Raw genomic sequence first — 55,691 nt, 5'->3', positions numbered from 1 at the left:
CTGCCAGAGGAAAACCCGTATCGTTCGGATTGGCGGCCCCCTGTGGTTGGGGCCGCTTTCAGTTCGCCGCGGAAGCCAAGTTATTTGATCGACCTGGCTTGCTTCTCGTTGATCTCGGCGTTGAGCAGCTCGCCGACAATGCGCTGAGTTTCGTGCTGCCGCTTGACGGCAGTTGCCATGATCTCGTCGAAGGCAGCCTTCATGCCGTAGAGCTTGAGTTCGCCCATGAGGTCGAAGATTTGGGTTCGTTCCATCAGATGGTCCTCCGGAGATTGTCGTAGCGGGCACAATCGGCGATCGGTGCATGACGGAGCGTCAGTGCGGCAGGCGTCATAATGTTGGCCGGTGGGGCGGGTTCACGTTGACGGGCCAGGATGTTGAGCACGACATCGGCGGAATGGACGCCATGACCGAGCGCTTCGGCACAGGCGGTTCCACCGCCGGCAGACCGTCAGTCAGCACCGCGTTGAGGATGTCGACCATCTGCCGATTGCCATCATCGGTGCCGGCAAGCCTGCGCCGGATCCGCTCGATTGCGGCCGGCAGCACCCGGTCCTTGAAGGGAGCGCCGTTGCGCAAGGCGCCGGGTTTGCGAGCCAGCACCGGCACATAGTGCCAGGGATCGTAGGTCGTCTCGCCGCGGCCGAAGGATCGTGGGTGCTCTGCAACGATTCTTCCACCCTGACGGATCACGATGCGATCGGCATAGGCTTGGACCTCGACCGGGCGCCCGACCGCGCTGGCCGCGACCGAGTACTTGTTGTTGTCGAAGCGCACCAGGCAGGCTTCGAACACTTCCCAGATCGTCTGATCGACGACCAGCTCTGGATGGCGATAAGCCTTGGCGTAGGCGATGCATTTGTCGAGCAGCCAGGCGTTTAACTCGTCGAGGTTTTGAACCGTAGCCGCGGCGTGAAGAAGCGTTCCCTGACCAGCCCGACCTGGTTCTCGACCTGCCCCTTCTCCCAGCCCGACGCTGGCGTGCAGGCGACCGGATCAACCAGATAGTGGCTGTACATCTGCAGGAAGCGGCGATTGTAGAGATGAGGAAAACCGGTCGGCAACCGGCTTCAAATACCTGCTTGCGTTGAGGAAGAAAGCGAAATGCGAAATTTTCTCGCACACGAGCTTAAACGCGCGACAGTTACCAGCGTTCCGCTTCGCTGGTGGCGCTACTCGGCCCGAAGTCGCTGGGAACCGCTAGGCCCCTCCGCTTGTGCCGTGCCGCAAAGCCAATGGCCCCGACGCTTTCACGCCGGGGCCATTAGATCATCCGCGCCTTCCGATCAAACACATCACCGACTACACCATCCGATCTTGAGCATTATATGACAACGGCGCGGACATTGAGATGATCAAATTCAGCGCGAAACCGGCTCGCCGCTATTCGCGTTTGCGCCAATCAGCCCGCCGCCGATGCTCAACCGCCAACGCATTGCGCGCAGCCACGTCCCGACAATCTCATCGATCCCGGCGCCGCATAAACGTTATTCCGCCTTTTAAAGCACTTTAGCATGAACCTGGACCACGCCACGATCCGTAATGCCCAAGCTGCGCGCGGCGCCAAGTGAAAGGTCGAGGACGCGATCGCGAACCCTTGGTCCGCGGTCGGTGATTCGAACCACCACAGATTTCCTGCTTGTAAGATCAGTGACGCGAACTCTCGTGCCGAACGACAGGCTGCGATGCGCTGCTGTCAGCGCATCCCGATTGAACGGAGAACCGCTGGCTGTTTTTCCTTTCGGGTATGAGTAGAACGAGGCTTTTCCGGAAAACACTCGATTGAAAGATCGAGTCCCAGAGCGAACCTCCGTCTCACTTGTCGGCTCTTGTCCGCTCGGTGGTTGCACTTGCGGCTCATCCTTCTTTGTCTGGTCAGGTCTCTCAGGAGCGGGCTCTGCATGAGCCTTTGGAATGACAGACCACCTGTCGTCGAAGGACTGCGCGACAGCAGGGGTAGCCTGAATTGCGATCAACGTCGGGACTGTTGCAATCGCGATCATTCCAGAAAGCGGACGCATGATCGGCCTCACTCAACAATCTAAATAACAACAGATCAATGCAAAGCTATGAAGTGCGTTCCTGCACACGCAGGGAGCACCGGACCGGAAATTGAGTGCATACCGATACTTCCGAATTGTGACGCGCTGCAGCAAGCATGTTTTTGCCGCAGCGCGTCACGTTGACCGGCCTGACGGGCTGGCGTCTCTGGCGACGCGAGCACCAAGAGCCGACATCGGCGCGCCAATGAGGGCGTTCCGATTACGCACTTGATCTAGTGATGCACTTTCCGGCAAGGCTACGACACACATGCGGCTCGAAAGCGTTTGGCCGCCAACTCGCTCTTGCGCCAATCGGCCCGACGCCGATGCTCAACCGCCAACGCCTTCCGCGCCTCCACATTCCGAATGATTTGATCGATCTCCGCGCCATCCAGCGTTCGCTTGATGCGCAGAACCACAGACAGCGCCATCACGACATCGCCGTAAGGCATCAGCAAATCGCGGGCCGCCAAATCGCAGTGCTCAATGAAGCTCTCAATCGCCTCTTCGCTCCTACAGATTAGCATAGCCAGTTCGCGAGCCTGTCGAAGATCATCCACCGGCAGCGCAGGCTCGCCATCCAGCAGCATGCGCTCTGCCGCTCGGCCCGCCATGAACTCGATACACTTGATGTAAACGTTGCCGAACACATCAGCCACAGGACCACGATCCTCACCAGCTTGCGGCATGACCGAACTAAGCGCATCTCGGACATCGGAGGCGTCGCCCCGACCCTCGGCGAACGCCTCTGCGTGTCCAACGCCCCAGCACAGTCCCTCGGAGCCGCGCGCCTGGTCCGGGTTCACGGTCACGCCACCGACTAGATGGCCCAGCAGACGCGCGCAAACGGCGTGCCCGCTTTCATGGATCGCGACCCGTTCATCTTGCTCGGGAGTACGATCGAGATGCGCGAGCAAGCGATCGTAGTCGTCGAATTCCGCATCGAGGCCGCCGCCAAGATCGGTGACCAACCCGACCTCGACAGCGGCCTCCGTCTTGGCGAGGAAGGGCGCTGGTCCTTCCTCGGCCGGAACGTCTTCAGACATAGCCGAGCACCTTCTTATGCCGCGCGATCATGCGCGCGCGGATAGCTGAGACGGCGCCGTGCCCTGGCTGCCGCGTAGCGCGGGCGATCATCTTCGCCACGGGGACCGGGATGGGTCTCCCCGCGCTGCGATGTAGCCGTCGATACGCGTTTCGATGCGATGGCCCAGCCGGGAGGTGCGGCTTTCGCGGTCGCAGGCGCGGCACCTCAATCTGGATCGTGCGCGCATCTGCGCTGCGGTCACGGTGAAGACGGCATCGCGCAGCACCCGATCGAGCTCGACGGGCGTCGCGCTCATCGGCTCCTCGATGGTGTCGAGATCGATCACATCAGCCGCCTGCGGATTGAAGTCCCCGCCGCGCACGCCACAGAGCTTGCGCGGCGCGGATCGGTCACGTCGACCGCGATGCATTGGTCCAGGGCACGGAGTGCCGCTGCGATCGGCATGGTCGCATCTTCGTATTGGCCCGCGAACTTCCGTTGCCCATGCTCGTCACGAAACCACGCAGAGCGCAGCATGAAGACAGTTTGCATTTCCGGCGTCGGTTCTGCCGCCGCCGAGACCAGCGCGGTCGAAGCCTTCTGCGGCGGCATCACCTGCCGACCTTGCCGGATCGCATCGGGCATCGTCTTAAGCTCTGCGAAAGCGAAGGTGGGGATCTCCTTCCGCAGCTTTTCGAGGTTGGGATGACTGCCCGTCTTCTGAAGCTTGGTGATGATGTCGGCGATCGCATTGCCGACGCCCGGGATCTCCGTAAGACGATCCTCGGCGATGAGCACGTCCAGCGGGACGGCAAGAGCCGCCAGGCTGTCGCCGGCCCGAGAGTAGGCTTTCGCCCTGTAGGGATTGCCGCCTCGCAAGGCGGTACGCTGCGCGTACTCTCGCAGGAATCATTGCGCGCGCGACTTCGTCAGCGAGTGCTCGGTGATGCGCTGCCAGTTTGGCGAACAGCGCTTTCTTTGCCGCGTTGGTCGCGAGCTTGCTGATTAGTTCGCACTCTTCCGCCTCGACACTGGCAGATGATCCGGAAGTGACTTATCGAGTAGGCCGGCGACCAGCACGGCGAGCGCTGCGTCTTCGATGGCCCCCTCGGCGTATTCGACCCTATCCCACTCGAAATGGAAGACCGCCGAAGCGATGGCCCGCATTCCGTCGATCGTCGTCGGGCGCATTGCGATCATGCGGGCGTAGTGCGCGCGCAACTGATCCATGGCGCCATCAAACGCCTCTTGCGCCGCTGCTAAGCCCGACTGCTCGTTAGCGTCGGCTATAGCTGCATTGTACGCGCTGCGCGCCTCGCCGCGCAGACACGCGTCCCGATAGGTCCCGGGCGGGTATGACCGGCGGGCGATCTCAACCAGGCGGCCCGTTTCATCGTTCGCGGCATCCCGAAGCCGCGATATTTCGACGAACCGGCTCCCCAGGTCGATCAGCTCGGCATCTGGACTGGCCAAGGAAACAGTTGTTGCGGTAGTCGGCGCCGCTGCGGCATCAGCAATACATACCTAAGTTATTGAAAACAATACAATTAATCTAAGTTACCGAAATTAGCCCACAGTCCAGCCCACAAACACGAACGGCCCCGACGCGGCGCGCCGAGGCCGCCATTCCAGACTCCTGGTCGAGCGCGCCACCTGTCTCCGGGACCAATGAAGGGACTCATTGGCCCGACCACTTGTTCCTGAGGATGGCGATGCCGCACAACAACGATAGCGGCCCTGGCGCGGGGAACGCCAAGGCCGTTTTAAACTCCCGGTCGGGGGGCAACCTATCGCGGGAGCCTGTGTAAGATTCCCGACATTGCCACTTGTTCCTGCTCCTCTCGCAACATCACAGTGCGTAACAAGAAGTGCCCTTCGGCCGATCACCGAGGCCACAGGTTCTGCGGTTGACTCTGCGCTGGGGATTTCAGGGCCCCCGGTTCAGGAAGGAAACGCCGCCGGGCGTGTATTTTTGAGACCGGCGGCGTCTTTTCTTGGGACTATTTCGATGATCCACACGGCTTTCGTGAAGTTGGGCAGCAAAGACAGTAGTTGCCCGCCCTTCAAAAACTCGATTCCGAAATCTTTAATAAATTCGGACCAGCTTCCTTCCGCGACAGGGAGGTGTGTCATGCGTAATCATGACTTCGTGTCCGATGGGTTCCTCGCGCTAATCGCGACCTGCCTTGTGCTGTTGTGCTCGGGCCTGCTCGTTGTCGCATTTAGCTAGTCTGACCTTGGCGCCCTCATCGTTCCGGATACTCCTAGGGGACCGCTTGGGGACACCCCGCGCAGAGCACAAGCATGCCGCATTTTCATCACGCAAAAACGGCTGGCCTGCTCATCCAGCATTCACGTTCAACTTCCTACAGTGTGGGGTGCCTTAGATTCCACGAGAGGAAACCATGAAGCTTAAATTTGCACTTGTTGGACTTGCTGCGCTCGGCAGCCTTGCTGCGGCAGGAAGCGCGTCAGCGATGCCGCTCGCGACACTTTCTCCCGCTTCAAACATCGAGAACGTCGCCGTAGTCTGCGGCCCGAACGGCTGTGTCCGCACGGCGCCCGTCTACAGGCCGTACGGCTACGGTTACGGCTATCGTGGCTACGGCGTCCGTCGCTACGGATACGTGCACAGGGGCTACGGTTATTATAGGGGTTACGGCTATCACGGCGGTTATCGCCGCTGGTGATTTCGCGCAAAAGCCCGTCGGTAGGATCATCCGGCGGGCAGATTGATCTGCATCACTCGCGTGTGTGACCGCCCTGCTACCGCAGTGTTGCTGGGATCGCCGGGCCAGCTGGAAGACCGCCGCCGGGATGCTGCATTCAAGCCCGGCGGCGTACATTTTGATCAGATCCAGGCCGCCGCCCGCGCTCACCGTCTGGGCCGGCTTCTGATTAATGGAACAGCAACGTCGTTTGCATAAGATGCAGCCCACTCGCTGCGGGACGCTCGAAAATGACCGAGTATGTCATCAGGGAAGTTGGCCTTCGTCAGTGGCTCGTGTTTGCCGATCGGCGAAGCATCGCTTTTTGCGCCGACGAAGATGAGGCGGTGAAAGCCATGGCCGAACATAGCGCGCGCCATCGTCGAACACCGGAAACGATGGAAATTGAGCCAGGGGAAAACCCGCCGGCGTGAACCGGCGGGCGCCTCGCCTTCACGCTAGGCTAAGTTGACGGCTGCAGTGGCCATAATCTGCCGTAGCTGATAATGCCAGCCCTCCCGACCGATGCAGTCACTGTTGGGCCACTCCTCGCCCTTGTCTTCGTACTGCTTCACGTACTCGAGAACCGCAGCAACGCCGCCCAATGTCGTCGGAATTGTCCTGGCCAGATCCCAACCTGCATCGGCCTCCGCGTGGCAGCATGCTCCTTGATGCTGATTCCGCTCGATGTCGCCCACCATTCCGGAATGATCTCGCCCACCGTTCCGATTTGATGTCGCCCACCATTCCGAGATGATCTCGCCCACCATTCCGGGATGATGTCGCCCGGGGTGACGAGGCCTCTTCTGGCTCCGATACGGTCCCGCCTTTCGGCTTTGCGAAGGGGGACCTGGATGCCGACGGAGAGGTTTGCGATGCGCCATGTGCGCGATGTGATCAGATTGAAGTCGGCCGGGATGCCGACCCGCGAGATTGCGCGGCGGGTGGGGACAGCCCCTTCGACGGTGCGGTTGACGATCCACCGGTTCGAGGCAGCGGGGCTGACCTGGCCATTGCCCGACGACATCACCGACGCTGCGCTGGAAGCCCGGCTGTTCGCCAGCGCGGGAGCCGGTCCCGGCACCCGGCGGGGCCATCGCCGGCAGGCCGAGCCGGACTGGGCGGCGGTACACCGCGAACTCCGGCGCAAGCATGTGACGCTGTCGATCCTGTGGGACGAGTACATCGCGGGCGAACCCGGCGGGTATCGTTATTCGCGGTTCTGCGAGCTCTACCGCGCCTGGGAAGGCCGCCTGTCGGTGACGATGCGCCAGTCGCATACGGCCGGCGACAAGCTGTTCGTCGACTATGCCGGCGACGGCGTGCCGGTGGTAATCGACCGGTTCACCGGCGAGCGACGCGCCGCGCAGATCTTCGTCGCGGTGCTCGGCGCATCGAGCTTCACCTACGCGCAGGCGACTTGGACGCAGGGGCTCGCCGACTGGATCAGCGGCCACGTCGGCGCCTTCGAGGCGATCGGCGGCGTGCCGGCGCTGCTGGTGCCGGACAATACCAAGGTCGCAGTGATCAAGGCCTGCCTCTACGACCCGCAGATCAACCGCAGCTACGCCGACATGGCGGCGCATTACGGCACCGCCATTCTGCCGGCCAGGCCGCGACGGCCACGGGACAAGGCGAAGGTCGAACAGGCGGTCCTCATGGTCGAGCGCTGGCTGCTCGGGCGGCTGCGCCACCGCACCTTCCACAGCCTCGCCGAGGTCAACGCAGCGATCACCGAGCTAATGACCCGGCTCAACGAGGAGCGGCCGATCCGGCGGCTCGGCGTGACCCGCCGCAAGCTATTGGAGGAGATCGACCGGCCGGCGCTCAAGGACTTGCCGGAGAGCCCCTACGTGTTCGCCGAGTGGCGGATCTGCCGGGTCAGCATCGACTATCACGTCGAGGTCGAGGCGCATTACTACAGCGTCCCGCATCGCTTCGTCCGCGCCGAGGTCGAGGTGCGCTTCACCGCCCGCACCGTCGAGATTTTCCACAAGGGCGAGCGGATCGCCGCGCATCAGCGCATGAGCGGCAACCACAAGCACACCACCGTGCCGGAACACATGGCGTCCAGTCATCGGCGCTACGCCGGCTGGACCATCGAGCGCATTCGCAAGGAGGCCGCCACGATCGGGCCGGCCACCGCGGCGCTGTGCGACCTGATCCTCGATGAGCGGGCGCACCCGGAGCAGGGCTTCCGCGCTTGCCTCGGCATCATCCGGCTCGGCCAATCCTACGGGCAAGAGCGGCTCGATGCTGCCGCCATGCGGGCGATCGACATCGGCGCGCGCACCTACGGCTCGGTCAAATCGATCCTTGCCAACAACCTCGATCGGCGTCCTTCACCCAAGCGCCCCGCGGACAACGCGCCGGTCCTTCATCCCAACATCCGCGGGCCACGCTACTACAACTAGGAGATCACGCCTTGCTCACGCATCCGACCCTCGATCAACTCCACGCGCTCGGCCTTCATGGCATGGCCAAGGCCTTTGCCGACATCGAAGCCGGCGGCGATGCCGCAAGCCTCGGCCATGCCGAATGGCTCGCGCTGCTGCTCGAACGCGAAGCCTCGCTGCGACGCGACAAGCGGCTATCGAAGCGGCTGCAATACGCCAAGCTGCGCCAACAGGCTTGCGTCGAGGACATCGACTATCGCACCCCGCGCGGCCTCGACCGCAGCCTCCTGACGATGCTGGTCGAAGGCCAATGGATCGACGATCACGCCAACCTGCTGATCTGCGGGCCCTCCGGCGTCGGCAAGAGCTGGCTCGCCTCGGCGCTCGGCAACAAGGCCTGCCGCGACAATCGCTCCGTGCTCTACCAGCGTGTCCCGCGGCTGTTCACCGACCTCGCTTTGGCGCGCGGCGACGGCCGCCACCCGCGGCTCCTGCGGGCGCTCGGCCGCATCGATCTGCTCATCCTCGACGACTGGGGCCTCGAGCCGCTCGACGCCGCAGCCCGCCACGACCTCCTCGAGATCCTCGAGGACCGCTACGGCCGCCGCTCCACCACCGTCACCAGCCAGCTCCCCGTCGATCAATGGCACGCGCTGATCGGCGATCCCACCTACGCCGATGCCGTCCTCGACCGCCTGGTCCACAACGCCCACCGGATCGATCTCAACGGCGAGAGCCTGCGGCGAACCCGCAAACCCGATCGAAAGGCCTGAGCCAGTGGCGCTGTGGACATGCCGCTGCGCTTGGACAACGCAAAGAGCGTTGCCCACATGCCCACAGCAGACCAACAGCAGACGAAGAAGGGCCTCAAGCCGCGATTCAAGGTTGACCCCGCGGCTTCACCGATGCCAGAAACCAAACAGCCAGAACGCCTCGCGCCCCGGGCGACATCAAATCGGAATGGTGGGCGAGATCATCTCGGAATCCTGGGCGAGATCAAATCGGTACACCCGGGCGAGATCATCGGAATCCGCACTCCTTGATGGTCGTCGGCCTGCCAATAGGCCTCAGAGCGATATTCGGTGGCGTCGGTCGCCGTGATGGCTGCATTGTGGTCCGCGTCCGCCTGCTGGTGTTTTGCGATGGCCTCCAAAGCCGGATCAGTGCCCTGCGGTGATCGCCCTCCTCGATTCGACGCTGAGGCGGCAACCGGGTTACCAGCAAGCAATATGAGATCGAACGCGACGGACCATGCGACGATCTGCTTCTCGTCGCGCAGGCGATACTGCGCCTTGGCGTCGCCCAAGGCCGCCCCCTCAAAAGCCATGGAGGCCATCGATTTTACAGCAAGTTCGGAGAGATCTCTGGCCCGCACTAAACCGATGCCATGCTGCGCATCTCGATAGCACTTTTGAGCCATCTCATAGTGCTCAAGCTTGGGTGTAAGCTCGAGATCATCCGCCAGCCGCTTAGCCCGACGCGACCATTTTCGATATGCCCGCGGAGCGCTTGGGCTGGGGTTCTTGGCATTGGTTAGTTCGTTTTGCCGGCGCCCGTCATGAACGCTTGTTTAGACTGCGTCAGCATTACGCTTACAAATTCTCCGTGGCCTCATCGGTCGATGGCTTCAAGAAGCAGGCACCAGAGCTAGAGCAAGGGATAGCGGCAACGGCGTTCTATGAACTGACGTTCAACCCAGCCACTCGAATGGATGTCAATTCGACGGACTCTCGCTATCCTAATCCAGCCATGGAATGGATCATGAAAAACCTAGGCGGCCCCTCGACTGAAAAGGACGCCGCCACTTGACCAATCGCTAGCGATAACTGCGCATCGCGGTCGCGAACTCTAGCGGCTTCACTCGGCGCGAGATATTCGCGATCATTGGCGCATGCCCTGGCGCCGCAAGCCCGCTCGTCATCTCCGCTACTGTCCGGCCCCGTCGATCGCAACGGCGGAAGACGGTGCTCATGTTCTGCGTCGGGTGCCAGCACAACGGCCGGCTGAAGCTCGCCGATCTGCCTGGATTGGGACTCGCCTGAAAACTCGGCGCACATCAGGTGCAGCGCTTGCGGTCGTTCCCGCTATCGCTAGGCTCATTAGGAACTTGAAGCGTTGTTGAGCCGTTTGGAGATTGCAAGACAAACGAGCATGACGCACGGTTCAGCCATCGCAACGAGATGTACAAAGAGCCGATCATTGACGAGTTAAGGCAGATTGAATTCGCGACAGTCGAAGGAGAAAGGCGGCTGGCGGAGAAAGAAGCGCAGCTCATCGAATGTAGGCGGCTGAATGAGGACACGAGCAAGATTGAAGCCGAGCTTGCGGTAATGCGCGAAGTACAGCTTGATCGCGAGAGGCTTCGCCAGCGCCTGCTTTCTCTTCTGCACCCCTAGATCCAGATGCCTTCTATGATCTAACAGGACAAGGCGACGCCGGCTGAGTATTGGGCTGACGTGGAGTACGCCGCAGGCCGGCAAGACCTGTTCGCGTGACCGGGGTCAGAGAAACCCCAGCGGTCGCGTCGCTGGGGTTCGTGGCTCCATGGTGTCCGATGCCTCGGGGGAAAGCATGCGGACCTGCCGATAACCGCCCTCGCGCTTGCCTGTTCCTAATCATCCCGGAAGGATGGGTTGTTAGCCTCATCAGCGACAGCTCGCCGCAGAATACGTCCTAGCGCTCAACATGGAGCCCGGAGAAGTGCGCCGGCATTGGGTGTCCTGAAGTAAAGAGACGGCCCCAGCGCTTGGGAGCACGCTGGGGCCATCGGCTTTCCACGCACACTGTCCGAATGCGGTTTGGTCGGCGGGATGGTGAGAGCTGCATTCGGATGACAGACGAACAAGCTTCGGCTACGTTCGTTCCTAGCAGCCATAGAAAAGGCCCCAGCACCTTTGGGGGCCTTAAGGCCGGCGCTGAGGCCAGCGGGATGGTCGGGTGCGGACCCGACGAACCAACGTTAGCACGCCCTTATGCAATTGCCACTTTCTCCAAGATTTTGTCGGCAGGAACCGTGATAACATCTCGGCACGGGAGCCCAAAATGAAGGACATGCAGGCGCACTTACAGAAGCTTCGCGTCGAAGCGGAGGAGTGCGAGCTGATCAGCAAGCTGGCGACCAATCCGACAGAAAGAACTGTTTGCCAAGCTGGCGGCCCACCACCGGGAGCTAGCTGATGAGGTCGAGCGGACCATGAAGGCCTCGACCTAGGAAGTCCGCTAACCAGCGACGCGGGAGATTAAGGCCACCTCCGCAAGCGGCCTTGCATGGCTCCATTCCTACAGTGGGACAATTTCCCGTAGCATCCCGGTGCAAGGACCGCACATCGATTTGCTATCCCCTGCGTATGCCAAGCACCTTCACCCACAGGGGCGTCACGTTCGAGGTAAAACGCCTATATGATGATCAGTTCGAGATCATCATTGAGATCGGCGGAGAAACGACCCGCCATACCGTGCGCACACGATTGGCAGAACTAGCAAAGCGCCGGGCCGAGATGCTGATCGATCGTAAGCTGAAAACGAAAATTAGGCCTGTGTAGGCTGCCCCAATTGGCGGCCTCTAACAGAAAACGGCCCCAGCAAGTGTCCTGTCTGGACGGCGTAATAAGGAAGGGCCCAGCGGTGAAGCTGGGGCCAGTGTGTAGCTGGGCGTCTCGGTGCCTGTAGCGGTGCGGCACTGAACAGGGCGACCAATGCCAATGCTTGCGCTTCGTTCCTGCTCATAAAAGAGACCCCAGCATCCGGATCATGCTGGGGCCAAGCTGGATCGCCGAGCCGCTCGCCAGGAAGCAACGGTCGTCGTTCTAGGGCTGAAAAAATACGAAATGAAAATTAGCTGCCCTGTTGCTCGGATCATCCCAAACGACGCTCCGGTCCGAAAATAAACCATGTGAATCCCGGCGAGACAATTTCCGCTTTTTCCCGAGACTTGACGCCGTCGTCGATGGGAGTTTGAATTAACTCCTCGGTCCTCTCCAGGCCGAGAACCCGAGGCCCCGGAGAAGCGCCACATCGGGGCCTCTGCTGCGGATTCGCAAAACCGGCAACACATACCCATGTGCCGGTCATGCCTAAATTCGAGTTCTACCTGCCGACCGTTGGAAAGTTGGTTCCGGCCGGCCCGGAGTGGTTCCACGAGATCAAGTACGATGGCTACGGCCTGCGCGTCGAGCGCGACGGAGACCGCGTCCGGCTGATCACGAAGGGCGGCCATGACTGGACGAAGCGCTTCCCTTGGATTGTGAAGGCCGCGCTGAAGAACCGCCAGAAGCAGTTCGTGATTAACGGTGAGGCCATCGTCCTAGGCGAATCCGCAGCTTATGAGGCTTGGAACCGCCTCCTTTATGGCGACTTCACCTTTTCCCGTGCAGCATCAGCAGCATCGATGCCAGCCTGCTTAACCCGATCGACGGCCTCTGTGCCGACGTCGCCGAGCTCGGCCTTCAACGTATCGGAGGCTTCGCGTAGGCTTTGCGATACCGCGTCGGCGCGCGTGTTCAAATCAGCCTTGATATCGTCGCTGAGCTCGCCCACCCATTCGTTCTCGAGATCGAAAGTCCGGAACGCACCCGCGATGGCCGCACCGATTGCCAAGCCCACGGCGCCAAGGACGAGCGGTTGCCGGTCAAGCACGTCGGCCAACGATGATTGCGCTTTCGTGAGAGCTTCTTTTCCAGGCATGCCGAGGTTCTCGCGCGCATAGGCGATACCTTCGTCGAACCGGCCCTTGATCTCGTCGGCCGCTCCCGACATGGCGTCTGAAGCCGCGCTACTGGCCTCGCGTACGGTTTCACCGAAGCCCGTAGCGTCGTCGTGATCCGTTTCAGGCGCGGTCGGTGGCGCGGCGGTCCGTTGGAGCTCGGAGGCGGCCGCGCGAACATTGCGCACGCCGAGATCGACGATCGGCGAAGCCGCCGCGGTCGCCGATCGCGCCGCGCTCTTCAGCTTCTCGTCGCCAGCCAACAGCCAGAACGCACCGCCTCCGATAAGTGCTGCGGCGAGGGGATTTTCCCGCACCGCGGTCACCAGACTGTCGAAAAAGCCCGCCTGCGTGCTGCTCATCTCACCATCCCCTTCACGGTGTCCTTGTCCTTATCGAGTTGCCGAATGGTCTCCCGTGGCACCAGGTTGCGGGCATCTAGCCGGTTGATGCCGATCGCGAACAGTACGGCCGCGATCATCACGGCCATGATCGCAGACGTCAAATAGGAGAGCGGCTGTGACCACCCTGCCCCAATCATTGCCGCCGATAAGGCGAACAGCGCCATCACCAAGGCTGGGATCACAAGGACGGCGCCGCCAACGATGAAGACCAGCGCGCCGCCGACCTTCTGAACTTTTTCGCCGAATTCGGCCTTGGCGAGATCCACCTCGTTCTGGAACAGCTTGGCGAACTGCGACAGCGCATCGCCGAGCAATGTCGAGATGGTTCGAAGATCGTTCTGACTCGTTTTGATATCGTTCTGGATGCTCATGACACGTTGCTTTGCTGCGAGGATGACGATTGTTCGCGCCGTTTCGAGGATGAAGACCGCCCGCCCGACGCCCTCAGGAAACGGACTGCCGCGAAACCGGCAAGGACCGAGATCCCCAGAAACGCGGCCGGCTGCCGCTTCGCAAAATCGGTGGCGCCGTCGACGAGGTCGCGGAAGCTTCCGTCACGGATTTTATCGGCCGCGTCATCGACATATTCGGCGGCGAAAGTCATGCCACGGGCAGCGAACGGCGCATCGCTCTCGAAGGCGCGCGCCGCTTCGCGAATGTTACCGGCAAGGCGTGCCATGAAGTTCGCGCCCGACCGCTGCTTGTCGCGCGCCTGGCCCTCGATCTGGTCCACCGTTCCGGAAGCCACGTCTTTGGCGGCATCAGCCGCCTCCTTGAACTTGTCGTTGGCGACATCGGTCGACGCTCGGAGGGCATCGCCGGCGCGCTGCTTCACCTCGGCGCCGGCATCGGCCATCTGCTCCTTGAGGGTCTGCGAGGGGTCGGTATTCCGGTTCTGCGTGGAATTCGTCTCTTTACTCAGGTCCACATCGCTCATGATCGTTCTTTCAGGTGTTCGGGTTTGGGGAAGGACTGAAGGCCGCCCTGACGACGTCGTCGGCAGCCTCTTTGAGCCTGTCGGCCACGTTTTCCGTCATCCGGCCGGCATGCCCCCCGAGATCGGCCTCGCCGACGCTTCGCGCCGCCGCGTCGGCCGCTGACATCGTCGCGTCCTTGGCCGCCTCGAAACCGGATTGTGCAGCCTCGCCCGCCGCTCGTTTCACGCTGTTGCTCGCCGGGCCCACCGCCTTGGCTTCGGCGCTGGTTTCGGGAAGAGCCGCGGCAAGGATGGCGCCGATCGCGATCCCAAGACCGCCGATCAAGGCGGCATTGTCGCCAATGACCTGACGGGCCTTCGCAGGCACCGTGGCCGCCGCGTTCTTGGCCGCGCCCGCTCTGTCCTTCACGGCATCCATGCCGCTCTTGAGCGTATCGCCGACGGTGCCGGCGGCCTGCGCCGCTCGCTTGCCAAGGTCGTCGGCCAGGGCGGCGGCGGCATCTTGCGCGTCGCCAGCCATATCGCCGGCCTGGTTTTGAGCCGAAGTCAGCCGGTTTCTCACGTCGCTGCTCAGCGCGTCGGCCCGGTCGGCGGCCTGATCCAGCATCTCTCCCGCCTTCTCCATCACCGGTGCAGCCGCTTCCGTGGCCCGGTCGCGCACCGTCTTCGAGGTCAGGGCAAGGCCAGCCCCGATCATCAGAAGGGGCACTGGAAAACCGCGCGCCAGGCGCAGAAGCGGGATTGCGACCGCAGTCCCCGCAGCGACCGCCTGCATCGGATTATCCATCGCTTGTTGCTTCAGCGCCTCGACCCAACTCTGGGTCTTGTTGCTGATGTAATCGGAGACTTCCGATCTGATGTGTTGCGGCGAGACCTTGTGGCGGAGGTCGTCAGCGGTATCCGATATCCGCTCCCTCAACCTATCGACCGTCACCGCGAGTTCGGCACGGCTGCGCTCGGACTGCCGCCTCAGCTCCTCCACTGATCGCGTCATGGCTTTACCCTCTTGGATTTTACCCTCTTGGATTTTTTGGTCGGTTCTTTTGGGACGAACTCAAGCTTTGTTGAATCGTTCCTCAGCAGGCCCTGCGGCAAACAGCGTCCAGACTTTGGTCTAGGCTCAACAGTCCACGCGCCGGCCGAAGCGCTTGAAGCAAGCGACAGGAACGGGCCGACAAGCCGGTTCGTTGCTTTCAATGGACCGGCTCCTGCTTCGCTTCATGTCCGTCACGCCCAGATATTCCCCTGTGGGCGCGGTACCTTTTGAGCCTCGGGCTCGTCGGGCTGGCATTTGTCGCCAAGCTCCTGCTGGAAGATCAGTTGAGACCCTATCCGCTGGTGCTGTTCATCCCGGCCATTTTCCTGGCCTCTGTCATCTTCGATCGCGGTTCAGGCTTTCTGGCCACCGGCGCGAGCGCGGCGCTGGCGGCGCGATATTTTATCCCTCCGCCGCCGAGCGCCGCGATCCTGCCGCTCCTCATCTTCCTGGCGAGCGGGCTATGTCTTGCAGGGGTAACGGAAGCCTTGCGCGCAGCGCTCCAGAAGCACTCGGAGGCGAAGGCCTACGCGGACGTTCTCATGATGGAGTTGGCTCACCGGACCAGGAACGACCTCGCGACCATCATGTCGATCCTCCGTTTGCAGGCGCGGTCGGACCCTAATGCCGACGTGCAGGCGGCGATTACGTCCGCGCTGGCGCGGATCGAGGTCGTCGCGAAGATCCATGATCGCCTGCGCGACACGCCGGTTGTTTATCATGCGGGCTGGCCTGCAAATCCTCGCACGTTGTGGACGTGAACATGTTCGCCGCGCGCAATGTGCGCCGTCGCCGAACCGATCGGCACACCGTATTTGACGATCCTTTCGTCTAGCCCGATGCCGCAGCGGGCGATCTTGTGGCCAAGCGAGATCGTGATCGCGAGCGTTACCGCCACGCCATCGACAACTATGGTCTCCCCTGCAGCGACCTTGCCGCGTGCGACCAGCACATTGTCGGCGCTGGAAAGCAGCAGGAGCCGCGAGTCGCTCTGTTCAGGCTTGGCGTTCGCGCGCCCACCCCCGTCATTAGGAACAAACCTCAATCGACCCTCCCTTTCGATCGTGGATCTGCATGACCCTTGCACCCGTGTCAGTCGCTGCCTCGCTCGTAGGACCGCGACCGAATGGCGGTAACCGAAACGACGGTGATCGCGCAGCAAGCCATCAGATAGGCAACGACCCACGTCGGCTTGCCATTGCCGGCGGCCACGAGCGCCGATGCCACGAACGGTGTCGGACCGGCGATCAGGAGAGCATTCAGTTCACGCGCCAGCGCGATGCCAGAGAAACGGTAGCGGGTCGGGAACAGGTTGGCGAGGAACGCGCCCTGCGCGCTGGCAAGCCCGCTATAGCCGATGCCGAAGCCGATGCTCAGAGCCAGCGTCGCCAGCACCACATTCTTCGTGCCAAGTATTGCGAACATTGGGAACGCGTACAACATTGTGAAAACGCCGCCGAAGAGATAGACTCGCGCATGGCCGACGCGGTCGGCGAGCGCACCAACAGGCGGCGTCAGCACGATGCCGGTCAGCGTCGCGATGATAACAGCCGTCAGCGCGTCCGTCCGGGCCATGCCCAGCGTGTTGGTCATGTAGCTCAGGCTGAACGCGCTGAGGATGTACGCGTTCGCGTTATGCCCAGTGATCGAAAGGAAGCCGCACACGACCTCTCGCGGGCTATTGCGGATAAGTTCGCCGACTGGCACCCGCGCTTCGCGGCGGTGGGCGGCGGCACGCTCCATCGCCTCGACATATTCAGGCGTCTCGTCGAGGTTCTGGCGAATGTAGAGCGCGACGCCAATGAGGAGTGCCGAGACGAGGAACGGCACGCGCCACGCCCAGCCGAACAGGGTTTCTTCAGGCAGATAGGCAACAAGAAGGAAGAGCAGCGTCGCAAACATGATGCCGGCGACAGTCGCCGACGACAGATAGGCAGTGAAATACGCCCTGCGATGAGCGGGGACGTATTCGGAGACGAGCGTCACGGCTCCCGCATATTCCGCACCAGCGCCGAAACCCTGCAGCAGGCGACAAATGACCAAGAGGATGGGAGCTAACACCCCAATCTGAGCATAGGTTGGCAAGAGACCCATCGCGACGGTGGACAGGCCCATCAGCGAGACCGTGAAGATGAGCGCGGGCTTACGCCCGAAGCGATCGCCGAAATGCGAAATCAGGATGCCGCCGAGCGGCCGGCTGAAGAAGCCGGCGGCGAACGTCGCAAACGCCGCCAGCACTCCCGCCGAGGCGGAGAACTGCGGGAAGAACAGTTTGTTGATGAACAAGCCCGACGCGGCGCCGTAAAGCGCATAGTCGAACCACTCGATAATCGTGCCGATGGTCGCCGCAGTCACGGCGCGTCTGATGTTGGCGCGCTCGGCGGGCGCCTTGTCTACCGCGATGGACATCGTCATGGGTGTTTCCTCAAATATGTTTTTCTCTGGATCGATCGGGTCTTGCTCGGCACCGGTCTCAAGGAATCGGATCCGGCATCGGCACCTCGAAGCGCCTCGCGCATTCCACTATTTCAGCGCTGATGCTGGCTGACAGTCGGACGCCGTCCCGAAGCTGCCACTCCCACCGCGCAAGAGCGTGAGCGCTTGGCAGTTCGACACGTTCGAAGCCTTGCCGCGTCTGAGATGCGTGGCACATGCCGGCAAGCGCCGCTACTTGACGCCGGAAAGCGTCGGCCCCTCCGAATGCGGCGAGGTCGATGACGAGGATGAAAACCGCCGCACTCCAGCCGTCGGTTGCGTCAGCACGTCCCCGCCCGCTAAGGCAGCCCGTCAGCAGTTCTACGATGAGACCGAGGGAATAGCCCTTGTGGCCGGCCTCCAGACCGCCGAGAGGCAGAGCCGTACCTGGCGGGATAGCTGCCATGATGTTGGGATCGGTCGAGGGTTGGCCTTGGCTATCCATCAAAAAGGGGTGCGGCAGCTGCTCACCGCGCTGCCGATAGGCGGCGATCGCGCCGTTCGTCAACAGCGCGGTGGACATGTCGATCATCACCGGTCCATTGGTGGCGGGTGTGCCGAACGCCATCGGGTTCGACGTCAGAGCCGGCGTTACCCCACCGAACGGCGCGACGCTGCTATGGCCGGGATCGGTCAGTGTCAGTAGCATCATGTAGCCGGCGTCAACTGCCGGCCTCAGATAGGCGCCGAGGCAGGCGTATGGTGGCTGCGCTGGATGGCGATCGCCCCCATCCCGAACCGGGCCGCCCGCGACATTGCTTCTTGCGTCGCGCGCCGCAACAGCCAGGGCCCGGGAAGCTTGTGCCCATCCCAAGTCAGGCGCGCCGAAGTCATTGACGATTTCGGGTTCGCCCACAACAGACATCTCATCACTCTCAATCTCGCGCAGATAGAGAGGCAGTAGCGCCAGCTCATGGGTCGATTTCCCGAAGCAGTCGCCCTCGACCAGTACCGGGGCAATATCGGCTGTCCGGTCACGAGCAAGCCCGGCACGCTCGAGCAAAGCACTGGCGCAGGCTTCAAGGGCGCTGGCGCGGTAGCTTGCACCAGCAGCTTCGGGATCCGCGCTCATAATTTGACCGCGTGTCTTTTCGGGCAGAACGCAAGGATAGAGAAGGTCATGAACGTCTTCCCAGTGTTGTTTGTGATTGTCAGACTCGAAAAGATTGCTCCCTCCGAGCCTCCGCCTCAGAGCTGCGCGACAGTGGCATTGTCGATCAAATCCCAATCAAGCTCGGCGCCGAGACCTGGCTTTTCCGGCAATGTTGCGATGCCGCCTTCGACCGGCAGCGGAGACGCCAGCCCGAACTCGAATTTTTCGCGGGGGCAAAGCAGCTCAAAATAGCTGCAGTTCTTCACGGCTGCGCAGAGGTGAAGATTGACGAGTTCAAGCGGCTGGAAGATGGCCGAATGAATCTCGCAATTCATGTGGAAGCTTTCGGCAAGATGCGCGGTCTTCAGGACGCCGGTCACCCCACCCGCCCAGCTGACATCGGCGCGAACCGCATCGACGACGCGACCAGCGACACATTCGGCCACACTGTAGGGATGTTTGGCTAAAACTTCAGTGCCAATGACCGGAATGTCGAGCGCCCGCGACAACTCGCGCAACGCAGAGAAGTTTTCATCCGGGATAGGCTCTTCGAGCCAGCGATAATCAAGTCGTTCGAGAGCTCGCCCATAGCGTATCGCTTCGTCGAGCGTCATGAAGGCGACCGGGTCGCTCATCAACGTGAATTCGGCCCCTACCGCTGCGCGCACGGCGGCATGGATTTCAATATCCTCGCCGACGGACCGGCCCGGCGGATGCAGCTTGTACGCCGCATAGCCGCCAGCCTTGGCCGCAACCGCCTCGGCGACATAGTCGTCCGCGGTTTTTAGAAACATCGAACTCAAGTAAGTCGGCACCTCCGTCCGGCAGCCGCCAATGTAGCGATGCAGCGGCTGTCCGGCGGCTTCAGCGCCCAGGAGCCAAAGACAAACATCGGCCGGCCCGTAGGAATAGATCGGCAGATGGCTCCAGAAGCGGTCAACTTTCCGGAACTCGTGCCAGAGCGCCTCGCGGTCGAGCGCATTACGGCCAATCAGAAGTGGCTTCAATGCGGCCGCCGCAAGCTCGCCTGAGCCACGTGCAGAGCGGCCGGCAAAGCCGAACATCGAAGCCGAGAGCCCCTCTTCCGTCGTCAGTGTGTAGACGACGAATTCAAACCCATCTCGATTGCTGGTGCCGAGCAGCGTATCCTCAGCAAGGGACACCTCGCGGTGATGACAACAGCGTATGTCGACCGTGGCGATCCGCATGGTCAGAACTTGCCGTATGTCAGATAGGCCTCTCGCGGGTCCATCCCGTCGAGGATCGCCTTGCGTACCTTGTTTTCGGTGTTCATCGCGACGGCGGCCTCGTCGGTAACTGCCCCGACGAGTTCTTGCGGGACGCGGATGACGCCGTCACGGTCGCCGATCAGATAGTCGCCGGGCCGGATCAGCACGTCGCCGATGGTAATGGGCACGTCGAAGCCGCGCGGGAGCCAGCGGCCGACAACGTCGCGAGGCGTATGCCGGCGCCGCCAGCACTGGAAACCGATCTTGAGGATGAAGTTCACGTCGCGGATATTGCCGTCGATCACACAGCCGAGCACCCCCTTCTTCTGCAACGTTTCGGCCGACAATTCGCCCATTTGGGCAATGACGCGGTCGTTCGGCTGGCACACCCAGATGTGGCCGGGTTTAGCCTTGGACAATAGCCCGGTCCATTCAAGCAAGGTCTGGTGCGCTTCGGCGCGATCGTCGACGTGGCCCTCGATGGTGAAGACCGGCCCGCACAGCACCTTTTCCGGAACGAGCGGCGTGATCTCCGGCGGCAGCGTGAAGTCGGCGAGGCCCCTGCCGCGCATGACGTCATGCACGACGCCAGTGTAGCAGCGCGACAAACGCTCGGTCAGCGATTCAGTCATGGTGTAATACCTCTTCCATCGTCGACCAATGCTCTCCCTCCGCGCGGCTCACGAGCGGCACCTGCATCGGGTCCGCAAGCGCCCACGATGCGCGGGTCCTTGGGTCGGCCGCCATCCGCGCGCTGTCGCCGGAAAAATCCTCGCCGTGATATTTCCAGTAGCCGAACAACAGGTTCTCCGGCATGCGCAGGAAGATCGTGCAGTTGCGGATGTTGTATTCGGAGATCCTGGCCAGGATCTCTGGCCAGGCGGCCCCATGCAGCCGCTTATACTCGGCGATACGCTCCGGTTTGATCGACGCGCATCGCACCGATCGCGTCCCAGTCCCAATCGATGCCGAGACCCGGCGCGTCGGACGCAGCCGCCAGCGGATGAGCCGCACCGCCTTTGGCGTACAACTAGTTTGTCAGAGCCTCACCAGGTGCGTTGAGCGCGGATCAGCAGCGTCAGAGCGTTCTGATCCTTAAGCTCATACATGGCGCCGGGCTTCGCGATAGCCGACTGCAGAGGCAGGGTCACCTTGCTTCCGCTCGCATACTTCTGGTCGAGCATGCTGTAAGCGAGGTCGGCCGAGAAGGTCAGGTTCTTGACCGGTGTCCAGCGCGTGATCACACCGACTACCCCGTAGTTGAAATCGGGGTTGCAACCGGCAACGCCGCTCGAGAGCGCTAGGCCTGCAACGAAGGCGCCGCAGATGTAGCCTTTAGCTGTGCCGTTATACCGGACAGCGGCCCAAGCACTATAGATACCCGTGTTCCAGTACGGATTCCAGTTGTGCGTATAGCCGCCCTGGACGCCGTAAGTCGTGGTCAGTTGCTGGCCGGAGCCAGCCACAAACACGGAGTCAGACAGACCTGCAAGGCCAACGCTCTGGTAAGCACCCGCCAAACGGGTACCGCCGTACATTGCGTATGTGGTCGTCATCAGGTCCTGGAAGTTGTAACGGCTCGCACCGTTCGTATACACGCCAGACATGTTGATCGTATCACCCGCGCCGGTGGGCAGATTCTTGATCGACAAGGCCAACTGAGCGGCCCAGCCCCACTTGTCGTCCGGATGGCCAGTCGTTTCGTCGGCGCCGTAGTAGGCGGCATGGTTGTCATGCGCGGCGACCGACGCCTGGAAGAGACCCCAAGCTTGATCAACGCGAACCATGGCGACAAGGTCAGGAGACCACGCGCCTCCGATGTCGTTCGCGCCGTAAGCTCCGGTCGCAAGTCCGGCGACCGTTGCACCGCTCACGTTCCAGATGTTGGTCGTATTATACTGAACTTGGTCCTGCGCGGAGATCGCAGCCGTGATGCCCTGGCCGAATTCAGCCGTGTAACTGAACTGGTTCACACCAGTAACCGAGCCGCCAGCACCGGGCAGACCGTCGAAGTTATTGGCCGGATAGTTGACCCAAGGCGAGGAGAACTGCGAGACCGCCTTGCCCATTGTGAAACCAGCGAACTGGATAAACGCGTAGTAGACACCGAGCGTACCACCAGCGACACCAGCTCCGCTGTAGGCAGTCGAGCCATTCACAGCCGTTGTGCCGGTACCTGCATAGCCGCCCGACGTCCAAGTCAAGGCCCCATCGAAGAAGGTTCGGAGCACGCCGTATTCGGTCGCGGTGCGCGTATCGATGTTCAGGTCTTCACGGGCCTTGGTGGTATAGTAATTGCGGAGGCGGTTTTGCGCACCAGCGACACCAGTATTGGTAGTATCGTGCAATGCGTTTGTATTCAATCCAACCTCGGCTCGCACATAACCACCGAGCTTGATGCAAGTATCGGTGCCGGGGATGTAGTAAAATCCAGCTCCGTACAAGGAGCAAATCTTCACGTACTCGACGGCCTTCGCTTTCACGGGAAGATCGGCTGCCTGCGCGCTGGCGCCCACAAACATGACCGCAGAACCGAGGACAAGACACTTTGTTAGTTTCATCGATGAACCTCCAAGCAAGAAAACATCGTTTCCGTCCTTCAAAGATCGGGACTGCACCCGTTAGGGCCGCAGCAACGCGGAGGGCCGCGACACAGCGTGATTTAGTACAGCGTGGGGAGCGCCACCCCGGACAAATCGGGGTCGATGCGACCAATTTGGGGTCGATCAATATCGTCGGCGTTTTTCGCAAGGACAGGCCGCAAGCCTGAGGAAATCGTGGCTGGTTTCGCGCAAAGGATCGGGGGGACACCACATAGCGAGGGACAGATTCGCAGCGCCTGCCAGCCCGAGATCGAGAAACTCTGTGGTGGTCAGGAGCGAAGAGCCGGCCGTTGCCTGCGAAGCCAGAAGCCACTCGGCAAGCTGATCCGAGCACCGAGGCAAGTCCAGGACCAGTTACGAGGCTTTCCTACTCGGCTTGCTGCCGGTCCGGTGGTCCCCTTGCTAAAACTCTTCACACTGCCCCGAGCACGCCGCCGGTTGCTCGGTCGATCTCTTCGAGATAGCGACGGCGCGCGAGCGACTCGGGCAAATAGCCGATCACCTTTCGGCTATCGGCGGATTCGACCACGGCCAGAAGATCCGCCTCCGCCTTGTCGAACACGGCCATCGCGGTCTTCACGTTCATTTCGGGCAGCAGCACGTCGTCGAAATAGCGCGCGAGCTCCACCACCTGGATGTCGTCCGCGATGGTATCGAGCTCGACGGAATAAAGTTCTGGAAGCAGCACCAGTCCGCAATATTCGTCGGCGTCGTTGACGACCACGATCGCCTGCAGCGAGCTCAAGGGGAACTCGCGGCGGCAGGCCGCGATGGTCGAGGTCGATGGCGCCTTGGCGACGTCGCTGCGCATCATCCGCTCCACCGACAGGTTGCGCAGCCAGCCGACGTCGTTGGCACTTCGGATAGTCTCCCCGCGCAGGTGCAGGCGCCAGGTCGAGAACGAATGGCCGAAACTGAAGCGGACGCAGATGCTGGTGACGATGCAGCCAGCCAGCACAACGGCGGTGACGTCGACGCTGCGTGTCAACTCCAGCACCAGGAACGACATCGTCAGCGGACCGCCGACGATGGCGACGCCGAGCGTCGCCATGCCCGTGAGCATGCCGACCAAGGGATCAATTCCGAGCTTCGGGCTCGCGAGGATCACCAGCGCGGCGAACAATTTTCCGAGCAGGCTGCCGACGAACAGCGAGGCGAAGAAGAGACCGCCGCGGAAGCCGGAGGCGAGCGAGATCATGCAGGCGGCAAGCTTCAGCACGATGATCGTCGCAATCAGGCCCGCCGCCATCTCGTGGTGCATATCGAGCACCATCGCCCCGTGGCCGGCGGCGAGCACCTGCGGCGTGACGATCGCCAGCGCGCCGACGCAAATTCCGCCGATCGCCGGCCTGATCCAGAGCGGAAGCCAGGATTGTGTGAACATGCGCTCGAACAGAACGGAGCTTCGCATCACCAGAATTCCGACACCACCGGCGATCAACGCCAGCACGATGAGGGCGAGGTATTGCTCGACGCTGACCGAGCCGACGCTCGGAACTTCCAGCAAATAGGGCGAGCCGCCGAACCATTGCGCGGCGAGCGCGCCCGACAGCGACGCGGCGAGAATGGGGGCTGCACTCGCCACCGAGTAGACGCCGACGATCAGCTCATAGGCATAGAACGCGCCGGTGATCGGGGCGCCGAACGCCGCCGCGATCGCGGCGGCCGCGCCGCAGCCGACGATCAGGCGGAGGTCGGTGCGCCGCAAATTGAGGAACTGGCCGAGCAGGGAGGCGACGCCCGAGCCGATCTGGGTGTAGCCCGCCTCGAGCCCGACCGACGCGCCGCAGCCGTTGGAGATCAGGGTCTGGCTCGAGACCACCACGCTGTCGCGGAGCGAGAGATGTCCGCCGCGCAGCGCGTTGGCCTCGATCGGGTCGACCGCGCTCGATATCTTCAGGCGCCGCCGCGACCACTCCATGATCCCAAGCGCGAGCCCTCCGACCACGGGGGCGCTCAGCGCCGCCCACGGGTTGATATGGTCATGGGCGCTGAGGCGGACGTCGATCGGGATCCCGTAGATCAGGACATGGGCGATCTGGGCGACCTCGCTCATCAGCGTGACAATGACACCCGCCATGAGGCCTACCAGGAGCGCCAGCGGGATCAGATAGAATTCGTTGCGACGCAAAAGCGCGCGCACCCGAACCAACATTTTGTTGGTTGCTCTTCGTAGGACAATGCGGCGGATCGCCAACACCATTCGGCTCTTGTAAGGTCCTACCAGAGAAAGCTCGGCGGACCGGATGTGCGATGCCCATCGGGCTTTAGGCTGCTCCGCGAATCTGGACAGGTCAATGAGAATCAGAATTGCCAGTTCTGGGTGCAATTGCTGATGGACCTACCAAGCTGGTACTCGACACTGGCCCCTGATGCCATACGGCAGAGCCAATAGCATCCTCCGCGAACTGCACGCTGCCGGGGAAGCAGTTGATCGGCCGGGTGATCGTTCTGACAGACGGTAAGGCAGGCGCCATCGTCGCCTCCGGGTCCGGTGATCGATCAACAGGTTGCTAGCCAGCCCGAGCCGCCAAGGAGATCCTTCGCCACCTGGCCCATTAGCTCGCGGGCGAAGGACTTGAGGCCCGCCATGGCTGCCGCGTCCTCGGCGACACAAACGGAAGTGATGACGGCCGCTCTCGCTCCGCGAGGGCACGGCCGACGACGTCCTCGGTCTGCGGCCCGAACAGCCGCGCCTTGTCCGTGTCGTCGCCCCCCCTCGCGATGGAGATAATTGAGGTGGGCGACGAACGGCGCGGCGCGGGCGATGTGACGGATGACGCGGGTCTTGATCACGACGAGGCACGAGCGCCCCGTCAACAGGTGGTTGGCCGGCACGCTGGCGATCCGGCCGCGCCCGAGGCGTGACCGGTTGCCCGTAATAATGCGGTCCGAACGGGGCACCTGCCCGCCAACCCTCTGCGCCGCCGCGATCGCCTGCGCAATAAAGCGCCGCGCCCGCTGCGAAGTGGATGAGCAGATGCCGCCGGGCCGGATGCGAAACTCACGATCCTCAGCCGCCGCCAACCTCGGCAATGTTTATTAGATCGCGGAGTGTCAGTGACTTGCGTGCAGCGCGCACATTGTTGCCCAGGCAAGCACCTTGCGCGGCAGGCGGAAAACTCCAAACAACACAACGAACCGACCGCGGCGCACATTGCGCCCTTTTATCTCGCCATCGCTCGGTCGTCTTTAAGCGTCCGGTCCCTGCACAACTCTTCCACAGTGTGTTCTCGTTCCATTTCGGGTTCTTTGCTGCAGTGGAGGATGTCAGACGGCGCTTCGCCGTTCGTGGGCAAAGGCCAACACCCACGCACGTTGAGAGCCGGTACCGCAGCGACCAGTGCTTTCGATGGCAACGTTTGAGCGTGGGTGTGCCATCTGATGAGTCCGGAAGACTTACGCAAACATGCGGAAAAGCTCCGGAATTTGTACCAAGCAACGGCAGAACGTCAGCGCAAGAAGCGGCAGCCGAAGCGACGCAAGAGGTCACGCGCTATCGCCATAGCGTGCGCACGAACTGCGGTCCGATCGCGCTTCGAGCGTTCTGGAGCATGCATGTCGAGGCGACGAACTGGAGCTGCATCGGGCATGCCAAGCATGCCGCGGCGCTCGGCCTTTCGCCCGATTCGTTGCGGATCTGGCGCGATCGTCTCGAAGACTCCGACGACGAGACGGAGTGGCGATTGTTGCTTCATCCGAGTGCCTGGGCTCAAACAAGCAGCGCTGCCAGTTGCGCGCCATGCAAATGCCGCTTGACGCCGGAAGCGGTGGACGGGCGGTCGAGGCGGCGTCGGTTCAGCAACGGGCAGAAGCGGGTGATCGTGCGGGAGACGGAGAAACCCCGCGTCAGCGTGGCGCAGGTTTGCTGCCGCCATGGCGTCGCCACCAGCATGGTGGTCCGCCGGCGGGTCAAGTTCGGCCTGACCGTTCGCAAGGCACCGCAACTCGCGATGGTTACGCTCGCCGACAGCGCGGCCAATGAGCTCCCAGCGCTCGCTATCTTGCGCGATCTGGTGCAGCCGCCGGACGGCACGGTCGCGATCGAGTTGGCCGATGGACCGCGTGTCTTTGCGCCGGCCGGCAGCACTCCGGCCGCGGTGATGCGGCAGCTCGCCGCCGGCTGCGACGCCGTTTCTTCGCAAGAGCAGACCGCTGCAGAGCCTCAAAGCGAAGAGCAGCGGCACAACAGCCCAAACGCGCGCATCTCGACGGAGCCAAGCATGCCGTCGTGCTCGCGCCCTTCCAGGGTAAAGCTGCTGCACGCCGGTGGAGTGGCCGCCCTGGACCACTACCGCGCTCGCCGGCCCCGTAAATATTGGTCTGGAGGGAGGAATGGTCCCGCAATCTCGCGGCCATCCAGCGCATCATCGGACTGCCAGTTTATGAGAGAAAGTTCGCGCTCGCCGACCACGCGACAGCCATCCCATTTGAGCAACGGCCGGCTGCGCCCTAAGCGTTGCCTCTGCGTCAGACGGACGGTTCGGCTGCGCAGGTCGTGCGTTTTCCAGGCACGATCCGGGATAAGCTTCTCAGCGAACCGCGCTTCTGTGATGGCGCGATATGTGCTGCCGGCACTCTGCATCGCGCGCGCAAGGAGCCGCGCTCAACCGCTCGCGTCGCTGATAACTCGTAAACGGATGGACCTGGCGCACGCCCGTGCATGCCGCGCCAAGGTCGTCGGGCCGCGCACGCCCACGCGTCACATTCGCCGTCGAACGCCAACTTGACTACTTAATGAGCGTCACGGCTGGGTGATTCTCTTGACCAGACACGGTGATCAACTGCGCCGATGCGCAGCACTACCTGGCAGCCGTCGCCTCCGCGGCGGACCTGGCCAGCCGCGAGATCGAGCAACGGACGAGACTCTGAGCCACTCCGGACGAGGGACGCGGTCACCGCGACCGGCACGGTAGTTGGCAGCCCATCGAGCGCCCAAAAGATCGTCCGTTGCTTGAACAATCTCTCCGGGCCATGGGCGAAAGCAGATACCGCGTCTCCTCCTGAATACGGATGTCACTTCGCCACCTGGGCTGCCGCCGACCATCGCTTCATAGTCGCGCCGATGTCCGCGTTACGACGAAGACATTCCCGAGCGATGTCGGAGATCTCAGCGTCCTGAAGGCGCTAGCAGAATTCCAGCAGCCGTCAGTCGAACCCAGGTATGGCTTCCACCCGCATGCACGCAATCCAACAAGGATTGCGGTGCAACAATTGTGAACGAGCGAGTTGTAGGACGCCCCTGGTCTGGCACCACGTGGTGCTTCTCGATGACCATGTTTTTGGCGGGAAAGGATGATTTCCAAGCCGGCGCGTTGGTCGACAAACTCTTCTAACTTGCCTCCGCGCCGCGCAAGAGACGGCCCTCCTCGGTCATCCACTTCGCGCGCGCAAGGTGACTCTGGTATGCGTTGCGCGCGCGGTCAGGGTCAACCTCGGGGTCGATATGCAACACGATTCGAACGACTTCCCTCCAGTCGGCGCCTTCACTTTCGGCCTGCAGCAGACGCAAATACGTGATGGCATGCTGATGGTCATAGGATGTTGCGGTTTGATCGCTGGGTGCAGCGTCCGCTACATCGGGGTTGAGCGGCGGTTTGGACATCGGAGGCTACGCCTTACGAGGAAGAGACATGGGATGTGCGGTGTTCAAATAAGCATCTTTGGCATGCCGCGTGCTCTCGACTTCGTTGAAAGTGCATTTTCTGACTCGGGAACTCGGGCAGCCTAGTTACCTCTGCGATTAGGTCTAAAATACACCTAGTTGCATCTATAATTACCCTATTACTGGCGAATTTGCTAGAGCTGGCAATGGTGATCTGCATGATCACCGCAAGACAGATTAGGGCGGCCAGAGCCCTTCTAGGTTGGACCCAGCAGGACTTGGCAGACAAGGCGATCGTTGCCATTAACGCGATCGCACGGATTGAGAGGGGAAGTTCGGACCCTCGTGCGAGCACCACCAATGCAATCGAGGCTGCTCTTAGGAAAGCCGGGATTGAATTTATTTCCGCTGACTTAAAAGGCGAAGGGGTCCGACTTAGAAGTCCCAAGCTCTAATTTACTCTTGGTATCAGAAGGAGCCGACGGTCTTCGCCGCTTGGCTGCTCGATTTAAGGACGAGCATCATTGCGCAGTTACTGTCACGAACTGATGGAAGGAAAATGCTCTTTTCGCTTCCTTCAGAGCGCGCAAGAAGCGCAAAAAGCCCCGCCTCCGGGGAGGCGGGGCCGAAGATCCGTAAGGGATCAGTCGCCGCTGCGGCGCGACCAGATCAGGGTGAAGCCCTCGTCGCCGTCGACCTTCACCAGCGAGGCGTAGATCGGGGCCGGAAAGCTCGGGTCGTCGAGCTTGACCGAGAGGTATTCGCGATCGCTGTCGCGGGCGGTCTTCTTCCAGGCGGCGCCGAACTCGGTCACACCGGCGAAGATGCGGTAGTCGGGCGCCTTGTCGTTGTCCTTCTCGGATGCGGCGAACCGCGCCTTGATGTTCAGCGTCAGCGTCTTGATCGAGCCGACGTAGCCGTTGTCCGAAGCGGTGAAGGTGCCGATGGTAGCCATGATGGTCTCCGTTTGCTGCTCGGGCCGCGCCCATCGCAGCCTCGATGGCGATCCTTGGCCCGGGGAGCGATCGGCCCGCAGCCTTTTGGGCCCGCAGCGCAGCGGAGGACGGCGACAAGCCTGCTTTTTTGTCTCCCCGCGAGGAATGCCGCCACTTCGCGGCAGGGGAAAAAAGCAGGCGCAGCCGTTGCGGCAAGGCGATCGAGGCCTTGGCCGCCCCTCGGGCCTGATCAGCCCATTCGAGGTTGCGTTGGACGCGCCATGAACGAACCGACGGAGACCACCGTGGCGGCCGACACCAGCGCAGTACAAGGACTTGAGCCAAATCGATCGGGCACATGCTGACATTTGGTGTATCAACAGCTAGGAGGCGTATCCCTCGCAGTCCCGCGTGCCGAGGCGAAGCTACGTCTGGAGCGATGCGACAGACCGCAATCTCAATGCTCCAGGCATTACACGAGCAGCGCGTTCGGCCTTCTCGCTCGATGCTGAATGACGAGCACGACATAACGATCCCTTGGCGGCCGCAGACGGCGTAGATCAAGGTGATTAAGGTCTCGATCATGACGGGGCCTCCAAGCAGCGGTCGCCGCCGCGTACGCAAACTAAATCGGCCGCGCGCCGGTCAGGCGCGGCCGAAATTTTGGCACTTGCCGGGGGACGCTCGCGCGGCTCCGCTACGTAGTCCGGTCATGTCTGCTTCGAGACGCCGCGGCTCAGGCCGCGGCGGAATTTTCTGTCTGCAACGCGTGAAGATAATCCGCCGCGCGCTGCGCATGCGATGAGGCGGTGAAGATGGCGCGCTTGTCGTTCTTCAGGACCTTGATCCAGGACGCTATATAGGCGGCGTGGTCCTCCCTCACCTCCGGCGTGAGGCCGAGATCGGCAGACAGGAAGGCCGCACCCAGTTCGGCGACCAGTTCTTCCACCGCATAGCCTTCATCCCCAAAACGTTTGCGGCCGAAGTCACGATTCAACCGGCTTTCATGGCGTGTCCAGTGCGTGCATTCATGCGCAAGCGTTGCGTAGTAGCTGATCGCATCGCGGAAGAAGTCGATGCAGGGCATATGAATGTTGTCGGTCGAGGGAACATAGCAGGCGCGACTGCCGCCATGGACGATATTGGCTCCGGTTGCCGCAAAGAACGCGTCGGCATGGGTGGTGCGCTGAATGGGGGCGGTCGGCTGGTCTGGCTGGCCGTAGTAGTGCGACGGAAGCCCGTCGATCTGCTCGACATTGAAGACCGTGTAGCCCTTCATGAAGGGGATCGCGCGTTCGGCCTCGTCGCCTGTTTCGGAATTGGTCTCTTTGCGAACGATCCTGTCGGCATAAACGACAAGCGTCCCGGTCTCCCCTTTGCGGACTTTGCCGTCAAGCGTGCTGGCCTGCTTGCAAGTCATCCAGATGGGTGCGGTGTAACCGTTCGCGACGGCCGCCGACCACAGCATGAGAATGTTGATGCCATTGTAAGGAATGCCGTTGCCGCGCAGAGGTCGCGAGATGCGCCCCGTGCCATGTTCCGCTTTCCATCGTTGATGCCAAGGCCTTACGCCTTGCTCCAGCTTCTGAACGATCTGATCCGTGATCTTCTGGTAAACGTCGGCTTTCATGAGCTTCTCCTAGTTTGCCGGTTGCGCATGCAACCGGAACTAGGCCAGCGCCAATGAGCGGGGGGTTGGCCGTTACAGGCCGGAAAACGAGCGGGGCTGGTGCGGGCCGGAGCCAAGCGAAGCGAGGTGACTACACGGCCCCCGTTTTCCGCCCCCATTCTTCATGGGGGCTTGGCCTTGACGGCCTGGGGGCCGCAGGCCCCAGAACATACCTACGAGCGTGGTCGGGCCTCGCGGGCAACGTCTGAAAATGAGAACGCGCTAGGTGATGTCGTACCAGACCACCGGCTTCAAAAGCATGGCGGTCGCGCCGAGCGAGCCTAGCTTTCTCGGAAAGCTATGGAAGTAATCGACAAGAGTCTGCTCGCAAGCGCAAGGCTCCCGCAGATAGGAGCAAAGCTCAAGAATGCACGACAGCCACAACCGCGAGCCGCATTGGCCCCGTACCGCCTCGAAGCTTCGTGCCGCCGCTTACTGCAGCGTAAGGCCGTAAGCTGGCGGAGCGCGTCAACGACGCGCCCCCTCTTCTATTCGTTACCGCTGATGTCCGAGCCCGATCCCGAGATGTAGCGCCTTCTGGCGCAGCGCGCCGACAGTGCGCTTGGTGATCTTGGCTATTTTAACGACCGGAGTGCGTGCCTTCGAGTGCGCCTTCAATTCCTTGACATCGGCCTTGGTCCATTCGCGACGCTTGGCACGTTTCTTTGTTGCTTTCTTCGCCATGACAGCTCCTTAGATTTAGGAGCGGCTTGTAACACAGCTTCTTAGCGAAACAATGTCTGGTCATCGGCATTCAAGATGGATCATCGTTGAGCGTCCAACTTTTCCTGTCTGGCGCCCCTCTCGCCGACAGGTAGCGCCCATTGCTCATTAAGCAGCCAACAAAACGGATGTCCGCAGACGGTTTGCTCTCGACAACGTCCTCAGACTTTCGCGATGTGTGCAGGGATGCAAATTCTTCGTCCGAGATTTCGCAGTCGGGGTATTTCTCGCGGTCGAAGAACGCCACTCCAGCTTCGACGAAGTCGACCGCAGTATGGCCCCGACCTTCGGACAGGATGGCAGGTAAGACTCCTTGATGGATGAGTCGACGTGCGGCCGATTAGCTATTCGACACGCTCGAAAGCTATGGCGTGTTTGTCACTCGGGGCGGCGAACTTGACAACTGGCTGACTAGTTTGACGGTCGCTGGCAAGAAGACGATCCGTGGGCAGCTCGGCACGTTCCTTGAAAGATCCGTCGGATCCGACCGGGCGCCTGAGCACGACGCCAGGCTTTTCCATGGTTGCGGCGATGACGTCCGGATCCTCGCTTTCCTTCGCCGCGCCCTGATGAAAGAGATTGCTGTCTGCGCCCCACGCTTCCAGAGCCGCTTTCATGGAAGGAGCGGCTATCGCCAGATCGAAGAAGCCCAGCGAAGTCTGGTAGGTTCTCAGTTTTCTGGCCATCGGTCTGATCAGACCTTCCCGTTCGATAGTTAACGTCGCGCACCCTGCGATATGCCGCGGCGTCTGACGGAACATGCCATGGCTTTCAGCGTTCCCTCATTCTTGAAGGACGTCCGTGCCTTACGCAACACGCGCTGAAGGATTGGCCATTGAATGAGCCGGACGTCGACCCTGCCCAAACGCCTACAGCCGATGCTCGCTACGCTCACCGACGCGCCGTTCGATGACCGCGGCTGGGTTTTCGAGGATAAGTACGATGGCTTCCGGATGATTGCGGAAATTCGGCGGGGCAAGGTTGCGCTCTACAGCCGCAACGGCAAGATCATCAGCCGCAGCTATATTGAGGTCGCCAACGCGCTGGAGGGCGTGAAGGGCGACGCCGTGATCGATGGCGAGCTCGTGGCGATCGGAAAGGACGGCGTTTCGCATTTCCAGCTGCTGCAGAACGCGCTGCGCCATGAAGCGAAGCTCCTGTATTGCGCCTTCGATCTCATGTTTCAGAACGCAATTGACTTGCGCAAACGGCCTCTTCTCGAGCGCAAGGAGCGGCTGAAAGCGATCCTGCCGAGCCACCGGTTGATCGCCTTCAGCCGTCACCGCAAAGCGAACGGCACGAAATTCTTCGCCGAGGCCGAGCGGAAAGGTCTGGAAGGCGTCATGGCGAAGCGCGCCGACAGCGCCTATGCGTCCGGAAGCCGGACGGCGGATTGGCTGAAGATCAAGACAGCAAAGCGGCAGGAAGTGGTGATCGCGGGATTCACAGCGCCTAAGCGCACCAGGCCGTTCTTCGGCGCCCTGGTCCTCGCCGTGCGGGAAGACGAAACATGGCGCTATATCGGACATGTCGGCACTGGCTTCAGCCACAAGGTCCTGGAAGACCTCCATGCCAAGCTCGTGAAGCTGACGACCCCTAAATCACCCTTCCCTGCCAAAGTGAAGGACGAGGCCGCCACGACCTGGGTCAGGCCCTCGTTGGTTGCCGAGGTCAAATTCGCGGAGTGGACGAGCAAGGGCGAACTGCGCCAGCCCGTCTATCTCGGGCTCAGGTCCGACAAGCGGGCGAAGGAGGTCGTGCGCGAGCGAGAACGTCCGCGCAAATAGCGCTTCCCCCCGGGGGCGTAACCCGGCAAACGGAAGGATTGACGCACTCGCCTCCTCCGGCCCTCCGCGGTGGCACTCAGTCGCCTTCAAGGTCGTGGATTTCCGGTCGCATGCCGTCAGGCGTGAGTTCGAGCGTCGCAAACGTGATCGGCAGCTTGAAACGCCGAGGTCCCGCGCTGCCGGGATTCAGGTAGAGAATGCCACCGACCGTGTCGATCTTCGGCACGTGGGAATGCCCGGAGACGATGACGTCGATGCCGCCACCGGGATCGGCCTTCAGCGTCTTCAAGTCGTGCAGAACGTAGATCGACTTTCCCGCCAGGCGCACAAGGTTCGTGTCGGGGTAGTCGCGAGCCCACTCGCCACTGTCCACGTTTCCACGAATGGCCGTGACGGGCGCGATCCGGCGAAGCGCGTCGACGATCTCGGGGCGCCCGATGTCCCCGGCATGGATGATGTGATCGACGCCCGTCAGGCCTCGTTCCGCCTCGGGCCTCAACAGGCCGTGCGTGTCCGAAATTATTCCAATCCGGAAGCTCATTTCCCGGCGCTCTCAACTGCGATTGCCAAAAGACGATCGAGAAACTCTACCTGAGCGGACAGCATCTTGGTCCGCGCGAGCTCGATATCAAACCATTCCGCTCGGTCGACTTCGGGAAAGCTCTGCCGTCGACCGCTTCGGGGCGGCCATTCGATATCGAAGCTATTGCTGGTCAGCGCCCCCGGGTCAAAGTGGCCCTTGCCGGCGAACGCGATGACGCGCTTCCCTCCTCGCTGTCGGACTTCCCCCAGCGCCTGGAGTAGACCAATCGAAGCGCTCGGGCCGAGTTCTTCGGCAAATTCGCGTCGAGCGACGTTCTCCGGAGCATCATTGGCATCGATTTCGCCCTTAGGAATGGACCAGGCGCCATCATCCTTCTTACGCCAGAACGGACCGCCGGGATGAACGAGCAGTACCTCGAGCCCACGAACGCCCTTGCGGTATGCGAGAATCCCCGCGCTCAAGGTCGATCTGGAAGTCTTTTTCACCGCAGCCATATCGCTCCTACTTTGCAGAGCAATCGAGAGCCGGCGAGCCGTCGTCCCGCCATACCGGACCGCGCTCGCCCAGCGCCTGCTTAGCCTCGTCCACGGTCCTATGCACCGTTACTTCGGCTCGGTCGCCTTCCTGGCGCGCGCACCGACCCGCCGGGCCGCCGTTAGACGGCAGACGAGATGATCTCGCGTGACGTCGTCGAGATCGGATTTTTCATTCGCCAGAGCCTGCCGCGGACGACGAAGGAGTGGCCGTCCGGCGTCACCGGATGCTTCACGTCACCTAAGCCGACTTCCGCTGCGGCTTGGCCGCCGGCTTCTTCGCCGCGGTCTCCTTCGCCGGCTTCTTGCCTGCGATCGGCATCAGCATTTCCTTCTGCCCAGCCGCCGCCTTGCGCGGCTTTTTTCCTGATTTCTTGGGTGCCGCTGGACCTGCCGCGCCCTCTCTTCCGATGCTCTTGCGCAGCGCGTCCATCAGGTCCACGACGTTCTCACCTCGAGGACGCGCTTTCGCGGTGATGGGCTTGCCCGCGCGCTTCTGGTTGATCAGATCAATAAGCGCAGTCTCGTACTGGTCTTCGAACTTGTCCGGCTCGAAATGCCCTGCCTTCTGATTGACGATGTGCTTTGCGAGATCGAGCATGTCCTTGGTGACTTTGACATCCTGGATATCGTCGAAATACTCTTCCGCGGGCCGGACTTCGTAGGGATAGCGCAGCAGGGTCCCCATAAGCCCCTTGTCCAGCGGCTCCAGCGCGATGATGTGCTCGCGATTGGTCAGCACCACGCGACCGATCGCGACCTTGTTCATTTCGCGGATGGTTTCGCGGATAACCGCGAAAGCGTCGTGCCCGACTTTGCCATCTGGAGTCAGATAGTAAGGGCGGATCAGATAGCGCGGGTCGATCTCGCTGCGGTCGACGAACTCGTCGATCTCGATCGTTCGCGTCGATTCCAGCGCAACGTTCTCCAGCTCCTCTTTCGTCACCTCGATGAATGTGTCGGTGTCGACCTTGTAGCCCTTGACGATGTCCTCGTTGTCGACCTCCTCGCCGGTATCGGCGTCCACCTTGGCGTATTTGATGCGGTGGCCGGTCTTTCGGTTGAGCTGGTTGAACGAGACCTTTTCGGATTCCGAGGTGGCCGGATAGAGCGCGACCGGACAGGTGACGAGGGAAAGACGCAGGAAGCCTTTCCAGTTAGCGCGGGGGGCCATCGGGGGAACTCCATTACTGATGCCGGATTCAAGACGATCCACCAGCCTTGGTTCCGACATCACATCCTTCGCGCCAGGATGATTTTTTCTCAGTGGCTGGCCGGAGCGGGACTCGACATTTGTTCTTGTTATGTTCTAATTGGGGCATGACCGACCGACCCGCGAGCTGGCGCACGCCGACCCCGAAGCAGATGGAAAAGCTGGCAGCCCAGGCCGCCCGCAGGCCGACACCTTCCGCTGCGGCTCTGGATGCACCGCTTCCGGCCGAATACTGGGACTCGGTGCTCAAAGATCCTCGCGCCGGCGCGACCGCAAGCGAGAGCCGGCAACGACGCCTTTCCGACATTCAGCGCCACGTCCTCCGCGTGACCTGCCGCCGCTGCGAGCGAATAGTCGAAATCCAGACCGCCGATGCCGTCCGCTTGTATGGCGATAACGCAGTCTGGAAGGACGTCGCGCGGCGGCTGCTCGACAACACTTGCCAGCAGCGCACCGGCAGGCATGAAGAAGACGGGTGCTGGCCAGCTTTCGAGACGCCGTAGTCGCTCTGGATTTGCCGATCCGATCTCGTTGCGCCTGGATGTCCGGATGGCCCCGAAGTATCACCCTACGCCCCTGTCGGGAGGCGATCGCAAGGCTCTGGCGAAAGAGCTCGGCAAGGCACGCGCGATGGCTAACATCCTGGCGACCCAATCGGCGGAGATGCGAGCCAAAGGCGAGGCGATGATCCAGCAAGCCGACAGGCTGCTTTGCGAAAGCTGGAACGAACGGATGTGGAGTGACGGCGAGCCGATCGATCCGTCGCCGACCATCGATCAGGCTGCGAACGGAGGCTTCCCCTGGCTCGAGATCAGGTGCGCGCGCTGCAAGACGCCGAGCGATGTCGACCTCGCGGCGATGAAGCACCCGCCGACCACCTTCGTGCACGATCTCGCCAGCCGGCTGCGCTGCCGCAAATGCGCCAAGGCCGGCCGGCGTCCATCCGCGACTCTGCTACAGTTGACGTGGCAGCCGCGCCACCCTCCAACCGAATCCTGACCGATGTGCAATCTTTATTCGATCACGACCAACCAAGCTGCGATCAGCGCGCTGTTCCGCGTCGTGAACCGATACGTTGGAAATCTGGCGCCGCTGCCGGGGGTTTTTCCCGACTACAACGCACCGATCGTGCGGAACGGAGCCGAGGGCCGCGAACTCTCTACGGCGCGATGGGGGATGCCGTCGTCATCAAAAGCGCTGATGGACGCCACGAAGAAACGAGCGGAAAAGCTGCAGGCCAAAGGCAAGACGGTGGATTTCAAGGAATTGCTCAGAATGGAGCCGGACGGCGGGACGACCAACATCCGCAATGTGAAGGGCAAACACTGGGACCGTTGGCTCGGCCCCGAGCATCGCTGCATAGTGCCGCTCAACTCGTTCAGTGAGTTCAACAAGTCTGAGGGCGGTGATATCTGGTTCGCGTTCGACGAGGATCGTCCCCTCGCCTGCTTCGCCGGCATCTGGACCAAAACGACCTATACGCGTTCCTCACGACAGAGCCGAACGCCGAGGTCGGTGCCATCCACCCGAAGGCAATGCCGGTTATCCTGACGACGCCGGACGAGGTCGAGGCCTGGATGACGGCACCTCCGGACGAGGCCCTGAAGCTGCAGCGGCCGCTTCCGGACCAGACGCTCCGGATCGTTGCCCGCGGTATCAAGGAAGACCCGCCCGGGCCGGCGGCGTGACGGGCAAGCGCCGCCCATCAGCGGCAAGATCATCCATGTTGACTTGGTCGCCTTATGCTGCAGCGCTGCGCAGGTTACAATCCTTTCAGCAGCAACCTACGAATCGCCGAGATTGGCTCATGAGCACGTTGCAGCAGACGATCGCAGACAAGTTCCTCGCGAATTTGGCCGACTATCTAGTCCTGGTCAGTTGGCGCTTGATCTTTTGATAGGTAGCCGGATCGACATACGCGTTGACGACGTCCAGTACTTCCTGAAGAATTTCCTCTCTCAAACGCGCCTTGAGCGCCGTCAGCTTGTCGTCCTCGTCGAGGAAACGTCCCACCAGCATCCGCGCTTGCGTCTCGACGGATTCGACCGATTTGGCGGCGTCCTTGAGCAACACCGACTATTGACGATTTGGGTGGCCTTCGTCGACGGCCGTCGCGTCGAGATCGTCGACGATCTTCAGCGCGGACGCCGCACGCCGCCTCGGTCTCTTCGCCAAGTTCATCAGTTCGACGACCTGATCGTAAGACGACCTGGAGCTCTGGGCGAGGGTGTTGCCGCGCTTCACCAGATCGCCGATATCGCCGACGACTGCTTCGACGTCGAGTTGCCCCCGTTGCGAGGCCGCATAGGCATCGGAAGCCAGGGGTGCACAGACCGTCGTTATCAATTCCGACTGGATTTCCAGCCAGGCGCCGGTCTCCTCGAAGCCGTCTCGCCGGGCGTTGGGAATCACGCTCTCGGGATCGATGTAAAATTTCGCCGACGTAGTAGGTACTGAACCTTCCGTAGGTTGGGCACAATCCTGAGCTGGACCGTAAGGCCGTATGCTCGTTGAGAACCAGGATATTCATCGGCAAGAGCGTCGCCATCAACAGACTGACGGCCTGCCGCTGTCTACCCGAAAGCAGGCTGATCGGCATCGACATGCGGTCCTGGAGACCAAGCCTGATCCGCACGAGCTTGTCCGCGAAGTGCCTACGCTGCCTGCCGCACGACCACGCGTCCCGGCGGCATAACCACCCCTTCGTCCGCTATGCACGGACGCCGTGCACGCTTCGCGGCTCCGGCTGCGCATCCACTCCAGCGCTGAGTTGCTTGTGATCACTCATGCTCGATTACGATCTTGCCGACATGTGATCGGCTTTCGAAGGCCCGGAAAGCATCCATGGCCTTAGAATACGGGAAAGAGCGACTAATTACCGGCCGGAGTTGCTGCGCGGCGATAGCTCGATTCATCGCATCAAAGCCATCGCGGCTGCCGACCGTGATCCGTCGGACGGTCGACACACTCTGGCTGAGCGCCGACGGATCGAAGTCCTCGACTTTGGTCAACCTGCCGATCAGCGCGATCTGCCCGCCGACCGCGCTAGCTTTCAGGGAACGCGTCAGGGTTCCTAAGCCGCCTACCTCAACTATATGATCTGCCCCTAATCCCCCTGTTCGCTTCCGCACGGCAAACTCCCAATCAGGCGTGTCCTTATAGTTGATGACGTCGTCTGCCCCGAGTTCTTTCAGGCGCTCGGCCTTATCGGCGCTCGAGGTCGTCGCAATGACCCGGGCACCGAACAGCTTGGCGAATTGCAGAGCGAACAAGGATACGCCCCCTGAGCCCTGGATGAGAACAGTATCGCCGGCTATCACGGGGACCGGCCCAGTCAGTGCGGACCAGGCGGTCAAGGCCGCGCAGGGAAGCGTTGCAGCTTCGGCGAAAGAGAGATGAGCCGGGAGGTGAACGATCTCCTCCTCGCTGATGACGGCGTGACTGCATAGCAATCCATCGACATCGCTGCCGCGCTGTTCCGAAATGTACCCCGGCCTGACCCGGCCGCCGATCCACCGCGGGAAGAACGTCGCTGCTATTCGATCTCCGATCTTGGCCCGTGTGACTCGATCTCCAACAGCGACAATATCGCCAGTTCCGTCGCTGAGCGGAATTAGACCCGGCCGCACGTTGAATGTATCGCCACGCAGGATAAGCAGATCGCGGTAGTTGAGAGAATTTGCCCGGATGCGGACAAGTACCTCGCGCGCACCAGGGGTTATAGAGGCCCGTTTCTTCAGAAATAGGCTATTTGGGTTACCAGGTTGCTCGATGGAAAACGCCTGCATGTTGGATCCTCTGAACTGTGCGTATCAATCGCCAACAGCGGCCGTTACCTGAATTTCAATCAAAAGCCCGGGCAATACCAGATCTGCCTTGACCGTAGCGCGCGCTGGCCGCCCATGCACGCCAAGCCAATGGCGCCAGAGTTCATTGAATCCGGCAAAATGACCGAGGTCCGCTAGCCACACAGTCGCCGTCAGCAATCGCGATCGATCCGTCCCGGCCTTCTCCAGAAGTGCGTCGATCCGCCCGAATACTTCTGCGGCTTGTGTCGGGAAATCCGCGCCGCGAGAATCGAACGCCACCTGGCCGGACAAATATGCCGTGCCATTCGAGACGGTCACCTGCGACAGGAGATCGCCCGAGTCGATGTGCTTGATCATATGTTTCTTCCTTGATGTAGCCTAGTTAATAGAACGAACGATTGAACTATGTAAGCCGACACGTCTCTTCTGCTGAAGGTGTAGGAAAACGGTCGGTTTGGAGCGGGAGGCGCGAATCTGTTAGGGTGAAAGGGCATTCCCGCTATGTGAGCTTTCAGGAGGCTGTCCGTTCGGACCGGGCCCGGAAGGAAGCCTGCAGATACAGCCGGAGCCCCGAGTTCGTTCTCTTGCGACGATTGTCTGTCGGTTCGCTTTCGTTTCATCAGGTTTCCAGCTTCCCACACAAGAACACATCACTAGACGATCAAGTCAGCATCATCTGATCGCTGTCGACGACCCTTCCGGTTGCCTTGCCGAAGAGCTGAAGCAGTGCTGGAATGTCGAGCTTTCGCCGCTCCTCGCCGCTTACATCGAGCGCGACGACGCCACGATCCATCAGGATGGTGCGTGTGCCCAGGGCCAGAGCGTCTCCCATCGAGTGGGTCACCATCAGCACGGTCAGTCCGTCGGCGTCGGCGATCTCCGCTGAGAGCGAAAGGACTTTCGCCGCAGCGGCAGGATCGAGTGCGGCCGTATGCTCGTCCAGAACCAGAATCTTCATCGGCAAGAGCGTCGCCATCAACAGACTGACGGCCTGCCGCTGTCCACCCGAAAGCAGGCCGATCGGCGTCGACATGCGGTCCTCCAGACCGAGTCCGAGCCGCGCGAGCTTGTCCGCGAATTGCCGACCGCCCGACAGGGCGGTCGAGAAGCCTCGACGACGCCCGCGTTTTGCGGCAAGGGCCAAGTTCTCCTCGATGCTGAGCGATCCACACGTTCCGAGCCGCGGCTCCTGGAAGACGCGTCCGACATCCGCGGCGCGCTTCGAGGCCGGCCAATCCGTTATGTCCTGGGCGCCGAGCTTGATGGTCCCCCGACTCGGACGCACGGCGCCGACAATCGCGGACAGGAGCGTCGACTTGCCCGCGCCGTTCGAGCCAATGACCGTGACGAATTCGCCAGGCGAGATGTCGAGATTTACACCGCGAAGCGCCCGCACTTCTGTCGGAGTTCCCACGTTGAACGTGACGTGCAGATCATTCAGACGCAGCATTGACCCTGCCTCCTGCACGACGTGCGAGAAGGCGGGCCATTCCGCCCTTCGCAATACCCAGCCCACGGCCTTGCGACAGGATCACCGCCGCTGCGACCACGATTGCCGTCACCAGATTGAGATCCTGCGCCTGGATGAAGCCCAGGCTCAGCGTTGCCGCGATAAAAAGCCGATAGACGAGCGCCCCGACCAGGCAGCCGAGCGTCCCGAAGAAAGGAGCCCGCCGCCTAAGCAGCGCCTCGCCTATAATCAGAGCCGCAAGTCCTGTGACGATCGTACCGACGCCCATGGAAACGTCGGCCACGCCCTGCGTCTGGGCGAACAACGCGCCAGCTAGCGCGACGAGCGCGTTGCTGATGGCCATTCCGAGATAGATCATCGCGGCATTGTTGACGCCCTGAGCCTCCGCCATTGCCGGGTTCTCACCGCTGGCCCGCAGAGCAAGGCCGATCTCGGTCTTGAGGAACCAGTCGATCAGCAGCTTTGCGGCAATGGCGAAGAGGGCGAGAGCAATCACATTTCGCCACAGGCCGAAGTCGCCCAGTTCGCCGAAACGATCGAACACCGTCGCTCGTCCGTAGAGCGGCAGGTTCGGCCGCCCCATGATGCGCAGATTGATGGAGAAGAGCGCCACCATCGACAAAATGCCCGCCAGCAGATTCATGATGCGAAATTGCACGCTGAGCAAGGCGGTGATCAGCCCGACGGCTGCGCCGCTCATAGCGGCCAGCGCGGTCGCCAGGAACGGATCGACGCCGTTCACGATCGCAGTCGCGCCGACCGCGGCTCCGAGCGGGAAGCTGCCGTCCACCGTGAGGTCCGGAAAAGCGAGCACACGAAACGAGATGTAGACGCCCAGGGCCACCAGCGAGAACAGAAATCCCGTTTCGAGGGCGCCGGCGAACGCGAAAAGACTCATCTCACTCGATCACTTTTTTCGCGCCAGCGCGGATTTCGGCGGGGACATCGACACCCATCGCCTTTGCTGACGACGCGTTGAGATAAAGGTCCTGGCTCTTCGGCACCTGCGCCGGGATTTCGCCGGGATTCATTCCCTTGAGCACCTTGCCCGCCATCTGTGCGGTCAGTTTGCCCATCTCGTAGTAGTTGAAGCCCAACGCCGCGAGAGCGCCCCGCTCGACCGAACCCGTGTCGCAGGCGAAGACGGGCAGTCGCGCCGTCTTGCCTACAGTCACCACGCTCTCGACAACCGACACGACGGTGCTGTCGGTAGGCAACAGAATCGCATCGGTCCTGCCGACGAGACTGCGCGCAGCGTCTCCGACCAGGGCCGACTGGGCGGCAGGGCTCTCGACGATCTCCAATTGAGAAGCCTTGGCCGCTACTTTCAAAGATTCAACCTGCGAGACGGAATTGGCCTCGCCCGGGTTGAAGATCACGCCGATTTTCCTGGCGCCCGGCGCCAGCTTCCTGATCAGCTCGAGGATCGGCGGATACGGCTGCTGGTCGCTGGTCCCGGTTACGTTGCCGCCCGGCTTGGCCATCGACGGGACGAGGCCAGCGCCGACAGGATCGGTCACCGCTGCGAAGATCAACGGCTTGCCTTTCAGAGAATTTTTCAGGGCCTGCGCGGAAGGGGTCGATATGGCGATCGAGATATCGAGGTCGAGACCGGAAAACTCGTTTGCGATCTGGGCCTGGGTCGCCATGTTTCCCTGGGCGCTTCGGATTACAATCTTGGCCGTCTTGCCATCTTCATAGCCAGCCGATTTGAGGCCATCGATGATGCCTTCACGCACGGCATCGATGGCGGGGTGCTCCACGATATAAGTGAGGCCGATGAGAGGCAGGTCCTTGGCGGTCGCGGACGATGCGAACCAAGCGAGGCAGGCAGCGGTAAGAAATCCCTTCAATATGCGCATGTCATGTGCCTTTTCTTAGGTATGAGACAGGAGTTGGCGACGCCCCGGCGTCAGGCCGAGGCGCGAGCGGAACCGGCGCCGGCTGACGGATCATGCCTGGATGAAAATCCTCGATCCTGGCCACGCCCATCAGCGCCTGGGCGACGTCCAGTTCGGCTTTCAGGAGGCCAAGGGCATGAAAGACCGTTTCCTCGCCGCCGACTGCAAGCGCATAGAGGGTCGCCCGACCGACCTGAACGGCGTCAGCTCCGAGCGCGAGCGCGCGAGCAATGTCGGAGCCTGTGCGGAAACCGCTATCGATCAAGAGCGTAAGCCGGCCGCCGGCCGCCGCCACGAAGTCGGGCAGGACGTCGATCGAGGCGACAGCGCCATCGAGCTGACGACCGCCATGGTTGGAGATCACCAGACCATCAACCCCGACTGACAAGGCCTTGCTGACATGCGACGGGTCGAGCAATCCCTTGACGATCAGTGGCTTCTTCCAGCGATCGCGCAGTCTTGCGATATCGTCCCAGCTTATCGAGGCATCGAACTGGCTCTGCATCAGCGCGGCGATGGTGTCGGTCTTTTCCAGCCCGAGTCCTTCCCCCATCACCTTGAGCTGCGGCGCCCCTGCCCGCGCCATCCTCATGCTCCAGCCGGGATGGACGAGGAGGCCCGCCAGCTTTGCCGGCGTCCATCGGAACGGCAGCGAGAATCCGTTACGCTCATCGCGCAGCCTCTTGCCGGCGACCGCGTTGTCGACCGTAACCTCGATGGCTTCGAAGCCGAGTGTTTCCGCCTTGTCAACGATGCGCGCGCTAAAGGCGCGATCCTTGAAGATGTAGAGCTGCATCCATTTGCTACCGTCGCCCGCCGAAGCGACGTCGTCCTGCGTGCAAGTGCCTGCGGTGCTCATGACGAAGGGAATGCCGGCCCGGCCAGCGGCGCGAGCTAAAGCTATGTCCCCGTCCGGCCAAGCCGCTGCTGCCAGGCCCGTCGGGCCGATGATGAGCGGCATTGCGTAGGACTTGCCGAAGAGCTTGACCTCTTGGCTGCGACGGCCGACATCGATCGGCGCCGAGCCGAGCAGTCGCTTCGCATCCAGTGCGGCGCGGTTGCCTGCAAGCGTGTTTTCGCCGTCAGCGCCGCCATCGTAGAAGTCGAATATCATCCTCGGCAGCGCCCGCCGCGCGAGCTCGCGGTATTCGGCGATTGAATGGGCATTGGCTTGGAATTTCATCACCGGCCCTCCGAAATTGCGCTGATAGTTTCGGGCGTTGGACGATAGCGGCTGCGCAGTGCGATAAGAACCACCAAGCTCAGCGTCGCGGCCGCGCCGGCGTAATAGCTTGGTGCGAGTTTGCTGCCGGTCGTTGCGATCACCATGTGATGATGAACGGAGCGAAGCCGCCGAACACCGTTACCGCGAAACTATAGGAGAGCGACAATCCGCTGGTCCCGGTGCCCGCCGGGAAGAATTCCGACAGTGACGCCGGCAGCGGCGCGAGGCGCCAATGTCGGCCGCGAAGATGTGCTCGCGGATTGCTGACAGCGTTGGCGTGGCTCTTCACCGAAACCTTCGCCATCGCGCGCTTGAGGTCTCGAGTATTGATTCCGTGCCGGTGAGCGTAGGCGTTGGCGAGCTGCGAGAAGTTGCAGGTTCCGATGCTTGTGATCCCGCGCATGTTCTGACTCACGGCACCAGCTTGGAAGTGTCGATTTCGGACAATTGGCGCCGGAGTTCATCTTCCTGGAAGCCAGGATGGCGCTCAGGCACCATCACCGTCATGGGATGCACCGAGACGCAGTATGGTTCGGCTACGAGGAAGCGATCGGCCTCCTCGCGCGTCCTGTACTCGAGCGCGAATCCGCTGCCTATCTGGTTCGTCATGGCAACAAGGAGGCCCTGCGCCCCATTGAGCAGGACCTCATCCGACGTCGCAGTATAGCGATCGTCCAAGGCGAGTTGTCGCATCTCCATCATAGATGGTCCTCCCCAACTCTTGTCTTCTTCGGATTATTATTCATAGTACGACCGTTCTGTCAATTAAAGGGACGATCCCTCCAACAGGCCGCCGCCTGAAAGATTTTCATGAGTAGCGACCGGCGTCGGCTGGCAAACGCGGATCAGCTGCGGCTGATAGTCGGATTCCGTATAGGACAAATGGTCCGGAACGCGCACGACCTCCTCTTCATCGAGGACTGCGTGATCTCGCAGCAAGCCATCTACATCCCGGCCCCGCTGCTCGCCGAGATACTCCGGCTTGATACGCCCGCCGATCCAGCGTCTGATGAACGTGCCCGCAACGCGGTCGCCAATCTTTGCCCGCGTGACATCTTTGCCCACCGCCAAGACGTCACCTGCGCCGTCACAAACAGGCACCAATCCAGGTCGTGTCCCGCTCGCGGCATTGAAGCTTCCGCCTTGGCCGCTCACAATCAATAGATCGCGATAATTCAGGGAATTCGCGCGGATGCGAACGAGAACGTCCTTTGGCCCGAGGGGCGGCACGGAAGTCTCTTTGAGAATGAGGCCGTCGAGATGTCCGAACTGGTCGACATGAAATGCCCGCACAATAATCCCTCAATGATGATTCACGTCAGTTCCGCGAAGAGATCTGCAATGTCGGAGGGGCAGCCGCCTTCAGCCCCGCTGCTCGTGCGTTCGCAAATTGCGTGCGATCCATTCTCTGGCCGATACGAGGAGATGCTCAAGAAATTGCGGATCCGGATGGGGGACGAAACGCTCAAACGGCTCGATCGTGACGCTTTCGAAAAGACCTGCCCGGGTGTAGGGCTCGTTCGCCAGGAAGGCATCGGCCGCTTCGCGCGTCTCGTGGCGCAGCACCAGAAACATGCCTTCCACCACGGACCCGTCGGCCGACATCAAGGCGCCCCCCTGATCGAGCCAGCGCCGGTTCTCGATCATGTAGGCGACATGGATATCGCGGATGGCGAGACGCTCGTCTGCTCCACCTGGCCGATACAAGCAACGGACGACCGTCAGCATGGGAGCCTCACGCAACATCTTTGATGCCGCGAGGCGTCGGATTCGCGATCGTCTCGAACTCCCGGAGCAATCGCTGCTCTTCCCGTTTCGCGGCGGCCACATTGGCACGCTTGACGTGACCGAATCCTCTCATTTTCTCGGGCAGCTTTGCGAGTTGCACCGCCTGGTCGAGCGTCGCTGGTGACAAGCCGATCGAGAGGCGGTCGATCAGCGCCTTGTAGTCATCGATCAGACGCCGCTCCAGGCGCCGCTCTTCGGTATGGCCGAACGGGTCGAACCCGGTTCCGCGCAGGACTCTTAGGCGCGCGAGAACGGCAAAGACGCGCATCATCCAGGGTCCGAACGCGATCTTCTGCGGCGCCGTGCTTCCCGCGCGCGGTCTTGCCAGGAACGGAGGCGCGAGATGAAGGCGAAGCGTGAAATCGCCCTCGAAACGCTGCTTCAGATCGGCCATGAATTCCGGTCTGGCGTAGAGGCGGGCGACCTCATACTCGTCCTTGTAGGCCATGAGCTTGAACAGCGCGTTCGCCACGGTCTTCGTCAGGACGAAGGTGTTGGCGGAGCCGAGCTTGAGCCGCTCAGTGGCTGCACATTGGCCGACGAATGTCCGATAGGACGCCGCGTAGCGCGAGTTCTGATAACGCACGAGCTCTTCGGTGCGCCGGTCGGCCAGTGCCTGCCATTCCTCCGGCTCTAGCAAGACCGTAGGCTGCCCGCCCCGCGCGGGAAGTCCCTGCGCGGCGACCACACGACCACAAGCGAATGCACGCTTGTTCGCCTCCACTGCGACGCCGTTGAGCGTGATCGCCTGGATCATGGCAGCTGCGCTGACTGGAATCAGCCCCTGCTGCCAGGCGTGCCCGATCAGAATCATGTTGGCGCCCGTCGTCTCGCCGAACTGCTCCTGGGCGAGCTGCTGCACATCGAAGCCCGTGATCATCTCCGTCCCGGCGGCGTGGCGCACTTTGGCGAGCAGATCGTGGTATCGTGGATCCGCGTCCGGATCGCGAGCGAACTCCGCAGTCGAGCCGAGATGGGTGTTGACGAGAACGCGGGTCACGTCCTTGCGCACCGTTCCGAGACTGTCTGGCAGGCAGCCGACGATGAGATCGCCCATTACCACACCGTCAGCCTCGCCCCAGTCGATCCGGGGCTGGTTGATCGTTCGGCCGTTCCGCGCAAGGCGCAAATGGCACATCACCGAGCCGCCCTTCTGCGCCAGCGCGGTGAAGTCAAGCTCGGCAACCTCCAGACCGTCGAGGTGCGCGGCCATCGCGATAATGGCGCCGACGGTGATGATGCCGCTCCCCCCGACGCCTGCCACAAGAAGGTTGTGCGGGCGTCCGTCAGGCAGCGCCAGCAACGGCTGCGGAAGGGAGTTGGCGCGCGCAATCCAGTCCTGACCCGAGGCCGGCTGCTTGTGCAACCGTCCGCCGAGGACGGAGACGAAGCTCGGGCAAAAGCCCTCGACGCAGGAGAAGTCCTTGTTGCACGAGGTTTGATCGATCGCGCGCTTGCGGCCGAGATCGGTCTCCAGCGGCACGATCGAGAGGCAGTTGGAAGCCTTGCCGCAATCGCCGCAGCCCTCGCACACCGCGCTGTTGATGAACATCCGCCGCGCGGGATCGGAATAGGTTCCTTTCTTCCTGCGCCGGCGTTTCTCCGCCGCACAGGTCTGATCATAGATCAGCACCGTGACGCCCTTGATCCCGCGCAGCTCGCGCTGGATCGGATCAAGGTCGAGCCGGTCATGGACCGTGACGCCCTGATCGAGAGCCGTCCCCGCATAGCGCGCGGTGTCGTCGGTGACGATCACCACCTTCCTTGCCCCCTCGCTCGCCATCTGCCGAGCGATCTGGGGCACCGTGAGCTGGCCGTCGACCGGCTGGCCCCCGGTCATCGCCACCGCATCGTTGAACAGGATCTTGTAGGTGATGTTGTGGCCCGCGGCGATTGATTGCCGGATCGCGAGATGACCGGAATGGAAATAAGTGCCTTCGCCCATGTTCTGGAACACATGAGGCGTCGTGGTGAAGGCAGCCTGCCCCGCCCAATCCACGCCTTCCGCTCCCATCTGGGTCAGTCCGGACGTCTGCCGGTCCATCCAACTCGCCATGTAGTGGCAACCGACGCCGGCCAGCGCTGTGCTGTCCTCAGGAATCTTGGTGGATGAATTGTGCGGGCAGCCCGAGCAGAAATAGGGCAGACGCCGAATGCCGTCGGCCGCGTTGCTTAACGGGGACGCTCGTTCGAACCGACCGAGTCTGTCGGCAAAGGCGAGATCCGGCCGTATGTTCGAAAGCCAGGCCGACAAGGGCGCGGCAAGCGACGACGGGCGGTGCTGACCAAGCGCCGACACGAGGGGCGATCCATCGAGGGCACCGCGACCGGAAATGCTCGGCCTGCGATCCGCAGGCCAATTGAAGATCGCATCCTTGATCTGCCCTTCGACGAGGTTTGTTTTCTCCTCCACCACCAAGATGTGCTTCAGCCCGCGCGAGAACTGCTCGAAGCCCGCGCGATCGAGCGGGAATATCAGGCCTGGTCGCCAGACCCGCACACCTTTCTGCGCCAGGACATGCGGCGGCAGGCCGATGCGCTCGAAGACCTCGAGAACATCTGTCGCGTTCTTGCCCACGGCGACAATGCCGATATCTGCTTGCGGAGCATCAATCAGCATACGGTCCAGCGAGTTCATCTGCGCGAACGCGGCGATCGCTTCAAGCCGGCGTGCCATGCGCAACTCGATCGCAGGCGTCAGAAAATCACGGGTGCTATATCCGAGGCCGCCTTCCGGAAAGCGGTCTCGCGATGGTGCCGTGAAGCGCGGCAGCACAGGGGCGGTGAAGCTGCGGCTGCTTTCCACAGTCTCGGAGATCGCCTTGAACGCAACCCATGCGCCGGAGAAGCGCGACGCCGCCCAAGCCCAGAGCCCGAATTCTACATACTCGTCGACGCTAGCCGGATGAAGGATCGGAATCCCCCACCCCATCAACGACATGTCGCTGGCGTTCGGGATCGAAGAGGATGTCGCGGCATGATCGTCGCCGACCACAAGGACGACGCCGCCTTTACCCGACGCACCGGTGGCATGCCCGTGCCGGATCGCGTCACCGGCCCGATCGACGCCGGGCCCCTTGCCATACCAGAGGGCGAAAACCCCATCGACCGTCCGGTTCGGGTCCTGCCCAACCCGCTGCGTGCCGGAGACGGCCGTTGCGGCGAGATCCTCGTTGATGCCCGGCAGAAATCGGATGTCGTGATCCGCTAACGCCGATTTTGCCCGCCACAACTCGGTGTCCACGCCCGCAAGCGGTGAGCCGCGATAGCCACTGACGAAGCCCGCGGAGCGGATGCCGTCGCGGCGATCAGCAAGGCGCTGCATCACCAGCAGCCGGACCAGCGCCTGCGTGCCCGAGGTAAAGACGCGACCCTCGGCCTTCGTAATCGCATCATGGAGGCGGTAGTCGAGATCGACGCTGGTTGCAGTTTCACGAAGGGTCATGGGAATGCTCTTCTTCGAGTTTCTGTGCTCAGGACATGGGGCGAACCACGTCACGCGTATGGTTGATAATCGTCGACGCGCAGGATCTTGCCGGGATTCATGACGTTGCGCGGATCGAGCGCCCGCTTGAGCGCCGCGAGCGTCATCATCCCTGCCCCGCGCTCGGCGACCAGGTAATCCATCTTGCCGGTGCCGATGCCATGCTCGCCCGTGCAGGTGCCCCCGACCGCATGGGCACGCGCGATCATGCGAGCGTTCAGCTCGGCGATCCGCCGCTTCTCGCCCTCGTCTTCGGGATCGACCAGAACGCACAGATGAAAGTTTCCGTCGCCGACATGCCCGCACAGTGGGGCGATCAGATTGAGCTCCACGACGTCCTGTCGGGTCTGCGCAATGACGCCCGGAAGCTCGGAAATCGGCACGCAGACATCAGTCGGTATCCCCTGCGATCCGGGGCGGAGCGCCAGCGCCGCCCACCACACATCGTGGCGGGCCTGCCAGAGTTTTGTCCGGTCTTCGGGGGCGGTCGCCCACCGGAACGCGCTGCCGCCGAACTCCGCCGTAATCGCAGACATCAGGCTGACCTGTTCATCGACGGCCTGGTGGGTGCCGTGGAATTCCAGGAACAGCGTGGGCTGAACGGCGAGGTCGAGCTTTGAATAGTGGTTGCAAGCCTCGACCTGCAACGCATCGAGCAGCTCTGCGCGTGCCAGCGGAATCGCGCTCTGGATCGCGGTGACGACGGCGGACACCGCCGCCTCCACCGTCGGGAACGTACAGACCGCCGCACCAATCCGCTCAGGGATTGGGGCGAGCCGCAACGTGACTTCGGTGACGACACCGAGCGTGCCCTCGGCACCGACGAACAGCCGGGTCAGGTCGTAACCGGCGGACGATTTTCGTGCGCGGGTCCCGGTGTCGATCAGCTGGCCGTCGGCGAGCACAACGCGCAGCGACGTCACGAACTCGCGCATGGTGCCGTAGCGCACCGCGTTGGTGCCGGACGCACGTGTCGATGCCATCCCGCCGATCGAGGCGTCGGCGCCCGGATCGATCGGAAAGAACAGGCCGGTGTCCCGCAGGGCTGCGTTCAGCGCCTTGCGCGTTACACCCGCCTCCACGGTGCAATCGAGATCGGAAGGCGACACTCGCAGGATGCGATCCATCCCCGACAGATCGATGGTTAGCCCACCCTGCTCGGCGCTGATCTGTCCCTCCGTGGAGGTGCCGGTGCCGAATGGAACCACCGGACACCGATAGTGATGACAGATCGTAACAGCGTCGACGACATCCTGCGTCGAGGCTGCGAACAACACCGCATCAGGCGCGATCGTCATGTGGGATGTGACTCCGCTGGCGTGGTGGCGGCGGACCGAGGCCACCGTCGACAGCTTGTCGCCGAACCGCTCGCTCAACTGTGCGATGGCCTCTCGTGTGGCGCGTGTCATCCTGCCCTGCCGATCTGTCGCTCATGTGGCTTCGAAGAGAATGCCGTCGACATTCCGAGATAGGCTTCGATGACACGGCGATCCGCAGCGATATCGGCCGCCCTGCCTTCCAGCTGGACCGCCCCGCCTTCAAGGACGTAGGCGCGATCCGACAGCTGCAGCGCGGCGCGCGCGTTCTGCTCGATCAAGAGGATCGAAACACCCTCGTTCTTCAGCTGCGCAATGATGCGGAACATTTCCGCGACGATCAGGGGCGCAAGCCCGAGACTTGGCTCATCGAGCATCAGGAAGCGCGGTCTCAGCATCAGCGCGCGCCCCAGCGCCAGCATCTGGCGCTCACCCCCGCTCAACGTGTTGGCGAGTTGATCTCGCCGCTCGGCGAGACGCGGGAAGAGACGAAATATGTCGGCGATGCGCGCGCGCATATCGAAGCGCGGTTCCACCCTTACCGCGAACGCGCCGAGCCTGAGATTGTCGAGCACGGTCATCGGCCCGAACAGGTCGCGCGTCTCCGGCACCAGCGAGATCCGCGCGCGCACCCGCGCCTCGATCGACCGCGACGCCTCCGGCCACTGCGGAAACAGGAGCCGGCCACCGAACGGCACGAGACCCATCACTGCATTGACAAGGGACGTCTTGCCGGCGCCGTTCGGACCGATCACAGCGGTGACCTCACCGGCCTTCGCTTCAAGCGATACGTCGTTCACCGCTGTCAGGCGGCCATAGCGAACCGTGAAGCGTTCGAGTTGCAGCAGGGCTGTCATGCTGCAACCCCCAGATACGCTTCCTGGACGCCTGCGTCGGCGCGGACCTCTTCGGGCTGCCCGAACGCAATGCGGCGGCCGAAGTTCATCACCATCAGCCGATCGGCTAGGCGGAAGACAAACTCCATGTCATGTTCGACGAGGATGATGGCGAGACCTTCGGCCCGGAGCCGCAACAGCAGATCGGCCAGCAGGGTCTTTTCGTTGGCGCGCAAGCCGGCCGCTGGCTCATCGAGCAGCAGCAGCACCGGATCGGCGGCGAGCGCGCGCGCGATCTCCAATATGCGCTGATGACCGAGCGACAGCGTCCCGGCAGAATCCCATGCCTTGTCGCCAAGCCCGACGCGATCGAGCAGATGCTGCGACCAGCCCAGCAACCGGCGCTCCTCGGTGGCATCGAGCCCGCAGGACGCCGCCAAAACACCGCATCTGCCAAGATGCGTGGCGCCGATGGCAACGTTCTCGATTAGGCTCATCTCGGATACCAGCGCCGCGTGCTGAAACGTCCGCGACAGACCGCGCGCGCACATGTCACGTGCGCTCACGCGCGCCAGCGGCGTGCCCAGGAAGCTCAGCTCGCCCCCGCTCCGCGGCAGGCCACCACTGATCAGGTTAAACAGGGTGCTCTTCCCCGCGCCGTTCGGCCCGAGAACGCCAAGGATTTCGCCACTTCGAACATCGAAGCTGACATCGTCGACCGCCATGAGGCCGCCGAACGTCCGCCGCAAGCCGGTCGCCGACAGGACCGGAAGTCCATGGTCCGGCTTGGCCCGGCGGCTCGGCAGGATAAGGGGCGCGACCGGCGCAGGAGGCGCCATATAGGGGGTGATCACCTGCTGCAGGAATGGCCATAGGCCCTTGCGCGCCCGGTGCAGCACGACAATCATCAGCGCGGCGAAAGCCAACAGTTCAAATCGCGTGGTGGCCCCGAAGATGGGCCTGAGCGCGTCCTGTAGCTCGTGCTTGATGACCGTCACCAGCCCGGCGCCGACCAGCGCGCCCCAAACCTGTCCGCTCCCGCCGATCACCGTCATGAAGAGATAATCGATGCTCGCATTGAGGCCGAACGGCGTCGGGTTGAGGAAGCGCTGCACATGCGCATAAAGCCAGCCCGAGAGCGCGGCGATGACGGCCGCGGCAACGAACGCTATGAGCCGGTGGCGTTGTGCGCTCGCGCCAAAGGTCTCCGCGATCACCGCCCCCGTGCGAAGGGATCGCAGCACTCGCCCACAGCGGGATGCGAGCAATCGCCGGCACCAGACAACGACCAGCACGAGGGCCACCAGCGCGAGACCGAAGGTCTGTTGCTCACTACGCAGCTCGATACCGCCGACAGCGGCAGGGGGTATCCCTGTCATGCCGTTGAATCGGCCGAGCTCATCGGAATTTCCGATGAGGAAATAGAAACTGATGCCGAAGCAGAGCGTTGCCAGCGCAAGATAGTGACCGCTCATCCGCACGGTGATTGCACCAATCAGCGTGGCGACAGCAGCCGCACCGATCAGCGCGCCGGCAAGGCCAAGCCACGGCGAGAGCCCCAATTGCGCCGACAGATAGGCCGACGCATAGGCGCCAAGACCGACGAAAGCCGCCTGGCCGAACGAAACCATCCCCGCGACCCCGGTCGTCAACACGAGTCCGAAGCACGCGATCGACGCGATCATCACATAGGTGATCACCGACACCTGATAGGTCGGCAGCCCAAGCGGGGCGAGTGCCGCGATCGCAAGGGCAATAAAGGGCGCAAGAGCCAACAGGCGGCCGATCATTCGATCCCATCCTCCACATGAGGATTGACCACCGATCGCCAGAACAGGATCGGGATGATCAGCATGAAGACGATGATGTCCCGATAGGCGCTCGCCCAGAATGAGGCGAAGGCTTCCACCGTTCCCACCAGCAGGGCGCCCGCAGCCGCGAGGGGATAGATCGCAAGTCCACCCACGATCGCGCCGACGAATCCCTTCAGACCGAGAATGAAACCGGAATCGTAGTAGAGCGTCGTCATCGGGCCCACCAGGAGACCCGACGCCGCTCCGACGAAGCCGGCGACGATGAAGGCCGTTCGCCCAGCCGAGACCGCACTGATGCCCACGATCTCGGCGCCACGCCGGTTGTATGCAGCCGCCAGAAGCGCGCGCCCGCGGAGCGAGCGGTGGAAGAAGACGTAGAGCACAAGCACGAGCACCACGCTGCTGCCGATCACTCCCACCACCTGTTGCGAGACGATCTGGCCGGCCACCGAGAACGGCGGTCCAGAAAACCCTTGCGTTCGCACGCCCTCGGCTCCGAACACATGCAGACCGATGCTGTTCAATCCCAGATGGGTTGCGATCGCGGCGATCAGGAGCACCAGGGGCGACGCAGACGCGATCGGCTGGAACACGATCCGATAGATCACCGGACTGATGCAGGTGATCAGCGCGCAGGTGACCGCCATCTTCCAAAGGAGCGGCGCGTCCTTCGGAACCAGTACCGCAGCCACCAGTGCGACGGCGAGCGGCACGATGCCAAACTGCACGATCGATCGCGCGACGCGGGCGCGGTCCCGCCGAGCGCTGGCGTCCAACATCTCGAGCGCAAACGCGATCGCGGCGCCGACCAGCAGGATCCATACCGTGCCCGGCATGACACCCGTGTCGAAGGCCGACAAGGTCAGCGCCGTGAAGGCGACCAGATCACCCTGTGGTACGAAGATCACGCGCGTCACCGTGAAAACGAGGACAAGCGCGGTCGCGAGCAGGATGTAGATTGCGCCATTGGCGATTCCGTCCTGCAGCAGGATGGCCGCAACATCAGCGGTCACCGCTGCCCCCGTCGCCGCGCGCCTTGCGCCCGAGCACGATTATCCTGTGAAGGCATCGAGACGTCATTGGACCAACTGCCAGCTGCCGTTGACGATCCGCGTCATCACGCGCGAACGCTCGTCGAGACCGAGGTGATCGGTGTCCGACATGTTGTAGACGCCATTCGGGCCGGCGACGTCCTTCGTGGTCTCGATCGCGTCCCTCAACGCGATCCGGAACGCTTCGGTCCCGGGCTGCGCCTTCTCGGCTGCGGCCGCGATGGCCTTGTCGAGAATGAGCTGCGCATCCCAAACGTAGGCTCCGAAGGTCGAGCGGGCCCCCGCTCCGGGGATCGCCTCATAACGACGCACGAAATCGAGCCCGGCCGCCTTGGCCGGATGACCGTCCGGCAACTGCTCGGCGACCAGGACCGGTCCCGCCGGTACGAACGTCCCTTCCAGCGCCTTCCCGCCGACGCGCAGGAAGTCGTTATTGGCTACACCATGTGTCTGGTAGATGACGCCCTTGTAACCACGCTCAGCGAGCGTGGTCTGCGGCAGCGCCGCCGGCGTGCCAGATGCCGCAATGAAGACCGCGTCTGGATTTTGCGACACGATCTTCAAGATCTGTCCGATCACGCTGCTGTCGGTTCGCTGGTAGCGCTCCGAGCCGACGACCTTGATCCCGGCCGCCTCGACCAGCGCGGTCATGACCTTGATAAAGCCTTCGCCATAGGCATCGTTGAAGCCGATCATGGCCAGGGACTTGATTTTTCGGCGTTTCATGTGATCGAGCACGATCGAGGCCATCTGCGCATCGCTCTGCGGGGTCTTGAACACCCAGCGCCGCCGATCGACCGGCGGCTCGACGATCAGAGCCGATCCGGCCAGGCTGATCATCGGCGTCTTGGTGTCGGCAACAATGTCCAAGAGCGCCAGCGAGTTCGGTGTCAGGCTTGGGCCGACAATGGCGTCGACGCGGTCCTCCGTCGTCAACTTTCGTGCAGCCGTTACCGAGGTCGACGTATCTGAGGCATCATCCATCAGGATGTAGCGGACGTCCTGTCCGCCGAGCTTCTGCGGCAGAATGCTCACCGTCCGCTGCTGCGTCACCCCGACCGAAGCCGCGGGTCCGGTGGCGGACACAATGATTCCGATCCTGACCTCGGCCAGCGCTGGCGCGACCCATGATGCGACCGCGACAACTGCAATGATCAGCTTGTTCACTTCGATCTCCTCGAACGTTGTTTCCTCTTCCGACCAGGCCGAACTTCTTTTCTTGTCGTCCCGCCTTCCCCCATCGCGCGGCCTCGTCGCGGGGGCGCCGAGATCGCATCACAAGCAGCAGGCTCGTGACCCAGATGCGGTGTCCGGCCCGCTCCGCTCTCGCTGAC

At 62.2% G+C, this 55,691-nt stretch carries 58 protein-coding genes and 6 pseudogenes (1 of these 64 only partly in view); 15 read left to right on the top strand and 49 right to left on the bottom strand.

Annotation, left to right across the window (positions count from 1 at the left end):
• Positions 1-83: 83 nt before the first annotated feature.
• The 8 genes and pseudogenes from J2R80_RS13575 to J2R80_RS13540 form a co-directional block, all read right to left on the bottom strand.
• A pseudogene (locus J2R80_RS13575) lies at positions 84-254 on the bottom strand (IS21-like element helper ATPase IstB); the annotation flags it as partial.
• An 8-nt stretch (positions 255-262) separates the two neighbouring features.
• Positions 263-1,055 (bottom strand): annotated as a pseudogene (locus J2R80_RS13570) (IS21 family transposase); the annotation flags it as partial.
• 444 nt (positions 1,056-1,499) lie between these two features.
• Positions 1,500-2,003, bottom strand: coding sequence for a septal ring lytic transglycosylase RlpA family protein (locus tag J2R80_RS43440; RefSeq protein WP_309143806.1), 504 nt, complete (start codon positions 2,001-2,003; stop codon positions 1,500-1,502).
• A 296-nt stretch (positions 2,004-2,299) separates the two neighbouring features.
• Complete coding sequence (locus J2R80_RS13560; RefSeq protein ID WP_253638714.1) at positions 2,300-3,088, bottom strand: hypothetical protein; 789 nt, start codon at positions 3,086-3,088, stop codon at positions 2,300-2,302.
• An 87-nt stretch (positions 3,089-3,175) separates the two neighbouring features.
• Positions 3,176-3,415 carry a hypothetical protein gene (locus J2R80_RS13555; RefSeq protein WP_253638713.1) on the bottom strand — a complete coding sequence of 80 codons (240 nt, stop codon included), beginning with the start codon at positions 3,413-3,415 and terminating at the stop codon, positions 3,176-3,178.
• 326 nt (positions 3,416-3,741) lie between these two features.
• Positions 3,742-3,975: pseudogene (locus J2R80_RS13550) on the bottom strand (DNA polymerase/3'-5' exonuclease PolX); the annotation flags it as partial.
• A 99-nt stretch (positions 3,976-4,074) separates the two neighbouring features.
• Positions 4,075-4,542: a hypothetical protein gene (locus J2R80_RS13545; protein ID WP_253638712.1), complete on the bottom strand. Its 468-nt coding sequence runs from the start codon at positions 4,540-4,542 to the stop codon at positions 4,075-4,077.
• A gap of 468 nt (positions 4,543-5,010) precedes the next feature.
• Positions 5,011-5,202 carry a hypothetical protein gene (locus J2R80_RS13540; protein ID WP_253638711.1) on the bottom strand — a complete coding sequence of 64 codons (192 nt, stop codon included), beginning with the start codon at positions 5,200-5,202 and terminating at the stop codon, positions 5,011-5,013.
• A 272-nt stretch (positions 5,203-5,474) separates the two neighbouring features.
• Between J2R80_RS13540 and J2R80_RS13535 the strand changes: the two genes are divergently transcribed.
• Both J2R80_RS13535 and J2R80_RS13530 read left to right on the top strand, forming a co-directional pair.
• The gene (locus J2R80_RS13535) at positions 5,475-5,759 is read left to right on the top strand and encodes a hypothetical protein (protein WP_253638710.1); all 285 of its coding nucleotides are present in this window, start codon (positions 5,475-5,477) and stop codon (positions 5,757-5,759) included.
• A gap of 269 nt (positions 5,760-6,028) precedes the next feature.
• Positions 6,029-6,211, top strand: coding sequence for a hypothetical protein (locus J2R80_RS13530; protein WP_076826811.1), 183 nt, complete (start codon positions 6,029-6,031; stop codon positions 6,209-6,211).
• A 24-nt stretch (positions 6,212-6,235) separates the two neighbouring features.
• On the opposite strand, the gene J2R80_RS13525 is transcribed toward J2R80_RS13530, so the two are convergent.
• The gene (locus J2R80_RS13525; protein WP_253638709.1) at positions 6,236-6,547 is read right to left on the bottom strand and encodes a hypothetical protein; all 312 of its coding nucleotides are present in this window, start codon (positions 6,545-6,547) and stop codon (positions 6,236-6,238) included.
• Positions 6,548-6,652: 105 nt separating this feature from the next.
• Here J2R80_RS13525 and istA point away from each other — a divergent pair, with 105 nt between their 5' ends.
• Positions 6,653-8,191, top strand: coding sequence for an IS21 family transposase (gene istA, locus J2R80_RS13520; RefSeq protein ID WP_083715045.1), 1,539 nt, complete (start codon positions 6,653-6,655; stop codon positions 8,189-8,191).
• An 11-nt stretch (positions 8,192-8,202) separates the two neighbouring features.
• Positions 8,203-8,946 carry an IS21-like element helper ATPase IstB gene (gene istB / locus J2R80_RS13515; protein ID WP_076828398.1) on the top strand — a complete coding sequence of 248 codons (744 nt, stop codon included), beginning with the start codon at positions 8,203-8,205 and terminating at the stop codon, positions 8,944-8,946.
• 200 nt (positions 8,947-9,146) lie between these two features.
• On the opposite strand, the gene J2R80_RS13510 is transcribed toward istB, so the two are convergent.
• Positions 9,147-9,593 carry a hypothetical protein gene (locus J2R80_RS13510; RefSeq protein WP_253638708.1) on the bottom strand — a complete coding sequence of 149 codons (447 nt, stop codon included), beginning with the start codon at positions 9,591-9,593 and terminating at the stop codon, positions 9,147-9,149.
• 89 nt (positions 9,594-9,682) lie between these two features.
• Here J2R80_RS13510 and J2R80_RS13505 point away from each other — a divergent pair, with 89 nt between their 5' ends.
• Positions 9,683-9,982, top strand: a complete 300-nt coding sequence (locus J2R80_RS13505; protein ID WP_141340624.1) for a hypothetical protein — start codon at positions 9,683-9,685, stop codon at positions 9,980-9,982.
• A gap of 398 nt (positions 9,983-10,380) precedes the next feature.
• On the opposite strand, the gene J2R80_RS13500 is transcribed toward J2R80_RS13505, so the two are convergent.
• The gene (locus J2R80_RS13500; RefSeq protein ID WP_158074179.1) at positions 10,381-10,563 is read right to left on the bottom strand and encodes a hypothetical protein; all 183 of its coding nucleotides are present in this window, start codon (positions 10,561-10,563) and stop codon (positions 10,381-10,383) included.
• A gap of 652 nt (positions 10,564-11,215) precedes the next feature.
• On the opposite strand from J2R80_RS13500, the gene J2R80_RS43270 reads away from it, so the two are divergent.
• Both J2R80_RS43270 and J2R80_RS13495 read left to right on the top strand, forming a co-directional pair.
• Complete coding sequence (locus J2R80_RS43270; protein WP_256527838.1) at positions 11,216-11,350, top strand: hypothetical protein; 135 nt, start codon at positions 11,216-11,218, stop codon at positions 11,348-11,350.
• An 892-nt stretch (positions 11,351-12,242) separates the two neighbouring features.
• A pseudogene (locus tag J2R80_RS13495) lies at positions 12,243-12,467 on the top strand (DNA ligase); the annotation flags it as partial.
• Between the two features lie 50 nt (positions 12,468-12,517).
• Here the strand turns inward: J2R80_RS13495 and J2R80_RS13490 are convergent.
• The 4 genes from J2R80_RS13490 to J2R80_RS13475 are packed head-to-tail and all read right to left on the bottom strand — an operon-like array spanning position 12,518 to position 15,210.
• Positions 12,518-13,237, bottom strand: a complete 720-nt coding sequence (locus tag J2R80_RS13490; protein WP_141340625.1) for a hypothetical protein — start codon at positions 13,235-13,237, stop codon at positions 12,518-12,520.
• Positions 13,234-13,650, bottom strand: coding sequence for a phage holin family protein (locus tag J2R80_RS13485; protein WP_141340626.1), 417 nt, complete (start codon positions 13,648-13,650; stop codon positions 13,234-13,236). The genes J2R80_RS13490 and J2R80_RS13485 overlap by 4 nt, the downstream gene beginning before the upstream one ends.
• A complete protein-coding gene (locus tag J2R80_RS13480) occupies positions 13,647-14,216 on the bottom strand; it encodes a hypothetical protein (protein ID WP_141340627.1) in 570 nt (189 codons plus the stop codon). The genes J2R80_RS13485 and J2R80_RS13480 overlap by 4 nt, the downstream gene beginning before the upstream one ends.
• 10 nt (positions 14,217-14,226) lie before the next feature.
• Positions 14,227-15,210 carry a DUF3618 domain-containing protein gene (locus tag J2R80_RS13475; protein ID WP_076826798.1) on the bottom strand — a complete coding sequence of 328 codons (984 nt, stop codon included), beginning with the start codon at positions 15,208-15,210 and terminating at the stop codon, positions 14,227-14,229.
• A gap of 269 nt (positions 15,211-15,479) precedes the next feature.
• On the opposite strand from J2R80_RS13475, the gene J2R80_RS13470 reads away from it, so the two are divergent.
• Entirely contained in the window at positions 15,480-16,013 is a 534-nt protein-coding gene (locus J2R80_RS13470; protein ID WP_253638707.1) for a histidine kinase dimerization/phosphoacceptor domain -containing protein, read from the top strand.
• Here J2R80_RS13470 and J2R80_RS13465 read toward each other — a convergent pair.
• The 8 genes from J2R80_RS13465 to J2R80_RS13430 form a co-directional block, all read right to left on the bottom strand.
• Positions 15,971-16,297: a UxaA family hydrolase gene (locus tag J2R80_RS13465; RefSeq protein ID WP_141340629.1), complete on the bottom strand. Its 327-nt coding sequence runs from the start codon at positions 16,295-16,297 to the stop codon at positions 15,971-15,973. The genes J2R80_RS13470 and J2R80_RS13465 overlap by 43 nt on opposite strands.
• Positions 16,298-16,344: 47 nt before the next feature.
• Positions 16,345-17,667: an MFS transporter gene (locus J2R80_RS13460; RefSeq protein WP_141340630.1), complete on the bottom strand. Its 1,323-nt coding sequence runs from the start codon at positions 17,665-17,667 to the stop codon at positions 16,345-16,347.
• A 58-nt stretch (positions 17,668-17,725) separates the two neighbouring features.
• Entirely contained in the window at positions 17,726-18,799 is a 1,074-nt protein-coding gene (locus J2R80_RS13455; protein ID WP_253638706.1) for an Ldh family oxidoreductase, read from the bottom strand.
• 116 nt (positions 18,800-18,915) lie between these two features.
• A complete protein-coding gene (locus J2R80_RS13450) occupies positions 18,916-20,028 on the bottom strand; it encodes an enolase C-terminal domain-like protein (RefSeq protein WP_141340632.1) in 1,113 nt (370 codons plus the stop codon).
• Between the two features lie 2 nt (positions 20,029-20,030).
• Entirely contained in the window at positions 20,031-20,681 is a 651-nt protein-coding gene (locus tag J2R80_RS13445) for an RraA family protein (protein WP_141340633.1), read from the bottom strand.
• Positions 20,674-20,991 carry an L-rhamnose mutarotase gene (locus J2R80_RS13440; protein ID WP_141340634.1) on the bottom strand — a complete coding sequence of 106 codons (318 nt, stop codon included), beginning with the start codon at positions 20,989-20,991 and terminating at the stop codon, positions 20,674-20,676. The genes J2R80_RS13445 and J2R80_RS13440 overlap by 8 nt, the downstream gene beginning before the upstream one ends.
• A gap of 104 nt (positions 20,992-21,095) precedes the next feature.
• Positions 21,096-22,610 (bottom strand): porin, encoded by a 1,515-nt coding sequence (locus J2R80_RS13435; protein WP_253589115.1) that lies wholly within the window; start codon positions 22,608-22,610, stop codon positions 21,096-21,098.
• 454 nt (positions 22,611-23,064) lie between these two features.
• The gene (locus J2R80_RS13430) at positions 23,065-24,855 is read right to left on the bottom strand and encodes a chloride channel protein (RefSeq protein WP_253638705.1); all 1,791 of its coding nucleotides are present in this window, start codon (positions 24,853-24,855) and stop codon (positions 23,065-23,067) included.
• Between the two features lie 1,351 nt (positions 24,856-26,206).
• On the opposite strand from J2R80_RS13430, the gene J2R80_RS43435 reads away from it, so the two are divergent.
• A complete protein-coding gene (locus tag J2R80_RS43435; protein WP_309143753.1) occupies positions 26,207-27,382 on the top strand; it encodes a transposase in 1,176 nt (391 codons plus the stop codon).
• Positions 27,383-27,984: 602 nt separating this feature from the next.
• Here J2R80_RS43435 and J2R80_RS13410 read toward each other — a convergent pair.
• Positions 27,985-28,257: a DUF2285 domain-containing protein gene (locus tag J2R80_RS13410; RefSeq protein ID WP_076830883.1), complete on the bottom strand. Its 273-nt coding sequence runs from the start codon at positions 28,255-28,257 to the stop codon at positions 27,985-27,987.
• Positions 28,258-28,475: 218 nt separating this feature from the next.
• Between J2R80_RS13410 and J2R80_RS13405 the strand changes: the two genes are divergently transcribed.
• Entirely contained in the window at positions 28,476-28,712 is a 237-nt protein-coding gene (locus J2R80_RS13405) for a helix-turn-helix domain-containing protein (RefSeq protein WP_076830916.1), read from the top strand.
• 188 nt (positions 28,713-28,900) lie between these two features.
• Here the strand turns inward: J2R80_RS13405 and J2R80_RS13400 are convergent, their stop codons facing one another.
• From J2R80_RS13400 to J2R80_RS13385, 4 genes and pseudogenes are all read right to left on the bottom strand, one after another.
• On the bottom strand, positions 28,901-29,212 hold the full coding sequence (locus J2R80_RS13400) for a DUF736 domain-containing protein (protein WP_253638704.1): 312 nt from the start codon (positions 29,210-29,212) through the stop codon (positions 28,901-28,903).
• A 716-nt stretch (positions 29,213-29,928) separates the two neighbouring features.
• Positions 29,929-30,822 (bottom strand): ArdC family protein, encoded by an 894-nt coding sequence (locus tag J2R80_RS13395; RefSeq protein ID WP_253638703.1) that lies wholly within the window; start codon positions 30,820-30,822, stop codon positions 29,929-29,931.
• A gap of 534 nt (positions 30,823-31,356) precedes the next feature.
• The gene (locus J2R80_RS13390) at positions 31,357-31,545 is read right to left on the bottom strand and encodes a hypothetical protein (RefSeq protein WP_076830891.1); all 189 of its coding nucleotides are present in this window, start codon (positions 31,543-31,545) and stop codon (positions 31,357-31,359) included.
• A 479-nt stretch (positions 31,546-32,024) separates the two neighbouring features.
• Positions 32,025-32,270: pseudogene (locus tag J2R80_RS13385) on the bottom strand (cell envelope biogenesis protein TolA); the annotation flags it as partial.
• A 153-nt stretch (positions 32,271-32,423) separates the two neighbouring features.
• On the opposite strand from J2R80_RS13385, the gene ligD reads away from it, so the two are divergent.
• The gene (ligD, locus tag J2R80_RS13380; RefSeq protein WP_253638702.1) at positions 32,424-33,371 is read left to right on the top strand and encodes a non-homologous end-joining DNA ligase; all 948 of its coding nucleotides are present in this window, start codon (positions 32,424-32,426) and stop codon (positions 33,369-33,371) included.
• Between the two features lie 76 nt (positions 33,372-33,447).
• Here the strand turns inward: ligD and J2R80_RS13375 are convergent, their stop codons facing one another.
• The 3 genes from J2R80_RS13375 to J2R80_RS13365 form a co-directional block, all read right to left on the bottom strand.
• Positions 33,448-33,912: a metallophosphoesterase family protein gene (locus J2R80_RS13375; RefSeq protein WP_253638701.1), complete on the bottom strand. Its 465-nt coding sequence runs from the start codon at positions 33,910-33,912 to the stop codon at positions 33,448-33,450.
• A complete protein-coding gene (locus J2R80_RS13370) occupies positions 33,909-34,409 on the bottom strand; it encodes an NUDIX domain-containing protein (RefSeq protein WP_253638700.1) in 501 nt (166 codons plus the stop codon). Before J2R80_RS13370 ends, J2R80_RS13375 begins: the two co-directional genes overlap by 4 nt.
• Before the next feature lie 280 nt (positions 34,410-34,689).
• Entirely contained in the window at positions 34,690-35,622 is a 933-nt protein-coding gene (locus J2R80_RS13365) for a Ku protein (RefSeq protein WP_253638699.1), read from the bottom strand.
• 146 nt (positions 35,623-35,768) lie between these two features.
• Here J2R80_RS13365 and J2R80_RS13360 point away from each other — a divergent pair, with 146 nt between their 5' ends.
• From J2R80_RS13360 to J2R80_RS13350, 3 genes and pseudogenes are all read left to right on the top strand, one after another.
• The gene (locus tag J2R80_RS13360; protein ID WP_253638698.1) at positions 35,769-36,164 is read left to right on the top strand and encodes a hypothetical protein; all 396 of its coding nucleotides are present in this window, start codon (positions 35,769-35,771) and stop codon (positions 36,162-36,164) included.
• A gap of 46 nt (positions 36,165-36,210) precedes the next feature.
• Positions 36,211-36,660: a hypothetical protein gene (locus J2R80_RS13355; protein ID WP_253638697.1), complete on the top strand. Its 450-nt coding sequence runs from the start codon at positions 36,211-36,213 to the stop codon at positions 36,658-36,660.
• A gap of 3 nt (positions 36,661-36,663) precedes the next feature.
• Positions 36,664-37,349 (top strand): annotated as a pseudogene (locus tag J2R80_RS13350) (SOS response-associated peptidase).
• A gap of 172 nt (positions 37,350-37,521) precedes the next feature.
• Here J2R80_RS13350 and J2R80_RS13345 read toward each other — a convergent pair.
• The 18 genes from J2R80_RS13345 to J2R80_RS13260 form a co-directional block, all read right to left on the bottom strand.
• Positions 37,522-37,734: a hypothetical protein gene (locus tag J2R80_RS13345; RefSeq protein ID WP_225648605.1), complete on the bottom strand. Its 213-nt coding sequence runs from the start codon at positions 37,732-37,734 to the stop codon at positions 37,522-37,524.
• Between the two features lie 3 nt (positions 37,735-37,737).
• A complete protein-coding gene (locus J2R80_RS13340; protein WP_253638696.1) occupies positions 37,738-38,073 on the bottom strand; it encodes a hypothetical protein in 336 nt (111 codons plus the stop codon).
• A 368-nt stretch (positions 38,074-38,441) separates the two neighbouring features.
• A complete protein-coding gene (locus tag J2R80_RS13335) occupies positions 38,442-39,449 on the bottom strand; it encodes an NAD(P)-dependent alcohol dehydrogenase (protein ID WP_141340659.1) in 1,008 nt (335 codons plus the stop codon).
• Between the two features lie 24 nt (positions 39,450-39,473).
• Entirely contained in the window at positions 39,474-39,827 is a 354-nt protein-coding gene (locus tag J2R80_RS13330) for a RidA family protein (protein ID WP_253638695.1), read from the bottom strand.
• Positions 39,828-40,131: 304 nt separating this feature from the next.
• Complete coding sequence (locus J2R80_RS13325) at positions 40,132-40,920, bottom strand: ABC transporter ATP-binding protein (protein ID WP_141340661.1); 789 nt, start codon at positions 40,918-40,920, stop codon at positions 40,132-40,134.
• Positions 40,904-41,839, bottom strand: a complete 936-nt coding sequence (locus J2R80_RS13320) for an ABC transporter permease (protein ID WP_253638694.1) — start codon at positions 41,837-41,839, stop codon at positions 40,904-40,906. The genes J2R80_RS13325 and J2R80_RS13320 overlap by 17 nt, the downstream gene beginning before the upstream one ends.
• Before the next feature lies 1 nt (position 41,840).
• A complete protein-coding gene (locus J2R80_RS13315; protein WP_253638693.1) occupies positions 41,841-42,803 on the bottom strand; it encodes an ABC transporter substrate-binding protein in 963 nt (320 codons plus the stop codon).
• A gap of 1 nt (position 42,804) precedes the next feature.
• A complete protein-coding gene (locus J2R80_RS13310; protein WP_256527837.1) occupies positions 42,805-44,025 on the bottom strand; it encodes an alpha-hydroxy acid oxidase in 1,221 nt (406 codons plus the stop codon).
• A 139-nt stretch (positions 44,026-44,164) separates the two neighbouring features.
• Positions 44,165-44,470: a hypothetical protein gene (locus J2R80_RS13305; protein ID WP_092089126.1), complete on the bottom strand. Its 306-nt coding sequence runs from the start codon at positions 44,468-44,470 to the stop codon at positions 44,165-44,167.
• 8 nt (positions 44,471-44,478) lie between these two features.
• Positions 44,479-44,769, bottom strand: coding sequence for a hypothetical protein (locus tag J2R80_RS13300; protein WP_253638691.1), 291 nt, complete (start codon positions 44,767-44,769; stop codon positions 44,479-44,481).
• Between the two features lie 63 nt (positions 44,770-44,832).
• Positions 44,833-45,360, bottom strand: a complete 528-nt coding sequence (locus J2R80_RS13295; RefSeq protein ID WP_253638690.1) for an alcohol dehydrogenase catalytic domain-containing protein — start codon at positions 45,358-45,360, stop codon at positions 44,833-44,835.
• 69 nt (positions 45,361-45,429) lie between these two features.
• Positions 45,430-45,795 carry a YciI family protein gene (locus tag J2R80_RS13290; RefSeq protein ID WP_253638689.1) on the bottom strand — a complete coding sequence of 122 codons (366 nt, stop codon included), beginning with the start codon at positions 45,793-45,795 and terminating at the stop codon, positions 45,430-45,432.
• Positions 45,796-45,802: 7 nt separating this feature from the next.
• Positions 45,803-49,300, bottom strand: a complete 3,498-nt coding sequence (locus J2R80_RS13285) for an indolepyruvate ferredoxin oxidoreductase family protein (protein ID WP_253638688.1) — start codon at positions 49,298-49,300, stop codon at positions 45,803-45,805.
• Positions 49,301-49,350: 50 nt separating this feature from the next.
• Positions 49,351-50,748, bottom strand: a complete 1,398-nt coding sequence (locus tag J2R80_RS13280) for an FAD-binding oxidoreductase (RefSeq protein ID WP_253638687.1) — start codon at positions 50,746-50,748, stop codon at positions 49,351-49,353.
• Positions 50,745-51,512 carry an ABC transporter ATP-binding protein gene (locus J2R80_RS13275; protein ID WP_253638686.1) on the bottom strand — a complete coding sequence of 256 codons (768 nt, stop codon included), beginning with the start codon at positions 51,510-51,512 and terminating at the stop codon, positions 50,745-50,747. Before J2R80_RS13275 ends, J2R80_RS13280 begins: the two co-directional genes overlap by 4 nt.
• Positions 51,509-53,281, bottom strand: coding sequence for an ATP-binding cassette domain-containing protein (locus J2R80_RS13270; protein WP_141340670.1), 1,773 nt, complete (start codon positions 53,279-53,281; stop codon positions 51,509-51,511). Before J2R80_RS13270 ends, J2R80_RS13275 begins: the two co-directional genes overlap by 4 nt.
• On the bottom strand, positions 53,278-54,318 hold the full coding sequence (locus tag J2R80_RS13265) for a branched-chain amino acid ABC transporter permease (RefSeq protein ID WP_141340671.1): 1,041 nt from the start codon (positions 54,316-54,318) through the stop codon (positions 53,278-53,280). Before J2R80_RS13265 ends, J2R80_RS13270 begins: the two co-directional genes overlap by 4 nt.
• 63 nt (positions 54,319-54,381) lie before the next feature.
• On the bottom strand, positions 54,382-55,524 hold the full coding sequence (locus tag J2R80_RS13260) for an ABC transporter substrate-binding protein (RefSeq protein WP_253638685.1): 1,143 nt from the start codon (positions 55,522-55,524) through the stop codon (positions 54,382-54,384).
• A 134-nt stretch (positions 55,525-55,658) separates the two neighbouring features.
• Between J2R80_RS13260 and J2R80_RS13255 the strand changes: the two genes are divergently transcribed.
• A protein-coding gene (locus tag J2R80_RS13255) for an alpha-hydroxy-acid oxidizing protein (protein ID WP_253640963.1) crosses the window boundary here: on the top strand, positions 55,659-55,691 show its 5' end (the start). Its footprint extends 2,691 nt past the window's final position; 33 of the gene's 2,724 nt are visible here — the first part of the coding sequence; it begins with the start codon at positions 55,659-55,661; its stop codon lies beyond the right edge, outside the window.

This window comes from Bradyrhizobium sp. USDA 4541 (genome assembly GCF_024171085.1).
Lineage (GTDB): Bacteria > Pseudomonadota > Alphaproteobacteria > Rhizobiales > Xanthobacteraceae > Bradyrhizobium > Bradyrhizobium australafricanum.
Note: the sequence above shows the minus strand (reverse complement) of the source record. Positions and strands in the feature narration are given on the sequence as shown.

Coding starts and splice junctions, on each gene's coding strand:
- J2R80_RS13490 (WP_141340625.1), bottom strand. CDS start 13,237: ATGAGCAGCACGCAGGCGGGCTTTTTCGACAGTCTGGTGACCGCGGTG.
- J2R80_RS13455 (WP_253638706.1), bottom strand. CDS start 18,799: ATGAGCGCGGATCCCGAAGCTGCTGGTGCAAGCTACCGCGCCAGCGCC.
- J2R80_RS43435 (WP_309143753.1), top strand. CDS start 26,207: ATGCATGTCGAGGCGACGAACTGGAGCTGCATCGGGCATGCCAAGCAT.
- J2R80_RS13355 (WP_253638697.1), top strand. CDS start 36,211: ATGGCCCCGAAGTATCACCCTACGCCCCTGTCGGGAGGCGATCGCAAG.
- J2R80_RS13325 (WP_141340661.1), bottom strand. CDS start 40,920: ATGCTGCGTCTGAATGATCTGCACGTCACGTTCAACGTGGGAACTCCG.
- J2R80_RS13365 (WP_253638699.1), bottom strand. CDS start 35,622: ATGGCCCCCCGCGCTAACTGGAAAGGCTTCCTGCGTCTTTCCCTCGTC.
- J2R80_RS13560 (WP_253638714.1), bottom strand. CDS start 3,088: ATGTCTGAAGACGTTCCGGCCGAGGAAGGACCAGCGCCCTTCCTCGCC.
- J2R80_RS13460 (WP_141340630.1), bottom strand. CDS start 17,667: ATGACGATGTCCATCGCGGTAGACAAGGCGCCCGCCGAGCGCGCCAAC.
- J2R80_RS13360 (WP_253638698.1), top strand. CDS start 35,769: ATGACCGACCGACCCGCGAGCTGGCGCACGCCGACCCCGAAGCAGATG.
- J2R80_RS13315 (WP_253638693.1), bottom strand. CDS start 42,803: ATGCGCATATTGAAGGGATTTCTTACCGCTGCCTGCCTCGCTTGGTTC.
- J2R80_RS13435 (WP_253589115.1), bottom strand. CDS start 22,610: ATGAAACTAACAAAGTGTCTTGTCCTCGGTTCTGCGGTCATGTTTGTG.
- J2R80_RS13530 (WP_076826811.1), top strand. CDS start 6,029: ATGACCGAGTATGTCATCAGGGAAGTTGGCCTTCGTCAGTGGCTCGTG.
- J2R80_RS13445 (WP_141340633.1), bottom strand. CDS start 20,681: ATGACTGAATCGCTGACCGAGCGTTTGTCGCGCTGCTACACTGGCGTC.
- J2R80_RS13400 (WP_253638704.1), bottom strand. CDS start 29,212: ATGGCTACCATCGGCACCTTCACCGCTTCGGACAACGGCTACGTCGGC.
- J2R80_RS13450 (WP_141340632.1), bottom strand. CDS start 20,028: ATGCGGATCGCCACGGTCGACATACGCTGTTGTCATCACCGCGAGGTG.
- J2R80_RS13485 (WP_141340626.1), bottom strand. CDS start 13,650: ATGAGCATCCAGAACGATATCAAAACGAGTCAGAACGATCTTCGAACC.
- J2R80_RS13430 (WP_253638705.1), bottom strand. CDS start 24,855: ATGGTGTTGGCGATCCGCCGCATTGTCCTACGAAGAGCAACCAACAAA.
- J2R80_RS13405 (WP_076830916.1), top strand. CDS start 28,476: ATGATCACCGCAAGACAGATTAGGGCGGCCAGAGCCCTTCTAGGTTGG.
- J2R80_RS13395 (WP_253638703.1), bottom strand. CDS start 30,822: ATGAAAGCCGACGTTTACCAGAAGATCACGGATCAGATCGTTCAGAAG.
- J2R80_RS13290 (WP_253638689.1), bottom strand. CDS start 45,795: ATGCTGACGGTCGTCCGTTGCTTGTATCGGCCAGGTGGAGCAGACGAG.
- J2R80_RS13390 (WP_076830891.1), bottom strand. CDS start 31,545: ATGGCGAAGAAAGCAACAAAGAAACGTGCCAAGCGTCGCGAATGGACC.
- J2R80_RS13335 (WP_141340659.1), bottom strand. CDS start 39,449: ATGCAGGCGTTTTCCATCGAGCAACCTGGTAACCCAAATAGCCTATTT.
- J2R80_RS13280 (WP_253638687.1), bottom strand. CDS start 50,748: ATGACACGCGCCACACGAGAGGCCATCGCACAGTTGAGCGAGCGGTTC.
- J2R80_RS13480 (WP_141340627.1), bottom strand. CDS start 14,216: ATGAGCGATGTGGACCTGAGTAAAGAGACGAATTCCACGCAGAACCGG.
- J2R80_RS13310 (WP_256527837.1), bottom strand. CDS start 44,025: ATGAAATTCCAAGCCAATGCCCATTCAATCGCCGAATACCGCGAGCTC.
- J2R80_RS13510 (WP_253638708.1), bottom strand. CDS start 9,593: ATGGCTCAAAAGTGCTATCGAGATGCGCAGCATGGCATCGGTTTAGTG.
- J2R80_RS43440 (WP_309143806.1), bottom strand. CDS start 2,003: ATGATCGCGATTGCAACAGTCCCGACGTTGATCGCAATTCAGGCTACC.
- J2R80_RS43270 (WP_256527838.1), top strand. CDS start 11,216: ATGAAGGACATGCAGGCGCACTTACAGAAGCTTCGCGTCGAAGCGGAG.
- J2R80_RS13305 (WP_092089126.1), bottom strand. CDS start 44,470: ATGCGCGGGATCACAAGCATCGGAACCTGCAACTTCTCGCAGCTCGCC.
- J2R80_RS13410 (WP_076830883.1), bottom strand. CDS start 28,257: ATGTCCAAACCGCCGCTCAACCCCGATGTAGCGGACGCTGCACCCAGC.
- J2R80_RS13270 (WP_141340670.1), bottom strand. CDS start 53,281: ATGATCGGCCGCCTGTTGGCTCTTGCGCCCTTTATTGCCCTTGCGATC.
- J2R80_RS13540 (WP_253638711.1), bottom strand. CDS start 5,202: ATGACACACCTCCCTGTCGCGGAAGGAAGCTGGTCCGAATTTATTAAA.
- J2R80_RS13375 (WP_253638701.1), bottom strand. CDS start 33,912: ATGAGCTTCCGGATTGGAATAATTTCGGACACGCACGGCCTGTTGAGG.
- J2R80_RS13330 (WP_253638695.1), bottom strand. CDS start 39,827: ATGATCAAGCACATCGACTCGGGCGATCTCCTGTCGCAGGTGACCGTC.
- J2R80_RS13300 (WP_253638691.1), bottom strand. CDS start 44,769: ATGATGGAGATGCGACAACTCGCCTTGGACGATCGCTATACTGCGACG.
- ligD (WP_253638702.1), top strand. CDS start 32,424: ATGAGCCGGACGTCGACCCTGCCCAAACGCCTACAGCCGATGCTCGCT.
- J2R80_RS13320 (WP_253638694.1), bottom strand. CDS start 41,839: ATGAGTCTTTTCGCGTTCGCCGGCGCCCTCGAAACGGGATTTCTGTTC.
- J2R80_RS13475 (WP_076826798.1), bottom strand. CDS start 15,210: ATGACGCGATCAGTGGAGGAGCTGAGGCGGCAGTCCGAGCGCAGCCGT.
- J2R80_RS13285 (WP_253638688.1), bottom strand. CDS start 49,300: ATGACCCTTCGTGAAACTGCAACCAGCGTCGATCTCGACTACCGCCTC.
- J2R80_RS13275 (WP_253638686.1), bottom strand. CDS start 51,512: ATGACAGCCCTGCTGCAACTCGAACGCTTCACGGTTCGCTATGGCCGC.
- J2R80_RS13370 (WP_253638700.1), bottom strand. CDS start 34,409: ATGGCTGCGGTGAAAAAGACTTCCAGATCGACCTTGAGCGCGGGGATT.
- J2R80_RS13525 (WP_253638709.1), bottom strand. CDS start 6,547: ATGGTGGGCGAGATCATCTCGGAATGGTGGGCGACATCAAATCGGAAC.
- J2R80_RS13535 (WP_253638710.1), top strand. CDS start 5,475: ATGAAGCTTAAATTTGCACTTGTTGGACTTGCTGCGCTCGGCAGCCTT.
- istA (WP_083715045.1), top strand. CDS start 6,653: ATGCGCCATGTGCGCGATGTGATCAGATTGAAGTCGGCCGGGATGCCG.